49 protein-coding genes (1 of these 49 cut by a window edge) are annotated in these 56,704 nt (G+C 72.8%); 25 read left to right on the top strand and 24 right to left on the bottom strand.

Annotated features, from left to right (window positions below; all coding sequences use genetic code 11):
- From bioB to ACPC54_RS33250, 4 genes are all read left to right on the top strand, one after another.
- Window positions 1–950, top strand: the 3' portion of a protein-coding gene (gene bioB / locus ACPC54_RS33265) for a biotin synthase BioB (RefSeq protein ID WP_498970169.1). Its footprint begins 277 nt before the window's first position; the window shows 950 of its 1,227 coding nt (coding positions 278–1,227); its start codon lies off the left edge, out of view; the stop codon is at window positions 948–950.
- A gap of 26 nt (window positions 951–976) precedes the next feature.
- Window positions 977–2,281: an adenosylmethionine--8-amino-7-oxononanoate transaminase gene (locus tag ACPC54_RS33260; RefSeq protein ID WP_498970168.1), complete on the top strand. Its 1,305-nt coding sequence runs from the start codon at window positions 977–979 to the stop codon at window positions 2,279–2,281.
- Window positions 2,278–3,015, top strand: coding sequence for a dethiobiotin synthase (gene bioD, locus ACPC54_RS33255; RefSeq protein ID WP_498970167.1), 738 nt, complete (start codon window positions 2,278–2,280; stop codon window positions 3,013–3,015). Before ACPC54_RS33260 ends, bioD begins: the two co-directional genes overlap by 4 nt.
- Before the next feature lie 79 nt (window positions 3,016–3,094).
- Window positions 3,095–3,541 (top strand): hypothetical protein, encoded by a 447-nt coding sequence (locus ACPC54_RS33250; protein WP_498970166.1) that lies wholly within the window; start codon window positions 3,095–3,097, stop codon window positions 3,539–3,541.
- Between the two features lie 120 nt (window positions 3,542–3,661).
- On the opposite strand, the gene ACPC54_RS33245 is transcribed toward ACPC54_RS33250, so the two are convergent.
- The 3 genes from ACPC54_RS33245 to ACPC54_RS33235 form a co-directional block, all read right to left on the bottom strand.
- Window positions 3,662–3,799: a hypothetical protein gene (locus ACPC54_RS33245; RefSeq protein WP_498970165.1), complete on the bottom strand. Its 138-nt coding sequence runs from the start codon at window positions 3,797–3,799 to the stop codon at window positions 3,662–3,664.
- Between the two features lie 501 nt (window positions 3,800–4,300).
- A complete protein-coding gene (zapE, locus tag ACPC54_RS33240) occupies window positions 4,301–5,374 on the bottom strand; it encodes a cell division protein ZapE (RefSeq protein ID WP_498970164.1) in 1,074 nt (357 codons plus the stop codon).
- 363 nt (window positions 5,375–5,737) lie between these two features.
- Window positions 5,738–6,136, bottom strand: coding sequence for a hypothetical protein (locus ACPC54_RS33235; protein WP_498970163.1), 399 nt, complete (start codon window positions 6,134–6,136; stop codon window positions 5,738–5,740).
- 254 nt (window positions 6,137–6,390) lie between these two features.
- Here ACPC54_RS33235 and ACPC54_RS33230 point away from each other — a divergent pair, with 254 nt between their 5' ends.
- Window positions 6,391–6,966, top strand: coding sequence for a hypothetical protein (locus ACPC54_RS33230; protein WP_498970162.1), 576 nt, complete (start codon window positions 6,391–6,393; stop codon window positions 6,964–6,966).
- A 30-nt stretch (window positions 6,967–6,996) separates the two neighbouring features.
- On the opposite strand, the gene ACPC54_RS33225 is transcribed toward ACPC54_RS33230, so the two are convergent.
- Window positions 6,997–7,641, bottom strand: a complete 645-nt coding sequence (locus ACPC54_RS33225) for a helix-turn-helix domain-containing protein (RefSeq protein WP_498970161.1) — start codon at window positions 7,639–7,641, stop codon at window positions 6,997–6,999.
- 116 nt (window positions 7,642–7,757) lie between these two features.
- On the opposite strand from ACPC54_RS33225, the gene ACPC54_RS33220 reads away from it, so the two are divergent.
- Window positions 7,758–9,209: an aminopeptidase P family protein gene (locus ACPC54_RS33220; protein WP_498970160.1), complete on the top strand. Its 1,452-nt coding sequence runs from the start codon at window positions 7,758–7,760 to the stop codon at window positions 9,207–9,209.
- Between the two features lie 22 nt (window positions 9,210–9,231).
- Here ACPC54_RS33220 and ACPC54_RS33215 read toward each other — a convergent pair whose 3' ends face one another.
- From ACPC54_RS33215 to paaK, 3 genes are all read right to left on the bottom strand, one after another.
- Window positions 9,232–9,669, bottom strand: coding sequence for a GNAT family N-acetyltransferase (locus ACPC54_RS33215; RefSeq protein ID WP_498970159.1), 438 nt, complete (start codon window positions 9,667–9,669; stop codon window positions 9,232–9,234).
- Between the two features lie 118 nt (window positions 9,670–9,787).
- Window positions 9,788–10,459: a class I SAM-dependent methyltransferase gene (locus tag ACPC54_RS33210; RefSeq protein WP_498970158.1), complete on the bottom strand. Its 672-nt coding sequence runs from the start codon at window positions 10,457–10,459 to the stop codon at window positions 9,788–9,790.
- A gap of 234 nt (window positions 10,460–10,693) precedes the next feature.
- Complete coding sequence (paaK, locus tag ACPC54_RS33205) at window positions 10,694–12,028, bottom strand: phenylacetate--CoA ligase PaaK (protein WP_498970157.1); 1,335 nt, start codon at window positions 12,026–12,028, stop codon at window positions 10,694–10,696.
- 338 nt (window positions 12,029–12,366) lie between these two features.
- Between paaK and ACPC54_RS33200 the strand changes: the two genes are divergently transcribed.
- From ACPC54_RS33200 to ACPC54_RS33190, 3 genes are all read left to right on the top strand, one after another.
- A complete protein-coding gene (locus ACPC54_RS33200) occupies window positions 12,367–13,983 on the top strand; it encodes a hypothetical protein (protein ID WP_498970156.1) in 1,617 nt (538 codons plus the stop codon).
- 433 nt (window positions 13,984–14,416) lie between these two features.
- Window positions 14,417–15,580 carry an ROK family protein gene (locus ACPC54_RS33195; RefSeq protein ID WP_498970155.1) on the top strand — a complete coding sequence of 388 codons (1,164 nt, stop codon included), beginning with the start codon at window positions 14,417–14,419 and terminating at the stop codon, window positions 15,578–15,580.
- A 58-nt stretch (window positions 15,581–15,638) separates the two neighbouring features.
- A complete protein-coding gene (locus ACPC54_RS33190) occupies window positions 15,639–16,667 on the top strand; it encodes a S66 family peptidase (protein WP_498970154.1) in 1,029 nt (342 codons plus the stop codon).
- A gap of 88 nt (window positions 16,668–16,755) precedes the next feature.
- On the opposite strand, the gene ACPC54_RS33185 is transcribed toward ACPC54_RS33190, so the two are convergent.
- Window positions 16,756–17,529 (bottom strand): GntR family transcriptional regulator, encoded by a 774-nt coding sequence (locus ACPC54_RS33185; RefSeq protein WP_498970153.1) that lies wholly within the window; start codon window positions 17,527–17,529, stop codon window positions 16,756–16,758.
- Window positions 17,530–17,915: 386 nt separating this feature from the next.
- Between ACPC54_RS33185 and ACPC54_RS33180 the strand changes: the two genes are divergently transcribed.
- The gene (locus tag ACPC54_RS33180) at window positions 17,916–18,713 is read left to right on the top strand and encodes an exodeoxyribonuclease III (RefSeq protein ID WP_498970199.1); all 798 of its coding nucleotides are present in this window, start codon (window positions 17,916–17,918) and stop codon (window positions 18,711–18,713) included.
- Between the two features lie 557 nt (window positions 18,714–19,270).
- Here ACPC54_RS33180 and ACPC54_RS33175 read toward each other — a convergent pair.
- From ACPC54_RS33175 to ACPC54_RS33160, 4 genes are all read right to left on the bottom strand, one after another.
- Window positions 19,271–19,978: a YoaK family protein gene (locus ACPC54_RS33175; protein WP_498970152.1), complete on the bottom strand. Its 708-nt coding sequence runs from the start codon at window positions 19,976–19,978 to the stop codon at window positions 19,271–19,273.
- An 82-nt stretch (window positions 19,979–20,060) separates the two neighbouring features.
- Window positions 20,061–21,938: an amidohydrolase gene (locus ACPC54_RS33170; protein ID WP_498970198.1), complete on the bottom strand. Its 1,878-nt coding sequence runs from the start codon at window positions 21,936–21,938 to the stop codon at window positions 20,061–20,063.
- A 54-nt stretch (window positions 21,939–21,992) separates the two neighbouring features.
- The gene (locus ACPC54_RS33165; RefSeq protein WP_498970151.1) at window positions 21,993–22,616 is read right to left on the bottom strand and encodes a CE1759 family FMN reductase; all 624 of its coding nucleotides are present in this window, start codon (window positions 22,614–22,616) and stop codon (window positions 21,993–21,995) included.
- A gap of 16 nt (window positions 22,617–22,632) precedes the next feature.
- On the bottom strand, window positions 22,633–23,715 hold the full coding sequence (locus ACPC54_RS33160) for an LLM class flavin-dependent oxidoreductase (protein WP_498970150.1): 1,083 nt from the start codon (window positions 23,713–23,715) through the stop codon (window positions 22,633–22,635).
- Window positions 23,716–24,009: 294 nt separating this feature from the next.
- Between ACPC54_RS33160 and ACPC54_RS33155 the strand changes: the two genes are divergently transcribed.
- The 3 genes from ACPC54_RS33155 (at window position 24,010) to ACPC54_RS33145 (ending at window position 26,860) form a co-directional block, all read left to right on the top strand.
- Window positions 24,010–24,672, top strand: a complete 663-nt coding sequence (locus ACPC54_RS33155) for a hydrolase (RefSeq protein ID WP_498970149.1) — start codon at window positions 24,010–24,012, stop codon at window positions 24,670–24,672.
- 29 nt (window positions 24,673–24,701) lie between these two features.
- Entirely contained in the window at window positions 24,702–25,184 is a 483-nt protein-coding gene (locus ACPC54_RS33150) for a DoxX family protein (RefSeq protein ID WP_498970148.1), read from the top strand.
- A 143-nt stretch (window positions 25,185–25,327) separates the two neighbouring features.
- The gene (locus ACPC54_RS33145) at window positions 25,328–26,860 is read left to right on the top strand and encodes a dihydrolipoyl dehydrogenase family protein (protein WP_498970147.1); all 1,533 of its coding nucleotides are present in this window, start codon (window positions 25,328–25,330) and stop codon (window positions 26,858–26,860) included.
- A 364-nt stretch (window positions 26,861–27,224) separates the two neighbouring features.
- On the opposite strand, the gene ACPC54_RS33140 is transcribed toward ACPC54_RS33145, so the two are convergent.
- Window positions 27,225–27,779, bottom strand: coding sequence for a Dps family protein (locus ACPC54_RS33140; RefSeq protein ID WP_498970146.1), 555 nt, complete (start codon window positions 27,777–27,779; stop codon window positions 27,225–27,227).
- A 251-nt stretch (window positions 27,780–28,030) separates the two neighbouring features.
- On the opposite strand from ACPC54_RS33140, the gene ACPC54_RS33135 reads away from it, so the two are divergent.
- Together ACPC54_RS33135 and ACPC54_RS33130 are read left to right on the top strand one after the other, a co-directional pair.
- Complete coding sequence (locus tag ACPC54_RS33135) at window positions 28,031–28,867, top strand: alpha/beta fold hydrolase (RefSeq protein ID WP_498970145.1); 837 nt, start codon at window positions 28,031–28,033, stop codon at window positions 28,865–28,867.
- A 160-nt stretch (window positions 28,868–29,027) separates the two neighbouring features.
- Complete coding sequence (locus ACPC54_RS33130; RefSeq protein ID WP_498970144.1) at window positions 29,028–29,948, top strand: VOC family protein; 921 nt, start codon at window positions 29,028–29,030, stop codon at window positions 29,946–29,948.
- A 46-nt stretch (window positions 29,949–29,994) separates the two neighbouring features.
- Here the strand turns inward: ACPC54_RS33130 and ACPC54_RS33125 are convergent, their stop codons facing one another.
- From ACPC54_RS33125 to ACPC54_RS33115, 3 genes are read right to left on the bottom strand one after another with little or no spacing between them, the layout of a single operon-like run.
- On the bottom strand, window positions 29,995–31,050 hold the full coding sequence (locus ACPC54_RS33125) for an alpha/beta hydrolase (protein ID WP_498970143.1): 1,056 nt from the start codon (window positions 31,048–31,050) through the stop codon (window positions 29,995–29,997).
- A complete protein-coding gene (locus tag ACPC54_RS33120; RefSeq protein WP_498970142.1) occupies window positions 31,047–31,253 on the bottom strand; it encodes a hypothetical protein in 207 nt (68 codons plus the stop codon). Before ACPC54_RS33120 ends, ACPC54_RS33125 begins: the two co-directional genes overlap by 4 nt.
- A 32-nt stretch (window positions 31,254–31,285) precedes the next feature.
- Entirely contained in the window at window positions 31,286–32,149 is an 864-nt protein-coding gene (locus ACPC54_RS33115; RefSeq protein ID WP_498970141.1) for a helix-turn-helix domain-containing protein, read from the bottom strand.
- Between the two features lie 704 nt (window positions 32,150–32,853).
- Here ACPC54_RS33115 and ACPC54_RS33110 point away from each other — a divergent pair.
- The 6 genes from ACPC54_RS33110 to ACPC54_RS33085 all read left to right on the top strand — a co-directional run bounded on the left by ACPC54_RS33110 (window position 32,854) and on the right by ACPC54_RS33085 (window position 40,575).
- Window positions 32,854–35,601, top strand: a complete 2,748-nt coding sequence (locus ACPC54_RS33110; RefSeq protein WP_498970140.1) for a helix-turn-helix transcriptional regulator — start codon at window positions 32,854–32,856, stop codon at window positions 35,599–35,601.
- 102 nt (window positions 35,602–35,703) lie between these two features.
- Window positions 35,704–36,444 carry an alpha/beta fold hydrolase gene (locus tag ACPC54_RS33105; RefSeq protein WP_498970139.1) on the top strand — a complete coding sequence of 247 codons (741 nt, stop codon included), beginning with the start codon at window positions 35,704–35,706 and terminating at the stop codon, window positions 36,442–36,444.
- 138 nt (window positions 36,445–36,582) lie between these two features.
- A complete protein-coding gene (locus ACPC54_RS33100; protein ID WP_498970138.1) occupies window positions 36,583–37,770 on the top strand; it encodes an extracellular solute-binding protein in 1,188 nt (395 codons plus the stop codon).
- Window positions 37,742–38,665 carry a carbohydrate ABC transporter permease gene (locus ACPC54_RS33095; protein ID WP_498970137.1) on the top strand — a complete coding sequence of 308 codons (924 nt, stop codon included), beginning with the start codon at window positions 37,742–37,744 and terminating at the stop codon, window positions 38,663–38,665. Before ACPC54_RS33100 ends, ACPC54_RS33095 begins: the two co-directional genes overlap by 29 nt.
- A gap of 77 nt (window positions 38,666–38,742) precedes the next feature.
- Window positions 38,743–39,495 (top strand): carbohydrate ABC transporter permease, encoded by a 753-nt coding sequence (locus ACPC54_RS33090; RefSeq protein ID WP_498970197.1) that lies wholly within the window; start codon window positions 38,743–38,745, stop codon window positions 39,493–39,495.
- A gap of 123 nt (window positions 39,496–39,618) precedes the next feature.
- Window positions 39,619–40,575 (top strand): AraC-like ligand-binding domain-containing protein, encoded by a 957-nt coding sequence (locus ACPC54_RS33085; RefSeq protein WP_498970136.1) that lies wholly within the window; start codon window positions 39,619–39,621, stop codon window positions 40,573–40,575.
- Between the two features lie 189 nt (window positions 40,576–40,764).
- Here the strand turns inward: ACPC54_RS33085 and ACPC54_RS33080 are convergent, their stop codons facing one another.
- From ACPC54_RS33080 to ACPC54_RS33065, 4 genes are all read right to left on the bottom strand, one after another.
- Window positions 40,765–41,331 carry a recombinase family protein gene (locus tag ACPC54_RS33080; protein ID WP_498970135.1) on the bottom strand — a complete coding sequence of 189 codons (567 nt, stop codon included), beginning with the start codon at window positions 41,329–41,331 and terminating at the stop codon, window positions 40,765–40,767.
- Between the two features lie 724 nt (window positions 41,332–42,055).
- The gene (locus ACPC54_RS33075; protein ID WP_498970134.1) at window positions 42,056–43,432 is read right to left on the bottom strand and encodes a hypothetical protein; all 1,377 of its coding nucleotides are present in this window, start codon (window positions 43,430–43,432) and stop codon (window positions 42,056–42,058) included.
- Window positions 43,433–43,829: 397 nt separating this feature from the next.
- On the bottom strand, window positions 43,830–45,443 hold the full coding sequence (locus ACPC54_RS33070; protein WP_498970133.1) for a hypothetical protein: 1,614 nt from the start codon (window positions 45,441–45,443) through the stop codon (window positions 43,830–43,832).
- Window positions 45,444–45,453: 10 nt separating this feature from the next.
- Entirely contained in the window at window positions 45,454–45,756 is a 303-nt protein-coding gene (locus ACPC54_RS33065) for a universal stress protein (protein WP_498970132.1), read from the bottom strand.
- A 310-nt stretch (window positions 45,757–46,066) separates the two neighbouring features.
- Between ACPC54_RS33065 and ACPC54_RS33060 the strand changes: the two genes are divergently transcribed.
- Window positions 46,067–47,635, top strand: coding sequence for an oleate hydratase (locus ACPC54_RS33060; RefSeq protein WP_498970131.1), 1,569 nt, complete (start codon window positions 46,067–46,069; stop codon window positions 47,633–47,635).
- A 166-nt stretch (window positions 47,636–47,801) separates the two neighbouring features.
- Window positions 47,802–48,428: a hypothetical protein gene (locus ACPC54_RS33055; RefSeq protein ID WP_498970130.1), complete on the top strand. Its 627-nt coding sequence runs from the start codon at window positions 47,802–47,804 to the stop codon at window positions 48,426–48,428.
- A 939-nt stretch (window positions 48,429–49,367) separates the two neighbouring features.
- Here ACPC54_RS33055 and ACPC54_RS33050 read toward each other — a convergent pair.
- Together ACPC54_RS33050 and ACPC54_RS33045 are read right to left on the bottom strand one after the other, a co-directional pair.
- Entirely contained in the window at window positions 49,368–50,165 is a 798-nt protein-coding gene (locus ACPC54_RS33050; protein ID WP_498970129.1) for a universal stress protein, read from the bottom strand.
- Between the two features lie 38 nt (window positions 50,166–50,203).
- A complete protein-coding gene (locus tag ACPC54_RS33045; protein WP_498970128.1) occupies window positions 50,204–52,615 on the bottom strand; it encodes a phosphoketolase family protein in 2,412 nt (803 codons plus the stop codon).
- A 318-nt stretch (window positions 52,616–52,933) separates the two neighbouring features.
- On the opposite strand from ACPC54_RS33045, the gene ACPC54_RS33040 reads away from it, so the two are divergent.
- A complete protein-coding gene (locus ACPC54_RS33040) occupies window positions 52,934–54,592 on the top strand; it encodes an oleate hydratase (RefSeq protein ID WP_498970127.1) in 1,659 nt (552 codons plus the stop codon).
- A 61-nt stretch (window positions 54,593–54,653) separates the two neighbouring features.
- On the top strand, window positions 54,654–55,526 hold the full coding sequence (locus ACPC54_RS33035; RefSeq protein ID WP_498970126.1) for a universal stress protein: 873 nt from the start codon (window positions 54,654–54,656) through the stop codon (window positions 55,524–55,526).
- A 399-nt stretch (window positions 55,527–55,925) separates the two neighbouring features.
- On the opposite strand, the gene ACPC54_RS33030 is transcribed toward ACPC54_RS33035, so the two are convergent.
- Entirely contained in the window at window positions 55,926–56,024 is a 99-nt protein-coding gene (locus ACPC54_RS33030) for a sigma 54 modulation/S30EA ribosomal C-terminal domain-containing protein (RefSeq protein ID WP_498970196.1), read from the bottom strand.
- Between the two features lie 5 nt (window positions 56,025–56,029).
- Window positions 56,030–56,704: amino acid kinase family protein (locus ACPC54_RS33025; protein ID WP_498970125.1), on the bottom strand; the 675-nt coding region annotated here is incomplete at its 5' end.

Genomic DNA, 56,704 nt, shown 5'->3' with positions numbered 1-56,704 from the left:
CCGCCGAGGCCGCCAAGGCCGGCGTGGCCGGCGGCGCCAAGCGGGTCTGCCTGGTCGCCAGCGGCCGCGGCCCGACGGACCGCGACATCGACCGCGTCACCGACACCATGGCCGCGATCCGCGAGGCCGACCCCGCGGTCGAGCTGTGCGTCTGCCTCGGCCTGCTCTCCGACAACCAGGCCGAGCGGCTGAAGGCGGCGGGCGCCGACGCCTACAACCACAACCTCAACACCTCCGAGAACACCTACGGCGACATCGCCACCACCCACACCTACGCGGACCGGGTGGACACCGTGCAGAAGGCGCACGGCGCCGGCCTGTCCGCCTGCTCCGGCCTGATCGCCGGCATGGGCGAGAGCGACGAGGACCTCGTCGACGTCGTGTTCGCGCTGCGCGAGCTCGGTTCCGACTCCGTCCCGGTCAACTTCCTGATCCCCTTCGAGGGCACCCCGCTCGCCCAGGAGTGGCACCTCAGCCCGCAGCGCTGCCTGCGCATCCTGGCGATGGTCCGCTTCGTCAACCCGGACACCGAGGTCCGCATCGCCGGCGGGCGCGAGCTGCACCTGCGCACGCTGCAGCCGCTCGGCCTGCACATCGCCAACTCGATCTTCCTCGGCGACTACCTGACCAGCGAGGGCCAGGCCGGGCAGGCCGACCTCGACATGATCCGCGACGCCGGGTTCGAGGTCGAGGGCGCGGGCGAGGCCACGCTGCCGCGGCACCGGTCCGACGTGGCCGCCGCTGCGACCGGTGGCGGCTGCGGGAGCGCCGCCTCGGCGTGCGGCAGCGGCGGCGGGTGCGGCCCGTGCGGCGGGCACGCGCACGGCGAGCAGCCCATCGAGTCGGCCGACTCGGCCGACGCCGCCGACTCGGCCGCGGACGACTCGCACAGCGACCTCGTCAAGGTCCGACGCCGCGGCGCCGGCACCGAACTCGCGCCCAACGCCTGACGACACCCACGGGAGAACCGCCCACCATGCCCCAGCTGTCCGCCGACACGCTGATCGCCCTCGACCGCGCCCACGTCTGGCACCCGTACGGGCCGATGCCCGGCACGGTCACGCCGTACGTGGTCGAATCCGCCGCGGGCGTCCGGCTGAGACTCGCCGAGCCCGTCGCGGGCGGGCGGCGCGAGCTCGTCGACGGCATGTCGTCCTGGTGGGCGGCCATCCACGGCTACCGGCACCCGGTGCTGGACGAGGCCGTGCGCGAGCAGCTGGGGCGGATGAGCCACGTGATGTTCGGCGGGCTCACCCACGAGCCCGCCGTCCGGCTGGCCGCGCGGCTCGTCGAGATCACGCCCGAGCCGCTGCAGCACGTCTTCCTCGCCGACTCCGGGTCGGTCGCGGTCGAGGTCGCGATGAAGATGTGCCTGCAGTACTGGCAGTCGACCGGACGGCCGCAGAAGCGCCGGCTGCTCACCTGGCGCGGCGGCTACCACGGCGACACCTTCCACCCCATGTCGGTGTGCGACCCGGACGGCGGGATGCACCACCTGTGGGGCGGGGTGCTGCCCGGGCAGCTGTTCGCGCCCGAGCCGCCGGCCGGGTTCGACGCGCCGTTCGATCCCGAATACGCCGCCGCGTTCGAGGAACTGATGGCACGTCATGCCGACGAGCTGGCCGCCGTCATCGTCGAGCCGGTCGTCCAGGGCGCGGGCGGGATGCGCTTCCACTCCCCCGCCTACCTGCGGATGCTGCGCGAACTCTGCGACCGGTACGGGGTGTTGCTCGTCTTCGACGAGATCGCCACCGGCTTCGGCCGCAGCGGCGCCCTGTTCGCCGCCGACCACGCGGGCGTCTCGCCGGACGTGATGTGCCTGGGCAAGGCCCTCACCGGCGGGTACCTCACCCTCGCCGCCGCGCTGTGCACGAGCGAGATCGCGGACGGGATCAGCCGCGGCGAGATGCCGGTGCTCGCGCACGGGCCGACGTTCATGGGCAATCCGCTCGCGTGCGCCGCCGCCAACGCCTCGCTGGACCTGCTGCTCGGGCAGGACTGGGCGGTCGAGGTCAAGCGCGTCTCGGCGGGGCTGTCCGCCGGCCTCTCGGCGGCTGCCGAGGTGCCGGGCGTACGGGACGTCCGGGTCCAAGGCGCCATCGGCGTCGTGCAGTTGGACCACCCGGTGGACGTGGTCGCCGCCACCGAGGCGGCCGCGCGGGAGGGTGTGTGGCTGCGGCCCTTCCGGGACCTGATCTACACCATGCCGCCGTACGTGACCGGGGACGAGGACGTCGCGCGCATCGCCGCCGCCGTGACCGCCGCGGCGGTGGCCGGATGAGCGCCGCCCGCATCCTGTTCGTCACCGGGACCAACACCGACGTCGGCAAGACCATCGCCACCGCGGCCGTCGCCTCGGCGGCGCTGCGGGCCGGGCAGCGGGTCGCGGTGCTCAAGCCGGGGCAGACCGGCGTCGCCCCCGGCGAGCCCGGCGACGCCGCCGAGGTCCGCCGCCTGGCGGGCGAGCTGACCCTCCTCGAACTCGCCCGCTACCCCGAGCCGTTGGCGCCGGACACCGCCGCCCGGCGCTCCGGCCTGCCGTACCTCTCCCCCGCCGACGTCGCCACGGCCGTCCGCTCCCTCGCCGCCACCCACGACCTCGTCCTGGTCGAGGGCGCGGGCGGCCTGCTGGTCCGCTACGACGAGGAGGGGCGCACCCTGGCCGACCAGGCCCAGGCCGTCATCGCCTCCGGCCTGGACGCCTCGGTGCTCCTCGTCGCCTCCGCCGGCCTCGGCACCCTCAACATCGTCGCCCTCACGGCGGAAGCGCTGGCCGCCCGCCGACTCCCCCTCACCGGCGTCCTGGTCGGCTCCTGGCCGTCCGACCCCGGCCTCGCCGAACGCTGCAACCTCGCCGACCTCCCCCGCTCCGCGGGCGCCCCGCTGCTCGGCGCCCTCCCGGAACGCGCGGGCAGCGCCCCCGACTTCGCGGCGCTCGCCCTCGCCTCCCTGGCCCCCGAGCTGGGCGGGGCCTGGAACGCCGAGCACTTCGCCGACCTCCACCGCCCCGGATAGGCCCCACCTCCACTCGAAGGTGTGAACCCCGTGCCCCGACCGCGCGTGTCACGGGTACCGGCTGAATACCGTTCCTCCCATGACAGACGGGCTGACCGTGGACGAGGCCCTGCGGGCCTTGGCCGCCCTGGAGGCGGCGTGGAAGGACGACGACGAGGCGCTGGCCGCCCTCGCGGCGGGCGGTGACGGGGAGCGCCCACTCCCGGCGCTGGTCGCCGCGTACGGCGAACACGCGATGGACACGCTGATGGCGCTCGCCTTCGGGCTGCGCGCCACGATGAGCGAGGAGGAGATGGCGGAGCTGTCCGATGCGGTCAGCTCCAACATCGGTGCCAGGATGAGCGCCCTGCTCACCCAGACCCTCAAGGCCTGGGGCATGCTCGCCGCCGCCGACGACCTGGGCGTCACCAAGGTCATCGCCCACACGGTGATCGACGCGATGCGGGCCGTCACCGAGGAGCCCAGCAAGACCGAGGTGCTGCCCCTGCTGGCCACCTTCCGCACCTACGCCCTCAACGACAGCTGAGGGGCAAGCGCAAACGTGGCGCGGGCTTCGACCGTCCTCGAAGCCCGCGCCGCGCTATTCCGGCACCCTTGCTGCCAGACCTGCTGAAAACCACGGCTGTCACCGTGGTTCGGCTGCTTGTCAGCAGCAGACCGGGGGGCCTGCGACCGTCTGAGTGTGCGAGGTGGGCGCCGGGGCGGCGTTGCCCGTGGTGGCGGCGAAGAGTAGCGTCGCGGCCAGTGCGAGGCCGCTGGTGGCCGCGATCAGAATCTTGCGCATGGTGAAGTCCCCCTGTGGATCACGTGGTTCGTGACCGTGATTCAAACCGTGCTGCCGACACCCTGTCAACGGAAATTGGCTCCGCCGCTTCGCCGACGCCCCGGGAGCCCAACGCACGCCCCGACCGCCAGGGTCCCAGAGTGTGGATCTCCCGGTGGAGCGGCGCGGACGGGCGATGTCTTCGGAGATCCGCCGTTCAGGCTCGGCACGGGCTTCGACCGTCCTCGAAGCCCGCGCCGTGCTATTCCGGCACCCCTCATCCACCCCGCCACGAGCGCGAATCCGCCGCCGGTTCGACGAGCGGATCACCGAAGGGCACCCTGTGCATCCCGAGCGTTCCGGTGGTTCCGGTGGTTTCGGTGGCAACCGGGAGTTGTGGTCCCGCAGTGCCGAGCCACTCAGGCTGGGGATCGTCCACCGTGTGGACACCGCCGGGCCGGTCGACATCCCGGCGCTGGCCGCATCGCTCGTGGCCGGTCCTTGACGGCCGCAGCCCAGCTTTCAGGCCTGCCTCGCCGCCTGCGCTCCCATCGGGTCGGTGGCGCCCGGGAGGAGGGCGAGCCGGCTGGCGGTGCGGTTGACGTCGACGGGCAGTGCGTCGCCCCGGAGGCAGTCGGCCAGCGGGGCGTCGGCGACGAGGTACAGCGTCGCGTCCCGGTCGTACAGGACGTCGACGAGGTTGGCGAAGCGCTGGGCGGCGTCCCGGTGGCCGGTGGTCAGTTCGGGCAGGCCGGAGAGCACCCAGGTGTCGAAGCGGTCGGCGAGGGCCAGGTAGTCCACGGTCGAAGTGCGCTCGTCGCACAGGTCGTGGAAGTCGAACCAGACGAGGCCGTCGCGCACCGCGCGGGCGACGATGTCACGGCCGCCGATCCGGACGCTCTGCCGCTCTGCGTCGGCCGGTGGTTCGAGCCCGGCCTCGCGCACGTGCCGCTCGGTGCCGGGCCAGACGTACTGCCCCCGCTCGAATCGCGAACGGGCCGCTGCCGCTCGGGACGGGCCCTGCGCGCGGTAGTCGTGCGGGCCGGCGACCTCCAGGACGTCCAGGGAGCTTTCGAGTAGCTTGATGGTCGGCTCGAACATGTGGTGGTGGACGGGGTTCGGCAGCAGGCCGGCGGGCGGGTAGTTGGAGGTGGTCACCAGGGTGACCTTCCGCTCGAACAGGGAGGTGAGGACGCGGCCCATCATCATCGCGTCGCCCGGGTCGTGCACGTGGAACTCGTCGAAGAACAACAGCCGGCAGTCACTGAGCAGTTCCGCGACGGCCAGGTCACAGGCGTTCCGCTCCCTGCGGTGGCGGGCGTAGACGGCGTGGAACTCCCGGAAGAACTCGTGGAAGTGCACCCGGCGCTTGTCCCGCAGCGGCAGCGCCTCGTAGAAGACCCCGGTCAGCCAGCTCTTGCCGCGGCCGACCGGCCCCCACACGTAGACGCCGCGCGGCGACTTCCCGCCGGCGCCGAAGAAGCGGCGGCCGGACAGTTCGGCGCCGAGCGCGGACAGCCGTTCGGCCGCGACGGTCTGCGAGCCGTCGAGCGCGAACCCCGCCTCCTCGGCGGCACGTTCGAACTTTTCCATCATCTGACGGCCCCCAGGTCCCAGCCCGACAACTCCGAAGGCCGGTGGCTTTGTCCCCCGGCCCCGGCGGGCGGTGGTGATCTTGCCAGATGCCCCTGGCCTGCGACAACGCCCGGTCGGCGGAGGCCTCTCAGCCGACCGTGAAGCCCCCGCGGGTCGCCGTCTCCCGCAGCCAGCCGAGCCAGTCCCGCCACAGCTCCTCGGCCTCCAGCTCGGCGCGCAGGTCGTCCGGGGCGCGGGCGTAGCGGTCGAGGGCGTCGGCGAGTTCCCCCCACCCCGCGGCCCGGGCGGCCCCGGTATTGGTTCGACGGGGTCGGGGGCGCGGACGGCGGGAGCGGCCGGAGGCCGCTCTCCTGCCGCGGGGGCTCAGTGGCCCTCGACGACCATGAAGGTGCCGGTGCGCCAGTAGACCCGGGACGGGCCGCCGCTCGGGCGGTCGTGGTTCAGGTAGCGGCGGTCGGCGCCGAGCGCGCCGAGTTGGAACGGGGTGAGGGTGCCGGCCGCGAGGGCGTCGGCCTCGGGCGGGGTGACCGGCAGGAGGGTGAGGTACTGGGCGTCGTCGCCGTTCTTCCAGTCGATGAACTCGGTGAAGATCGAGGCGAAGTGCTGTCCGCAGGTGCGGCAGCGGCGGGTCGAGACCATGAAGTGGGAGTCGTCCACCACGTCCGTCCCGTGCGCGAAGACCGTCGCCCGGTCGCGCCAGAGCGCCTCCGCGCTCGGCCCGGCGCACACCTCGCAGCCGAACTCGGCGATCGTCTCGCTCATCCCCTCACCCCTCCCGTTCTCGCCCCACCCTAGCCGGACGGGCACGACGCACCGAGCGCGGCGGGCGCGCGGGACGTCGGCCGGGCCGACGTTTCGCGCAGCGGTGCTACTGACCCGGTAGCAGGCGGTCTCCCCCGAAGGAGTGAACGGGCCGGGACGGGCGGGCCCCGAGGCGGACGCGACACCCCCGCCCGCGGCGCGATCCTCGATCTGTCGGATCACCCAACCCCCCATTCCCCTCAGGAGAGTTCGCCATGGCCGCAGTTCACACCCCGCCGGCCCGCCTGCACGGCCGGACGGCGCCGGGCGTACCCCGCTGGGCCGTGCGGGCCGCCTACGCCACCTCACTGACCGTGCTGCCGGCCGGGCTCTGGCGGATCCTCGCCGTCGACTTCCGGGTGCCGCTGATGGACGTGCCGCCCGGCAGCAGCCCGCCGCCGGACTGGTTCGGCGGCGAGTGGTGGTACGTGATCTCGCTGAGCGTGGTGAGCGAGCTGCTGGCGTTCCTGGCGGTCGGGCTGGTCAGCGAGTGGGGCGAGGTGTGGCCGCGGTGGATCCCGGTCCTGGGCGGCCGCCGGGTGCCGGTGCTCGCGGCGGTGATCCCGGCCGGCCTCGGCGCGGCGTTCAACACCCTGCTCTGGTCGTACGGACTGACCATGATCAGCCTCGGCTACAAGGTCGACGGCTCGGTCGGCACCGGCCTGCACGTCTCCGACTGGCGCGACGCCGTCTTCTGCGCCGCGTACTGGCCGCTGGCGGCCTGGGGGCCGCTGCTCGGCGTCCTGACGGTGCACTACTACCGCCGTCGCACCGCCCGTCCCGTTCAGTAAACCGAACGATCCGGTGCCCGAATGGTCTCCTCAGTCCCCGTGCGGCAGGCGGCCGCCGTCCCGGTCCCCGTCCCCGCCCCCGTCCCCGTCCCCGGCCGCGAGGTGCGGGTGCTGCTCGGCGCGGTACTGGAGCAGCAGCACCGAGCGGACCGGTTCGCCGCCCACGGCCGTGTAGGCGTGCGGCAGCGCGGCGTCGAAGCCGATGTAGTCGCCGGGCCCCAGCTCGACCTCGCGCCGCCCGGCCCGCACCCGCAGCCGGCCGGACTGGACGACGGTGTGCTCGGTGCCGGTGTGGCCGGCGGAGATCTGGGTGCCGTCGGTGCGGACCACCTGGTCGTAGACCTCGAACACGGCGTTCCCGGACTCGATCCGGCGCAGCGCGCGCAGGTCGACGCCCCGGCCGCTGAGCACGTCGACCTCGACCGCCCGGACCACCGTCACCTGGTCGGCGGGCCCGGCCTCGACCAGGTCGGAGATCGGGACGCCGAGCACCCGGGCGAGGCCGAACACCGTCTCCAGGGTGGGGTTCCCGGCGCCGGACTCCAGCTGGGAGAGCGTCGCCTTGCCGATGCCGGCCTGCCGGGACAGCTCGGAGAGCGAGAGCCCGCGCGCCGCCCGCACCCGCTTGAGGTTGGCGGCGAGGACGCCCCGCACCGAGCCCTCGAAACCGTTCACCCTCGACCTCTTCTCTCCACTCATCGTTCGTTATACCGTACGGAACGCCTGCTGGCCCGCCAGCCGGGCCAGCGTAGCGAAGCGCCTCGCACCGATCCTCCCGACCTGGAGACGCCATGTCCGAACCCCAGCCCGCCGAAGCCGTCAAGTACCGGAAGAACGGCCTCACCCGCGGCGTGACCGACGAGCTGGCCGCGAGCATGACGCAGGGCTGGGCCGACACCGAGCGCCGCGACCTGGAGCCGATCGCGCAGGCCGCGCACACCGCCCGCCGCCGCGCGGCGCTGTCCGCCGCGTACCCGGGCGAGCTGCTGGTCGTCCCGTCCGGCAACCCGAAGGTGCGGGCCAACGACACCGACTACCCGTTCCGCCCGTCCTCCGACTACGTCTACCTGACGGGCGACCAGTCCCAGGACGCCGTCCTGGTGCTGGCGCCGACCGGCGAGAGCGGCCACGAGGCCGTGCTCTACCTGCGCGGCCGGTCCAGCCTGGAGAACGGCGAGTTCTGGCTGGACAACCACGGCGAGCTGTGGGACGGCCGCCGCAACGGCCTGACCGAGAGCGAGCGCCTGCTCGGCCTGCCCTGCCGCGACGTCCGCGCCGTGCACGACGACCTGCGCGCGGCCGCCGCGGGCAGCGCCCCGGTGCGCGTGCTGCGCCGCCACGACGCGGCGCTGGAGCGCACCCTCGCCGACCGGCTCGACACCGGGCGGGACGCCGAGTTCGAGGTCTTCCTCTCCGGACTGCGCCTGGTCAAGGACGAGTTCGAGATCGCCGAGCTGCGCTTCGCCTGCGACGCGACCGCCCGCGGCTTCGAGGACGTGGTGCGCGTGCTCGGCACCGACCGCGCGACGGCGGAGCGGCTGATCGAGGGCACCTTCTTCGTCCGCGCCCGGATCGAGGGCAACGACGTCGGCTACAGCACCATCGCCGCGGCCGGCCCGCACGCCACCACTCTGCACTGGGTGCGCAACACCGGCCACGCCAGGCCCGGTGACCTGCTGCTGCTCGACGCGGGCGTGGAGACCAACGAGCTGTACACCGCCGACGTCACCCGCACCCTGCCGGTCAGCGGCCGCTTCACCGACCTGCAGCGCAAGGTGTACGACGCCGTCTACGCCGCCCAGGAGGCCGGTATCGCCGCCGTGCGGCCGGGCGCGTGCTTCCGCGACTTCCACCACGCCGCGCAGCGCGTGCTCGCCGAACACCTCACCGCCTGGGGCCTGTTCGGCGACCTGAGCGCCGACAAGGTCTACGAGCTGGGCCTGCACCGCCGCTTCACGCTGGCCGGCACCGGCCACATGCTCGGCATCGACGTCCACGACTGCGCCCACTCCCGCACCGAGGAGCACGTCGACGGGCCGCTGGCGGCGGGCATGGTCCTCACCGTCGAGCCGGGCATCTACTTCCAGGAGAACGACCTGACGGTGCCGGAGGAGTACCGGGGCATCGGGGTGCGGATCGAGGACGACATCCTGGTCACCGAGGAGGGCAACGAGAACCTGTCCGCCACCCTCCCCCGCCGCTCCGACGAGGTCGAGGCCTGGCTGGCCCGCCTCCGCGGCTAGAACGACGTCCTCGGCCACCGCCTCAGGCGGGCAGCGGCTTCACCCAGCGGCTCCACTGCGGCTCCGGGTGGTAGCCCGCGGCCTGCCAGGTGCGGTGGCCGAGGGCGTTGTCGTCCAGCACCATGGCGTCGGCCCGGCGGCCGCCGAGCGCGGTGAAGCGCTCCTCGGCGGCCGCGAGCAGGGCGGCGCCGATGCCGCGGCGGCGGTGGTCCGGGTCGACGGCGAGGCGGTAGAGGTGGCAGCGCCAGCCGTCCCAGCCGGCGATGACGGTGCCGAGGAGGCGAGCGGGGTCGTCGGCCGGGGCGGCGACGATCAGGCACTCCGGGTCGCGGGCGAGCAGCGCGGCGACGCCCGCCGCGTCGTCGGTGATGCTGGTGCCCTTGGCCGCGCGCGCCCAGAGGGCGAGCAGCGCGGGGATCTCGTCGGGGGTGGCGGGCCGGATCGCGATCTGGTCGGTCATGCGGGCCTGTCTAGCAGGCGGTTTCCCCGCGCCGCCGGGAATTCCGGTCCGCGGACACCGGCCCGGACCGACCGGGACGGCCCCGGACCAGCCCGGACCACCCGGCCCGGACGGCCCGTCAGCCCAGCCGCCACACCGTCGTCGTCTTGACCGCGGTGTCCTCCAGGTCGGCGACCACCGGCACCCGGTACGCGGCGAGCGAGGTGAACCGGTCGCGGGGCAGGTAGGCACGGCCGGGGTCGCCGACGATGACGGTGGCGCCGCGCGCGGCGGCCCGCTCCAGGAAGGGCAGGAAGCGGGCGGCCATGGCCCGTTCGTAGAAGACGTCCCCGGCGAGCACCACGTCGGCGGGCGCGCCGTCGCCGTCGACCAGGTCGACCAGCGCGCCCTCCACCCGGACGCCGTTGGCCTCCGCGTTGAGGCCGACGGCGGCGACCGCGTAGGCGTCGATCTCGGCGGCGCGCACCGTCCGCGCACCGCGCAGGGCGGCCGCCACGCCGACCAGGCCGGAGCCGGCGGCGATGTCCAACACGGCCTTCCCGTCGACGAGTTCGGGGTGGTCCAGGACGTAGCGGGCGACCGCGACCCCGCCGGCCCAGGCGAACGCCCAGAACGGCGGCGGCAGGTCGGCCGCGCCGCGCTCCCGCTCGGTGGTCTCCCACAGCGCGATGGCGTCCTCGGCCATGTGCAGGCTGATCTCGGGCAGGAAGGGAACGGGCTTCAGCTCGGTCTCGCGCCGGATGAAGGCGAGGTCGTCGACCGGCTGGGGAGTTCGCAGCTCACTCGGCATGCCCGCAGCATAGGGCCCGTAGGGGAGTTCTCACGCACCGTGAGGGAGCGTGGTCAACCTGCACGCCGGGCGGGTCGGCGACCGGGCCGGCGGCCGAGCCGGCGACCGAGCTGGACGCCACGCCGGTCGAGCGTCTACATTTCTGTAGTCGCCGGAGGCGTACGACATCACCCCCCGGACAGCCGTCCGTCTCCGGCGACCTCTCTCAACCCGGGCGCCCCTTGCGTGCCGGCCTCACCCGCGCTCGTCCACCACCCGCTTGATCTTCCCGACCGAGCGCTCCAGCGTGTACGGATCCACCACCTCGGCCTCGACGGTGACGCCCACCCCGTCCTTGACCGCCCGGACGATCGCCGCCCGCGCCTCCTCCCGCAGCCCGGCCGGCGCCTCCGGGCGGGCCTCGACCCGCACCGTCAGGTGGTCCATCCGCCCGCGCCGGCTCAGCCGCAGCTGGAAGTGCGGGGCGACGCCGGGGGTGCGCAGCAGGATCTCCTCGATCTGGGTCGGGAAGAGGTTCACCCCACGCAGGATGATCATGTCGTCGCTGCGCCCGGTCACCTTCTCCATCCGCCGGAACGCGGGCCGCGCGGTGCCGGGCAGCAGGCGGCTGAGGTCGCGGGTGCGGTAGCGGATGACGGGCAGGGCCTCCTTGGTGAGCGTGGTGAGGACGAGCTCGCCGCTGTCGCCGTCCGGCAGGGCCTGGTCGGTGAAGGGGTCGACGATCTCCGGGTAGAAGTGGTCCTCCCAGACGTGCAGGCCGTCCTTGGTCTCCACGCACTCCTGGGCGACGCCGGGGCCCATCACCTCGGAGAGGCCGTAGATGTCGACGGCGTGCAGGTCGAGCCGGTCCTCGATCTCGTGGCGCATCTCCTCCGTCCACGGCTCGGCGCCGAAGATGCCGACCCGCAGCGAGGTCTTGCGCGGGTCGATGCCCTGGCGCTCGAACTCGTCGAGCAGGGTGAGCAGGTAGGACGGGGTGACCATGATGATCTCGGGCCGGAGGTCCTGGATGAGCTGCACCTGGCGGGCGGTCATGCCGCCGCCGGCCGGGATCACGGTGCAGCCGGCCCGTTCGGCGCCGTAGTGCGCGCCGAGGCCGCCCGTGAACAGGCCGTAGCCGTAGGCGATGTGCACCTTGTCGCCGGGCCGGCCGCCGGCGGCGCGGATCGAGCGGGCGACCAGGTCGGCCCAGGTGGACAGGTCGCGCTCGGTGTAGCCGACGACGGTCGGGCGGCCGGTGGTGCCGCTGGAGGCGTGCAGCCGGCGGACCTGGTCGAGCGGGACGGCGAACATGCCGTACGGGTAGCCCTCGCGCAGGTCGGCCTTGGTGGTGAACGGGAAGCGGGCGAGGTCGGCCAGGGTGCGGCAGTCCTCGGGGCGCACGCCGGCCGCGTCGAACTTCCGGCGGTACGTCTCGACGTGGTCGTACGCGTGCCGCAGGGTGGCGCGGAGCCGGTCGAGCTGGTGGGCGCGCAGCTCGGCGGCGTCCATCCGTTCGCCGGCGTCGAGCAGCTCGGGCGGGATCGGGTCGCCGAGGCGCCGCTGCGGGGTGGGTGCGCTGCCGGTCATCGTCGCTCCTTCGCGGGTCGACCCCCGTGGGCCTACCGATCGTTCGGTCCGGACGGGGTCGGGCCCAGGTAACCGAGCGGGTGGATCACCTGTCAAGGCCTCCTCCGCCCCCTCCGCCACGCCTTGCCGCCCCGGCCGCCGCTTCGAAGGCTCCCCCGCCTCCGAGATTGGCAAAGTGCCGGAATGCGAGGTTCCTGACGCTTCGCTCGGAGATCACCCATCTGCTTGGCTGGCCGATATGAAAATCATTACGGAATTTTGACCCGTGGACCGCCTCCCCCGGCCCGGACGCATGGTTCAGTAGTGCGGCTTCTCCCCCCCACCCCGGAGTGATCACCTTGGCCTCGACTCCCGCCCTGGTCAGCGCGCTGCGCGAACTCGGCGACCGGCCCGCCGTCGTCGCCGGCAGCCGCGCGATCAGCGGCATCGGACTGCTGCTCGGCGTCTCCCCGCCGGGCGGCCTCCCCAGAGCCCTGGCCGAACGGGTCGCCGAGCACGCCGCGCTCGCCCCCTCCGCCGCCCGCACCGCCGAACAGCGGCTCCGCCACTGGGCCGGCATCCTCGGCCCGCCGCCGATCCGGCACACCGTGCTGCACCCGGTCACCGACCTCGCCGTCGAACTCGGCCTCGCCACCCTGCTCGCCGGCGGCACCGTGCACTGCGGCGACCCCGAGCAGCAGCCCGACGAGCAGCTCGCCGCCCTCGCCGCCACCGGCACCACCCACCTCAGCCTGCCCTCCACGCTGCTGTGGCGGCTCAGCCGCCGGCCCGACATCGGCGACCACGACCTCGGCACGCTGCGCCTGATCCTGCACGTCGGCCCCGAGCCCCGGCAGGACGACGTGTACGAGGCCGTCGAGGCGCTCGGCGCCGTCCTCGCCCACGTGCGCGCCCCGCACAGCGAGGACGAGGCCGCGGACCGCCGGCTGCGCGCCGACGCCGAGGCCGCCGAGGCCGCCGCCTGGAAGCACAGCATCGGCGTCACCGCCGAACACGTCCGCGACTTCGGCGCCCACCTCGACCGGGCCGTCCTCGCCTCGCTGCTGCTCACCCTCCAGCAGCACGGCGTGCTCACCGACGCTTCGCACGGCCACCACGAGGCCGAGATCCTGGCCACCGCCCGGGTCACCCCGGCCGAGCGGCCCCGCGTCCGGCGCTGGCTCGACGCCCTCGCCCGGCACGGCCTGATCGGCCGCCAGGAGGACGGCGGCCGCGCGGACGAGGGTGTCCGCACGGATGGCGGCGCGAGACCGGGCGACGGCGCGAGACCGGGCGCCGGCGCGCAGGGCCCGTACTACCTCGGCGCGCCCGCCCTCACCGCCGCAGACGTCCGCGACGCCTGGCGCCCCGCCGCCGACAGCTGGGCCGACGGCCTCGGCCCGGCCACCGCCCTGGAACGCGTACGGCGCGGCACCGCCCGGCTCCCCAAACTGATCGGCGGCGAGGAGGCCGTCCGCCCGGGCGCCACCCCGGTCCGCTGGGCCGCCTCCCGCGGCTACCTCGGCGCGGCGCTCGGCGCCCTGGTGCGCGCCACCGCCGAGGCCCACGACGGGCCCGCCCCGCTGCGGGTGCTCGAACTCGACCGCGACGGCGCCGAGACCACCGTCGCCCGCGCCCTCACCGCCCGCCCCCGCCCGAACGTCGAACACCACCTCGGCCCGGACGGCGACCGCTACGACCTGGTCGTCGCCACCGCCACCGGACGGCCCGAGGAGGAGGCCGCCGCGCTCACCGCCCTGCTCGCCCCCGGCGGCCGGCTGCTCCTGCTCGCCCCCACCACCGAGCAGCTCGACCTGCTGGTCACCGGCGACGCCCACGGCCCCGCCGACGAACCCGCCGAGGCCTGGCGGGCGGCGCTCGCCGCCGCCGGCTGCCCGACCGTCCTCACCCTGCCGGCGGACGGGCACCCGATGGGGCTGCTGGGGCAGCGGCTGTTCGCGGCCCGGGTGGGCTGAGCCCCGGGGCGGGCGGGGCGGACCGGGTGAGCCGGGCGGGCCGGGCCCCGGAGTTGAGGCACCGTGGGCCGGGGCGCCGTACGCCGGGGAGCCGGTGAGCCGTGGCGCCGTGGCCGAGCCCCGTGCGTCGGCCCGCCGTGCCGGCCCGCCGTACGGGCCGTAGCGCCGGCTCGTGGCCGTCCGGTGAAGTCCGGATCACGCACCGCCACCCGATCCGTACCATTTCGATACCGAAGCCGGGGTGAGCTGCGAGGATCCTCGCCGCACGGGCCCGCCCCCCGGTAGGCTCCGGCATGTCCTCCGGCCCGGTGTGCGGGCGGCTTCCTTCGCCGCCGTACCGCGTCCGGGTGGCACCCCCGCGGGCCATTCGGTGGGCACCGCGCACTCGACACCGCGCGCCAGGGCAGTCGCGCGAACGGCGAAGGGCAACGCATTGGCGGATCGGCTCACCGGAGGAGACTCCTCCCTGCTGCGGCGGATCAATGCGGCCGTCACGCTCCGGGCACTGCGCACCGGAAACTCGGTGACCCTCACTCAGCTCGTCGGCGAGACCGGCCTCTCCCGCCCGACCGTCGAGGGCGTGATCGAGGGCCTGGTCGAGACCGGGCTGGTCGCCGAGGTCGAGCAGCCCCGGGAGGACGGCCAGCCGGGCCCCGGGCGGCGCGGCCGGCCCGCCCGCTGGTTCCGCTTCCGCGCCGAGGCCGGGCACATCCTGGGCATCGAGATCGGGGTGCACGACATCCGGGTCATCCTCGCCGACCTCACCGGCGAGGTGGTGGGCAGTCACTTCAAGCCCGTCGACGAGACCCTGGAGGCCGAGGACCGCCTCTCCGCCGTCCGCACCGCCGTCGCCGAGGTGCTGCGCAAGGCCGGCATCTCCCGGGACAACCTGTGGGCGGTCGGCATCGGCACCCCCGGCATCGTCGACCGCGAGGGCACCGTCCAGCTCGGCACCGCGATGCCCGGCTGGACCGGCCTCGACCTCGGCGCCCGGCTGCGGCGCTCCTTCCGCTGCCCCGTCCTGATCGAGAACGACGCCAACCTCGCCGCGATCGCCGAGCACTGGCAGGGCGCGGCGGTCGGCGCCGACGACGTCGTGTTCGTGATGGCCGGGCTGAGCCCCGGCGCCGGCTCGCTCATCAACGGCCGCCTGCACCGGGGTTACGGCGGCGCCGCCGGCGAGATCGGCGCGCTGCACCTGCTCGGCCAGGAGGTCACCCCCGAGCGGCTGCTCTCCACCACCGGCAAGCCGCTCAACCCGCTGGACGAGGCCGCCGTGGCGCGGGTGCTGCGGCTGGCCCGGGAGGGCGACGAGGTCGCGAAGGTCGCGATGGACCGTTTCCTCACCCGGCTGGTGCAGGGCGTCGCCGCGCTCGTCCTGGCCATCGACCCGCGGCTGGTCGTCATCGGCGGCTGGGCGGCCGGGCTGGACGGCGTGCTGGAGCCGCTGCGCGAACGGCTCGCCCAGTTCACCCTGCGCGCGCCCGAGGTCGCCCTCGCGGCGCTCGGCTCGGAGGTGGTGGCGATGGGCGCGCTGCGCGTCGCCCTGGACCACGTCGAGGAGCAGCTGTTCGCCGTCGACCCGCCACGGGTCTGACCGGGCGCCCGGCGATACCCGCTGTCGTCCGGGCACGCACCGTGTCAGAATCCCCCGCATGCCCGTTCGTTTCCCCCGCCCCCTGCGCCCCGGTGACCTCATCGGCGTCACCTCCCCGTCCAGCGGCCTCGTCCCGGCCCTGCACGCCCGGCTCGACGTCGCCGTGCGGACCGTACGCGACCGCGGCTACCGGGTCGTCGTCGGCGACTGCATGGACGGCTCCCGGCACGTGAGCGCCCCGGCCGCCGAGCGCGCGGCCGAGCTGACCGCGATGCTCGCCGACCCGGCCGTCCGCGCCGTGGTGCCGCCCTGGGGCGGCGAGACCGCCATCGACCTGCTGCCGCTGCTGGACTGGGAGCGGCTGCGGGACACGGAGCCGACCTGGCTCGTCGGCTACTCCGACCTGTCGACCGTCCTCGCACCGCTCACCCTGCTCACCGGCACGGCGACCCTCCACGGCAACAACCTGATGGACACGCCCTACCGGGTGCCCGAGGGCCTGCTCTCCTGGCTCGACGTGGTCGCCGCGCCGGCCGGGCACCGGTTCACCCAGACCCCGCCCGGCCGCCACCGCAGCGGCGGCTTCGACGACTACGCCACCGTCCCGGAGGTGCGCGAGTACACCCTGGACGGCCGGGGCGGCTGGCTCCGGCTGGACGGGCCGGGCGAGGTGGTCGCCGAGGGCCGGCTGATCGGCGGCTGCATCGAGACCCTGTGCAACCTCGCCGGCACGCCGTACCTCGACGTCAACGGCTTCGCCGAGCGCGAGTCCCCGGAGGGGCTGCTGGTGTACGTCGAGGCCTCCGGCGACGACGCCCCCACCATCTGCCGGAACCTGCACGGCATGCGGCTGGCCGGGGTGTTCGACCGCGCCAACGCCGTCCTGGTCGGCCGCACCGCCGCACCGGGCAGCGCGACGCTCAGCCAGCACGAGGCGGTGCTGGACGCGCTCGGCCCGCTCGGCGTGCCGATCGTCGCGGACGTCGAGTGCGGGCACGTCCCGCCGCACCTGGCGATCGTCAACGGCGCCCACGGCCGGCTCGTCCACCGGCCGGGGCACAGCTCGCTGACCCAGGTGCTGGCCTGACCGTCCCTTGCACCACCCTCCCCTCAACGACCGGGGCCCGGACGCCAGTCGGCGTCCGGGCCCCGGTCTGAGGGTGTCGGGAAATGGTTCAGGAGGCGGTGCGCACGCCCTCGGCCGTACCGACCGGGGTGACCTCGACCAGCCCGGTCTCGCCGAAGGTCAGCTTGCAGGTGTCCGCCCGGTAGGTGGAGACGGCGAGCGCGACCAGACGGCCGGCGGCGGCGTACTGGGTGGTCATGACCAGCACCGGGGAGCCCGGCGGGCGCTCCAGCAGGGCGGCCTCCTCGGCCTCGGCGACGCCCAGCTCGACCGCGCGGGACTCGCCGTCCACCTCCAGGCGCTCCAGCTGGCGCAGCACCGAGCGGGCCCGGTCGCTCTCCGCCCGGAAGCCGGGCAGGTGCGGCAGCGCGGCGGCCGGCACGTGCAGCGACTCGGTGGCCATCGCACGGCCCTCGACCAGCCGGACCCGCCGGACGGTGTGCACGGTGGCGCCCTCGGCGATGCCGAGGCCCTTGGCCAGCGCCGCGGTGGCGGGCGCGGTGGTGCAGTCGACCGTCCGCCAGGCCTGGCTGCGGGCGGCGCCCGGCCAGCCCTCCTCCTGCCGGTTGACCGGGACGCCGACCCGCGGGGCGGCGATCAGCGTGCCGATCCCGCGCCGGCGCACCAGCCGGCCCTCCAGCTCCAGCTGGTCCAGCGCCTGCCGCAGCGTCGCCCGGGCCACGCCGAAGCGGGCCGACAGCTCACGCTCGTTCGGCAGGACCTGGCCGGTGGAGAACTCCGTATCGATGGCCTTCAGCAACACCGTGCGCAGGTGCCAGTACTTGGGCTCCGGCACCGCCGAAAGCTGTCCAGTCGTGCCCACCGTGTCCTCCACCCTGTTCCGGTCCGCCGGATTCAGTCCCGCCGCGGTCCTGCTGCTGTTCGCGCCTCGTCCGACGCTGCGGCGAGAAGGACGGACCGCCGGCCCGCTGCCCGCTGTCGCGGCAGGTGGGAGAGCGGGCTTTTATCCGTCCTTCTTTATTAAAGGTCCTTGCAGTAAGTGACCCTAGGGGCTCCGTCCGGAGATGGTCAAGACCAATGACAGCCGTCAACGCGACCGTCACCCCCCTTCATGCCGCGTTCACGTCAGCGCCGACCGCGCCGCGCACCTCCGCGCATCGCCGCGCACCGCCGCGCGCCGCCGCGCACCGCCGCGCGTCACGCTTCGGCCCCGGCCGCGGCGCTCGGTAGGCTGCCCGGGTGATCGTGGTGACCAGTGTGAACGTGAACGGAATCCGAGCGGCGGCCAAGAAGGGCCTGGTCGAATGGCTGGCCGGCACCGAGGCGGACGTCATCTGTCTCCAGGAGGTGCGCTCCGAGCCCGAGCAGCTGCCCGTCGAACTGCGCGACCTCGACGGCTGGCACGCCGTCTGGGCCCCCGCCGCCACCAAGGGCCGGGCCGGCGTCGCCATCCTCTCCCGCCGGGAACCGCAGCGCACCGCCATCGGCTTCGGCTCCGAGGAGTTCGACGACTCCGGCCGCTACGTCGAGATCGACCTCCCCGGCCTCACCGTCGCCAGCCTCTACCTGCCCTCCGGCGAGGTCGGCACCGAGCGCCAGGACGAGAAGGAACGCTTCATGGCCGAGTTCCTCGTCCACCTCACCGCCCTGCGTGCCCGCGCCGCCGCCGAGGGCCGCGAGGTCGTCGTCTGCGGCGACTGGAACATCGCCCACCGCCCCGAGGACCTCAAGAACTGGAAGGCCAACCAGAAGTCCGCCGGCTTCCTCCCCGAGGAACGCGCCTGGCTCTCCCGCGTCTACGACGAGGCCGGCTACGTCGACGTCGTCCGCGCCCTCCACCCCGACCGCACCGGCCCCTACTCCTGGTGGTCCTACCGCGGCCGCGCCTTCGACAACGACTCCGGTTGGAGGATCGACCTCATCGTGACAACTCCGGGCATCGCGGACACATGCATCGAGGCCCACGTCGAGCGCGCAGCCTCCCACGCGGAACGCTGGTCCGACCACGCGCCCGTCACCACAGTGTTCAACTTCGGCGATAACTGACCTACAGGAAGCCGCAATTGGGCAGAGTCAAGCAGCGGCGCCGGCCTCCGGCAACCCCCAGCCCAGCCCCACTCGCGCCAGCGAACGAGGCCTGCGGTCTCGCCCGACCGGCTTTTGACGAGTCGATTCGTTGCACCGCCTCCCGCCACGGGCGTCGCGGCCACTGACTGGCGAGAAGGCCTGGTGACACCAACACGGGGTCGGCCGGGGTGGCTCCCCTATCCCCCGCTGGCGTACCTCACCGGGAGAGTACGCCAGTGGCGGACGCACCTGCTTCAAGTAACCACATCAATCAACCTCAACCGGACCAGCCGCCCCGAACACGTGAGCACGGCCGGGACGCCGGGCTTCTTGTGGCCTCAGTGGCGGTCGTGGTGGGGGGCGGGGTGTTGCCAGAGCAGGCCAGGGAGCCTGCGATGGTGTTGCCCTCGATCTCGGGGCGGTTGTCCTCGGGGATAGGGCCCGGTGCCGGTGCTGCCGGTGACCATCGGGGATCCGCCAATGTGGTTGCCGACGGCCTCCAGGCCGCCGGTGTTGTTCGTCAGCCGTCCCGCCTGTCACTCGCGGTAGAGCAGGAGGGTGCCGCCGGCCAGGACGGCGCTGGCGACCAGGGCCCAGGCGGTCTGTCCGTGCAGCACGAGGACGGCGCCCGGGGCGGCGCCGGCGAGCATGGTGGCGACGGAGAGGAGCTTCCTGCGCTGGCGGGGGGCGGAGCCGCCGGCTAGGCGGGAGTCGGCGGCCAGGCCGGTCAGGGTGAGGGTGAGCACGGTGGTGGTGAGGTCCGGCACGCCGAGGCCGCGTACGGTGCCGTTGCGGATGCCCATCGCCAGGGCGAGCAGGGCGATCACGGCGTACTGCGCGGGCCCGGCCGCGCTCCAGGCGAAGACGACGGCGGCTGCCGCGCCGTACAGCGCAACCTCCAGGATGAAGACCGTGCGCAGTTGTGCGGGGCGCCGGGTTCCGGGGTGTCGGGTGGCGAGTCTGCCGGCCAGGAGCGCGCCGAGGAGGAAGGCCGCGAGGGAGGTCGATGAGCCGGTGACGGAGAATCCGGGTGCTCCGGCGATCGCGAAGGCAATGACGACGACGTTGCCGGTCATGTTCGCGGTGAAGACGTGGCCGAGGCCGAGGTAGCTGACGGCGTCGATCAGACCGCTGACCAGGGTGAGGCCGAACAGGGCCAGCGCGAGCGGGTGGCGGTCGTGGATCTTCGGTCCGGGCACCGGCGGCGGGGGTGCGGTGCGGGAATCGGCTGCAGGCGTGGTCACGACGGTTCCTCGGGCGGTAGGGGGGATGTGGGTGGGGCACCGCCGCAGTCCGGCAGTGCCCCCGGGCGGAATCGGCTTCCGGTCAGAAGAAGCAGGGGTCCAGCGGCACCTGCGACTGCCCGGGCAGGGCGAGGCCGCGCGCCGCGCGCCAGGCGTGCTGCTCGCCGGAGGCGGCCACGGCCTCCAGCACGCCCTCGGCCTGGCGGACGCCGGCCAAGCCGGGGGCGGGGGTGGCGTGGTAGCCGCCGAACCGAGTGACCGGGCTCCAGGACGGCGAGACCTCGGGCAGCTCGGGGGCCAGCCCCTGGTGTTCCGCGGCGGCGTGGACGATGCGTCCGCCGACGACGGTGAGGACGGACTCGATGTGCGCGATGTCGGCCTCCGGCACGCTGAAGTAGTCGGCACTGAGCAGCGCGAGGTCCGCGTAACTACCGACCGTCAGACGGCCCTTGACCTCCTCCTCGCCGGTGAGGCGGGCGCCGCCCAGGGTGTAGAGCTCCAGTGCCTGCTCGCGGCTGAGCCGGTTGTGCTCCGCCGCGAGGCGCCGACCGCTGACCACCCGGCCGGAGACCAGCCAGTGCAGGGCGACCCAGGGGTTGTAGGAGGAGACCCGGGTGGCGTCGGTGCCCGCGGCGACGGTGAGGCCGCGGTCCAGCATGGCGCGCAGCGGCGGTGCCTCGGCAGCGGCCGGGGCACCGTAGCGGGAGACGAAGGCCTCGCCCTGGAAGGAGAGGCGGTTCTGCACGGAGACGGCGCCGCCGAGGGCGGCGATGCGGTCGAGGCTGTCCGGACTGACGGTCTCCGCGTGGTCGAAGAGCCAGCGGTTGCCCTGCGGGAAGAGACCCTCGGCGGCGAGCTTCTCAAAGACCGCGAGGTCTCGGCGGATGGTCTCGTCGTAGGTGGCGTGCAACCGGAAGCCCCAGCCGTTCTCCGTCAACAGGCGGACGGCCTTCTCGAACTCGTTCTCGTAGGCGCCCAGTTGCGGCCTGGGCTCGGTGAAGTTCTCGAAGTCCGCGGCGGCCCAGGTGAGGTTCTCCCCCGCGCCGTTGAGGCGCAGCCACGCGTCGCCCTCCCCGGGGCGCACGGTGTTGACCCAGCGGGTGAGGTCGTCCAATTCCTGCCCGGCGGTCTGCGGGAAGAGGTGGTAGGCGATGCGCACAGTCAGTTCGCCTTGGCGGGCGAGTTCCATGATGGTGCCGTAGTTCTCGGGGAAGCTCTGGAAGCCGCCGGCGGCGTCGATCGCGGAGGTGAGGCCGAAGCGGTTCAGCTCGCGCAGGAAGTGCCGGGTGGAGCCGAGGCGGTCGGCCTCGTCCAGCATCGGGGCCTTGGCCAGGGTCGAGTAGAGCAGCAGCGCGCCGGGGGCGGCGATCAGCAGGCCGGTGGGCTCGCCGTCGTGTCCGCGGACGACCTGGCCACCCGCCGGGTCGGGGGTGGCCCGGGTGAAGCCCGCGGCCCGTAGGGCTGCCTTGTTGAGCAGCGCCGACTGGTAGAGGTGGAGGACGAAGACGGGGGTGTCGGGCGCGGCGGCGTTGAGCTCCTCCAGGGTGGGCAGGCGCCGTTCGGCGAACTGGTCGGCGGACCAGCCTCCGACCACCCGCACCCACTGGCCGGGCGGGGTGCGCTCGGCCTGGACCCGGAGCATCGCCAGGGCCTCGCGCAGCGTCGGGACGCCGTCCCAGCGCAGCTCCAGCACGTAGTTGAGGCCGCCGCGGATGACGTGCAGGTGCGCGTCGTTGAGTCCGGGAACGGCCCGGCGGCCGAGCGCGTCGACCACCCGGGTGTCGGGGCCGACCAGCGGGACGACGTCCGCGTCGTCGCCGACCGCCTGGACCAGTCCGTCCCGGATGGCCACAGCGGTGGCGTGGGGGCGGCGCGGGTCGTTGCTGTACACCTTGGCGTTGCGCACGACGAGGTCGGCGGGCTGGTCGGAGGTGCCGGGACGGATTCCGGCGACGGGCATCGTGGACACGGGGGGTCCCTTCGTTCGGTGGTGGGGATTGAGGCGGGCGCGGGGTCAGTGGAAGCCGAGAGCCGAGGGGGTCACCGCCGGGCCGCCGTCCGGCCGGGGATTCGCCCGGGCTGCGAGGACCAGCGCCGCGAGCTCTCCCCCGGCTCGGTCGATCCGGGCCGGCAGGCTGTCGGTGTGGGTGTCGCCCGTCCCACCCCAGTCCTCGGAGGCCGCGAAGACCGCGGTCGGCGCGACGAGCGCGCGCTGGTAGGCGAAGAGCGGGCGCAGCGCGTGTTCCAGGGCCAGGGAGTGGCGCGCGGTGCCGCCCGTCGCGCCGATCAGCACCGGCTTGCCCGCCAGGGCGCCGGGGTCGAGCAGGTCGAAGAACGACTTGAACAGGCCGCTGTAGGAGGCCGAGAAGATCGGGGAGACGGCGATCAGCGCGTCCGCCGTGCTCACCTCCTCCAGCGCGCCGCCCAGCCCCTGCGCGGGAAAGCCGGAGAGCAGGTGGTGCGAGATGGGGGTGGCCAGTGGGCGCAAGTCGTGCAGGCACACCTGGACTTCACGGCCGGCACGGGCCAGGTGGCCAGTGGTGGCCTCGGTGAGGCGGTCCGCGAGCAGGCGGGTGGACGAGGGCTGGCTGAGCCCGCCCGAGATCACGGCGAGCGTGATCGGCGAGGTCGATTCCATGGGGACTCCGTCCTGGTCAGGAGGCGGCGGGGACGTTGTCCCGGATTGTGGCGTGGGTGGGGGCGTCGGGAACGGTCGCGGGCCGGACCTTGGCGAACTCCTCGCGCAGGGCGGGCACGACCTCCTCGCCGAGGATGTCGAGTTGCTCCAGCACCGTCTTGAGCGGCAGGCCGGCGTGGTCCATCAGGAACAGCTGGCGCTGGTAGTCACCGACGGCCTCACGGAAGCCGAGGGTACGCTCGATGACCTCCTGCGGGCTGCCGACTGTCAGCGGGGTCTGCTCGGTGAACTCCTCCAGCGAGGGCCCGTGCCCGTACACCGGCGCGTTGTCGAAGTACGGACGGAACTCGCGCACCGCGTCCTGGGAGTTCTTCCGCATGAACACCTGCCCGCCGAGGCCGACGATCGCCTGCTCGGGCGTGCCGTGGCCGTGGTGGGCGAAGCGCTCGCGGTAGAGCTCGACCATCCGCCGGGTGTGCTCCTGGGGCCAGAAGATGTTGTTGTGGAAGAAGCCGTCGCCGTAGTACGCGGCCTGCTCGGCGATCTCCGGGCTGCGGATCGAGCCGTGCCAGACGAACGGCGGCACGCCGTCCAGCGGCCTGGGCGTGGCGGTGAAGGCCTGCAGCGGGGTGCGGAAGCGGCCTTCCCAGTCGACCACGTCCTCGCGCCAGAGCCGGTGCAGCAGCGCGTAGTTCTCCACCGCGAGCGGGATCCCCTGGCGGATGTCCTGGCCGAACCACGGGTAGACCGGACCGGTGTTCCCGCGCCCGAGCATCAGGTCGACGCGACCGTCTGCGACGTGCTGCAGCATCACGTAGTCCTCGGCGATCTTCACCGGGTCGTTGGTGGTGATCAGCGTGGTCGCGGTGGACAGGACGATCCGCTCGGTCTTCGCGGCGATCCAGCCGAGCATGGTCGTCGGCGAGGACGGGACGAACGGCGGGTTGTGGTGCTCGCCCATGGCGAAGACGTCCAGGCCGACCTCCTCGGCCTTGAGCGCGATGGCCAGCATCGCCTTGATCCGCTCGCGCTCGCTCGGCGCCCGTCCCGTGGTCGGGTCGACCGTCACGTCACCGACACTGAATATCCCGAACTGCACGGGCTGCCGCCTTTCCGCTGGCTGATCGCGGCCCGACGGGCCACCCGGCGAAACCTAGGCAGTCGGCGACGCGCGAAGGACTTCCGCAGCGCATGACCGATGGCCCCGTAGCGCACTGAAGCGGTCGGCCGGCTCGCTTCGGCCGCTCGTGCGTTGTCAGGACAATCCCGGGCGCACAGCGGGCAGAACACCCGGGCCGCCGCGCACTAACGTCGTTGAACGAGGCGCCCCGGTGATCCGGGGATGGTCTGATGCAACGTCAATTCCGCGCATTCACAAGGAAAGAGAAGACCCATGGTCGACTTCGCGAACGTTCACGCCGCTCCGAGCCCGGACCTGCTGACCCCCGACAACGCGATGATGCTGTTCGTCGACCACCAGCCGCAGATGTTCTTCGGCACCGGCAGCGGCGACCGCACCGCGATCATCAACGCCACCGTCGGCCTGGCGAAGGCCGCGAAGATCTTCGACGTGCCGACCGTGCTGTCCACCGTCGCCGCCGAGTCCTTCTCCGGCCCGATCCTGCCGCAGCTGAAGGCCGTCTTCCCCGGCCAGGAGGTCGTCGACCGCACCACGATGAACGCTTGGGAGGACGAGGCCCTGGTCGAGGCGGTCAAGGCGACCGGCCGCAAGAAGATCATCCTCTCCGGCCTGTGGACCGAGGTCTGCCTCGTCCTGCCGGCCCTCTCCGCACTGGACCAGGGCTACGAGGTCTACGTCGTCGCCGACGCCTCCGGCGGGGTCAGCCCGCTGGCCCACGAGCACGCCCTGCAGCGGATGACCGCCGCCGGCGCCGTGCCCGTCACCTGGATCCAGGTCCTGCTGGAGCTCCAGCGCGACTGGGCCCGCGCCGAGACCTACGTCGCGGTGACCGAGCTGGTCAAGGAGCACGGCGGCGCCTACGGCATGGGCCTGGTCTACGCCCAGTCCATGATCAACCCGCACGCCGCCGGCTGACCGACCGCACCGACCCAACGGAGTCCGAAATGAATACGGGCCTTCTCCTGCTGCGCCTGGTCGCCGGTCTGCTGATCGCGGGCCACGGCGTCCAGAAGGTCAGCTTCCACCTCGGCGGCGGCGGCCTGGAGGGCGGCAGCGCCGAGTTCCGGGGCGACGGCTTCCGCGGCGGCAAGCTCACCGCGATAGCCGCCGGTGGCACCCAGGTCGGGGCCGGACTGATGCTGGCCCTCGGCCTCCTCACTCCGCTGGCCGGCGCGGGCGTCGTGGGGGTGATGACCGTCGCGCTGACGGTCAAGTGGCCCCACGGGCTGTGGGTGCAGCACGACGGGTACGAGTTCCCGTTCGTCCTGATCGTCATCGGCGCGGCGCTGACCGCCACCGGCCCGGGACAGTGGTCGGTCGACGGGGCCCTCGGCCTGGCCCAGTGGCCGCTGTGGTGGCTGCCCGTGGCCCTCGTCGCCGGTGTGGGCGGCGGCCTGGCCACCCGGCTCGCCCTGCACCGCGCCTGAGGCGGCCGCGACCGAACGGGCTCGGGCCCCTGGACAGTTCTGCTGCCCAGGGGCCCGTTCGCGTGCGGGGAGGGCACCGACGGCAGCTCATTCAATCGAGAACGACCGCCGCTCCCCCGGGAGCGGCACGGAGGTGGCTGAAGATGAGTGGATCCGAAGAGTTCGACGTCGTGGTGCTGGGCGCCGGTCCGACCGGCGAGAACCTCGCTGATCGCGCGAGGGCGGGCGGCCTGAGCGTGGCGGTCGTGGAGCGGGAGCTCGTCGGGGGCGAGTGCTCGTACTGGGCCTGCATGCCGAGCAAGGCGATGCTCCGCCCGCCGTCCGCCCTGCGGGACGCGCAGCGGCTGCGCGGCGCCCGGGGGGCGGTCACGGGCGCTCCGGACGCCGTGGCGGTGCTGCGCCGGCGCGACGCCTTCGCCTCGCACTGGCAGGACCACGGCCAGGTGGCCTGGCTGGACTCCGCCGGGATCACACTGGTCCGCGGGCACGGCCGGCTGGACGGCGCGCGGCGCGTCGTGGTGGACGGCGCAGACGGAACCCGCCGCGTGCTGACCGCGCGGTACGCCGTAGCGGTCTGCACCGGCACCCGGGCCGCCTTGCCCGGCCTTCCGGGCCTCGAGCGCGCGGGCGTGTGGACGAGCCGTGAGGCGACCAGTGCCGCCGAGGTCCCCGCCCGGCTGGCCGTCGTCGGCGGCGGCGCCGTCGCCGCGGAGATGGCCGCGGCCTGGAGCGCGCTGGGCAGCCGGGTGACCCTGCTCGTCCGCGGGTCCGGACTGCTGCCGCGGATGGAACCCTTCGCGGGCGAGCTCGTGGCCGCCGCCCTCCGGGGCTCCGGTGTCGACGTGCGGACCGGGGTGTCGGTGCGCGGCCTCAGCCGCGACGGCGAGGTCGTCCTGGACCTCGGCGAGCACGGCGAACTCCGCGCCACCGAGGTACTGTTCGCCACCGGGCGGCGGGCCGCCACGGCGGACCTCGGGCTGGAGAGCGTCGGCCTGGAACCCGGCGGCTGGATAGAGGTGGACGACACCGGGCTGGCCGTCGCCGTGGACGGCGGCTGGCTCTACGCCGCCGGCGACGTCAACGGCCGCTCCCCCTTGACCCATCAGGGCAAGTACCAGGCCCGGGTGTTCGGCACGGTGATCGCCGACCGAGCGGCCGGCCGGGAGCTGGACCTCGCCCCCTGGGGGCGCAGCGTCGCGACCGCCGACCGGGCCGGCGCGCCCCAGGTCGTCTTCACCGACCCGGAGGCGGCCTCGGTCGGCCTCACCCTCGCCGACGCGACCGCGCGGGGCCTGCGGGTGCGGGCCGTCGACTACGAGATCGGCGACGTGGCGGGCGCCTCGCTGCACGCCGACGGATACCGTGGCCGGGCACGGGCCGTCATCGACCTGGACCGGGAGACCGTGGTGGGGGCCACCTTCGTCGGCGCCGGGGTCGCGGAGCTGCTGCACTCAGCGACCGTCGCCGTCACCGCCGAGGTGCCGATCGGCCGGCTCTGGCACGCGGTGCCCGCCTACCCGACCATCAGCGAGGTCTGGCTGCGCCTGCTGGAGACGTACCGCGCTACTTCATCGCCGGCATCTACGGCCTCTCGGGCGCGGCCTGGCTGGGCCACACCGCCGGGGCGCTCGGCATGCTCCTCGCGGCGGTCGCGATGTACGCCGCCCACGCCCTGATGCTGGAGGAGCTCCGAGGCAGGGAGGTCCTGTGGATCGGACACAGTGGTCACGTGCGGGACGCCATGCACGCGGGACTGGCCGGCCGGCTGAATCGGCTGGAACAGCAGGCGGGTGTGCGCCGGACCCTGTAGTCGGCTGCCCGACGACCCGGATCCGACGACCTGACGGCACTCGGCCGTGCTCCTTCCCGGTTCTCGGGAGCGAGCACGGCCGAGTGCCGTCCAGCGGTTCCCGCGCGGCCTTCGCGATCGCGCGGGCAGCGCCGAAACCGGTGAACGGCACGAAAAAGTGCCGGGCCCGCCGACGAACGGACCCGGCACTGAGCGGGCCGGGCCCGCCGACGAACGGACCCGGCTCGCGGTCACGCCCCGGTCTCGGGGGTGACGACCAGGTGCTCGGCGAGGAACCAGACCTGGGTCTCACCGGTGCGGATGATCTGGGAGACCAGGAGGTCCTGGGTGCCGTCGTCGCCGAGCCCAGCCACCCGGGTGGCGACGTCGCGGACGTCGGCGAGGATGGTCTCGTGCGCGTCGAGGAGCCGGGAGAGCATCGAGTGCACGTCCTCGATGCCGTCCGGCGGGCGCGGCACCCCGGTGATCCGCGCGGCGTGCCGGGGGTCGCCCACGGCGACCCCGCCGAGCGTCTGCACCCGTTCGGCGAGCGCGTCGACCAGCTCCAGTTGCTCCTGGGCGTGCTTGTCGAAGAGCAGGTGCAGCTGGTAGGCGGTCGGCCCGCGCATGCCCCAGTGGCACTTCTTGTACAGCGCGTACAGGAACTGGGTGTCCGCGAGGACGCGGTTGAGCCGCTGGCACGAGTACTGCCGGGCGTCGTGGGAGAGCGCGATCGGCAGCTGGATGACGGTGCCGAACTCCTGGATCTCGGCGGCGTGTTGATGAAGGTGTGGCTGGCTGGTCATGGCGCTCCTGGGGATAGCCGGATCGTTCGGGGAACAGGCTAGGAACGCGCGAGCCCACGGCCTGTTCCGACCGCGCACTGCCTACGGTCCTTCCGCGCACCCGCGCGGGAGTTGAGCCCATGTGAGCCGCCGGGCGCACGCGGAGCACTCTCGGACGACACTGGGTGCTCTCACAGGCAACAAGCCGGTGGCGGCCGCCCCTAGCGTGAGCCCCATCGCAGCCACACGCTGTCCGGAAGATAGGAAACCCCATGCCGTTCATCACCGTTGGCCAGGAGAACTCCGCCTCCATCGACCTCTACTACGAGGACCACGGCACCGGGCAGCCGGTCGTCCTGATCCACGGGTTCCCCCTGAGCGGGCACTCCTGGGAGCGGCAGAGCGCCGCGCTGCTGGACGCCGGCTACCGCGTGATCACCTACGACCGCCGCGGCTTCGGACAGTCCTCGCAGCCGGCCATCGGCTACGACTACGACACCTTCGCCGCGGACCTCAACACCGTGCTGGAGACCCTCGACGTCCAGGACGCCGTGCTGGTCGGCTTCTCGATGGGCACCGGCGAGGTCGCCCGGTACGTCTCCCGGTTCGGCTCCGCCCGGATCGCCAAGATCGCCTTCCTGGCCTCCCTGGAGCCGTTCCTGCTGAAGACCGACGACAACCCGGACGGCGTCGCCACGAAGGACTTCTTCGACGGCATCGTCGCCGCCGTGAAGGCCGACCGGTACGCCTACTACACCGCCTTCTACCAGGACTTCTACAACCTGGACGAGAACCTCGGCAGCCGGATCAGCGAGGAGGCCGTCCGCAACAGCTGGGACGTCGCGGCGAGCGGCGGTTCCTTCGCCGCCTCGGCCGCCCCGACCACCTGGTACACGGACTTCCGCGCCGACATCCCGCGCATCGACGTCCCCGCCCTGATCCTGCACGGCACCGGCGACCGCATCCTGCCGGTGGAGAACACCGCCCGGCCGTTCCACCGCGCGCTGCCCTCCGCCGAGTACGTGGAGATCGAGGGCGCGCCGCACGGCCTGCTCTGGACCCACGCCGAGGAAGTGAACACCGCGCTGCTCGCCTTCCTCGCGAAGTGACCCGGACGGCCGCGTTCCCCCGACCGCGGCCGTCCGTCCCGTCGCCGGTACCGCCGTCACCGCACCGGGCCCGGACGGCGACGGCGGTACCGGTCACACACCCGCGCCCGGAGCCCGATCGAGCGGGCTCCGGGCGCGAACCACGACCAGGAGGTCACCCGTGAAGCTTCGACTCGTCCGACGCGTGGTCCCGTTGGTCGCGGCGGTCGCCGCGCTGACGGCGATCCCCACCGCTTCGGCGACCCAGAGCACCCCGGCGAAGCCGGGGCCGCACCAGCAGTTCGCCGTCGGCCCGCAGTACGACACCACCCACGTCTACGTCGCACCCGGCACCGAGCGGGCCTTCGTGACCAGCTGGACGTCCACCTTCGGCGGCACCACGATCGGGCCGGTCTCCACCCAGGTGACCCCGACGCCCAGCCGGACGCTGTCCGAGCTGGTGGTGTCGCCGGTCGGCACACTGTCGGTGTTCGACTACACCACGCCCGTCCCGTACCCGTTCGGCACCGAGCGCACCGGCTGGCTGGTGACCGACCTCGACCAGGCGGTCCGAGCCGCCCGCGCCGACGGCGCGGCCGTCACCGTGGCGCCGTTCGCCGACCCGATCGGCCGGGATGCCGTCGTCCAGTTCCCCGGTGGGATCAACGCGCAGCTCTACGTGCACAACGCCCCGACGTCGTACCCGGCCCTGGCCAGCGTGCCGGAGAACCGGCTCTACCTGTCGCCGGACTCGGTCCGCGCCTTCCTGGACAGCTACCTCGCCTTCAGCAAGGGCCGCATCGTCTCCGACGACCGGCACGCCGACGGTGCCGCGATCGGCCTGCCCGGAACGACCTACCGGCTCATCCGCCTCACCTCCGGCTTCGGCACTACCACCGTCACGGTGACGGACGGCCACCTGCCCCACCCGTTCGGCCTGGAGACCACCGGCTACGGCGTGCCGGACCTCGGCGCGACCCTGGACCGGGCCAGGGCGGCCGGCGCCACGGTGCTGTCGGGGCCGGTCCGCGCGGGCGGCCGGGAGAGCGCGATGGTCCGGTTCCCGGGTGGCTACGTCGCGGAGGTCCACACCGACCGGTGACCGACCCCGCAGGCCACGCCCGCACCCGGCGCTGCACCGCCCACCCTCACCAGGACCGGCGGTGCAGCGCCATGTGCACGGTGTCGACGACCTGCAGCAGCGCGGCCCGGGCGGTGCCGGTGGGGCAGCGCGCACCGAGCAACAGGAAGCCGTGCGACACCCCCTGGTAACGCACCGCCACCACCGGGACGCCCGCCAGCCGGAGCCGGGCGGCGTAGGCCTCGCCCTCGTCCCGCAGCACATCGGCCTCGGCGGTCACCACCAGCGCCGGGGGGAGCCCGACGAGCTGTTCCAGGCTCGCCCGCAGCGGCGCGGCAACTGCCTCCCGCCGCCGGTGCGGCTCCGGCAGGTAGGCGTCCCAGAACCGGCGCATGTGGTCGCGGTGCAGGAAGTACCCGGTCGCGAACCGGCGGTAGGAGGCGGTGTCGAAGTCCGCGTCGGTCACCGGGCACAACAGCGCCTGGTGCACCAGCCGTACGTCTCCGCGCTCCCGGGCGAGCAACGTCAGGGCCGCCACCAGATTGGCCCCCGCGGAATCCCCGACGGCGGCGATCCGGTCTCCCTCCAGCCCGATCTCCTGGCCGTGCGCACGGATCCAGCGGGCCACGGCGTAGCACTGCTCGACGGCCACCGGGTAGCGCGCAGCGGGCGACCGGTCGTACTCCACGTACACGACGGCGGCGTCGGTGCCCAGGGCGAAGTCCCGGATCAACGGGCCGTAGCAGGCGGCGTCCCCGAGCGACCAGCCCAGACCGGGCAGGAACAGCACCACCGGGCTGGGCTCGGCGCCGCCGACTGGCCTGGTCACCTGGACCCGCACCCGGCCGGTCGGTTCGCACGGCAGGGCGAACCACTCCGACGTGGTGCCGTACGGGTCGTCCTCGCACTCCTCCGGCCCAGCGTCGGAGCGGCCGTCTGAGGTGAGGACGGCGAAGTCCGGCAGTTCCGTCGCGGACCGGCCGGCTCCGCCGTCCAGGAACTCCGCGAGCTCCCGCTCCAGCACCGGGTGCCGGCCGCACTCACCGCTTCCGACCTGCTCGGACGGGCAGCGCCCGGAGAACGCATCCTCGACCGCCCCCGCGACGACCGTTTCGTCGTTCATCGGGTGCGGTCCCTCCGCCCGGGAGATGCCTCGGCCGGGCCTGGCCCGACCCTGGCGTCGGCGTGGGCCGGTCCGCGCAGCGGGTTGGCGAGGGCCAGGCCGGTCAGGCCGCATCGGTGGAGTTCGGCGATGACGCCGATCCAACCGGTCGCGTCGGAGCAGCCGTCATGGACGAGCACGACGGTGGACCTGGTGGGAGGCATGGTGGCCTTTCGGATGGCACCGGGTGGAGGGATCAGGAGGCAGGGTTGTGGCTCTCGGTCCGGGTGGCGTAGGCCTGCCACTCGCGGGGCGAGACGCCGAAGGCGTCGCGGAACGCCCGGCTGAAGTGGGAGTGGCTGACGAAGCCCCAGCGGTGCGCGACGGCGGACACACTGGTCTGCCGACGGCTCGGGCGCTCCAGCTCCCGGCGACAGGCTTCCAGTCGGCGTCGCCGCACCCACTGGCCCACGGTCACCCCGTCCTGCTGGAAGAGCTTGTGGAGGTAGCGCACCGAGATGTGCTGCGAGCGGGCGATCGATTCGGGCGAGAGGTCCGGATCGGCGAGGTTCTGCTCGATGTGGGCGCGGATCCGGGACAGCAACTCGGCCGCGCCGGTGGGGTGCTCCGGGTTCTCCCGTTCGAGCAGCTCGGTCACCAGGATGGCGACGATGTCGGAGACGCTGCGCGCGAGGTGGTTCCCCGGCCGGGCCCGGTGCGCCCGCGCCTGGGCGGCCAGGGTCCGCAGGAACTGGGAGGCGAGTGAGCCGATTCCCTCGTTCCCCCGCGCCAGCAGCCCGCCCGCGCGCCGGACGTCGCTGTGTCGGACGCCCAGGTAGAAGCAGGGGACCCGGAAGCGAAGCATCCAGCACTCGGAGTCCTGCAACAGGCCCGCCGGATGCGGGATGGTGCCGATCAGCAGGTCCCCCGGGGCCAGCACGGTGCTGGCCCCGCCGCGTCGGACGGAGGCCGCGCCGCGGACGTGCAGGGTGACATAGAGGCAGTCCTCGGGATCGGTTCCGGGCGGCGGGGAGAGGATGTCGATGCAGCCGTTGCCGCCGTCGCGGGCGGCCTGGTCAAGCTGGTGGACCGCGACTTCAGGCGCGGGGGTTTCGGACATGGGTGAGGGACCCGACTGGCTCACGGGAAGCTCCGACCGGTTGGAAGTGGTGCTGTGCGGATGCTGGCGAGGGTGGCTCGCCGCACGGCTGGGCGGCGGCGCCACCGGCAACGGGGCGTTCAGGAGGGGAAGTCCTTCCGGCGCCATTCATACAAGGAGTGGAACGGCTGGACAAACATTCAACAAGCCGAGGTTCCGGCGGCTCCGCCCGACTCGGCCGGCGCTCACCGCGCGTGGCATCCACTCCTCGGAGAAGGCCCCGTCTGCACGTTTCCCGGAAGACCAACGCGCTTGCAGGACAATGAAGTTCGGGCCGCTGGTACCGAAGCGACGACGATCGGCGAAGCCACCTGACCGCGCCGCTCCCCGACCACGGGCACGGCCGGGGCGAGCCCGCTTCCGGGCCGACCCCGCGACCGGGAAGGTGCACGGACCGTCACGTCGCCGTGCACCACCGGAACATCCCCGCCGACCCCCTCCCCAGCCTGGACGGCGGATCCGCCGCCCCCGGTCCACGGCAGCCCCCGGGGCCCGAAACGGGACCACCGCGCCGCCCGCACGACCCCGCCCCACCGGCTGACGGCCGGACCGCCGCCACCTTCGGTGAAGCGGCCGACCACCCACGGCGTACCCTCTGGAGCCGGGAACAGCGGCACGGACGGAGCCCGGCTTCGGCAGGCGTGGGCGGACGGGAAGAAGCTCGAATGGCAGGGTCAGGCGGTCCGCTGTCCCATCGCGGCCTGCGCGGCCGGGAGGCCGAGCTCGCAGAGCTCCAGGCGCTGATCGCCTCGGTGGCCCGTACCGGGAGCGGGGGGCTGACCCTGATCCAGGGGGAACCAGGCATCGGCAAGACCACCCTGCTCGCCGAAGCCGCCGCCCGGGCCGCCGCGGCGGGGTTTTCCGTGGGCCTCGGCAAGGCCGATGAGCTGCACCACATCGTGCCGCTCTCGTCGTTGGCGGCCAGCATCCTGCACGGCGACCGGCCGCTGCTGTCCGACGACGACCTCGCCGATCTCGCCCGCAACCACGACCAGCGGATCTGGCTGGTGGAGCGCCTGGCGGAGGCGATCGAGGCCAGGGCCACCGACACGCCGGTGCTGATCGGTCTGGACGACGTTCAGTGGGCCGACGCGCTGAGCCGGTTCGCCCTGCAGCAGCTGCCGACCCGCCTGCGGACCTCGCCGGTCCTGTGGCTGCTGACCGGGCGCCGGGAGCCCGCCTGCCCGGCGGAGGAGATCGTGGCGGCCGCCGCCGGCAACCTTCCGACGGTCACATTGTCCCTGGGCCCGCTGTCCGGCGCGGCCATCGGTCAACTGGCCGACGACACGCTCGGACCGGCGGTCGACGCACGGGTGCGGGACCTGCTCGACGGCGCCGGCGGGAACCCGTTCCTGGCGATCGAGATGCTGGCCGGACTGCGGACTGCCGACGCCTCGCAGGACGTCATGCCCTCCCGGCTCGTCGTCGGCGTGCGCGGCAGGCTCCGATCCCTGCAGCCCGGCACGCTGCGCCTCCTCCAGATGGGCGCGGTGCTGGGCCGCCGGTTCGGCTTCGAGGACGCCGCCGCGCTCTGCGACCGCCCGGCCGCCGCTCTGCTCCCCGCACTTGAGGAGGCGGTGCGCGCCGGGCTCCTGGACGACGACGGCGACCACCTGGTCTTCCGGCACGATCTGCTGCGCCAGGCGGTCTACGCCGACATCCCGCCGTCGGCCCGGAAGGCCCTGCACCGCGACGCCGCCCGCCGCCTGGTCACCGCCGGCCGGCAGCCGATCGAAGCGGTGCCGCACATCCTCCGGGGCGCCGTGCCGGGGGACGAGGAGGCCGTGGCGCTGCTGCGGCGGGCGGCCGACGACGTGCTGGCGGTCACCCCCGGCGCGGCGGCCGACCTCATGCTGCGCGCCCTCGGCCTGTCGCCGGCGGCCGGGGAGTTGAAGTTCGAGGTGGGCGAGCAGACGATCCTCTGCCTGGCCCGGGCCGGCCGCAACCGCGAGGCGCTGGAGACCGGCGACCGGCTGTTGGCCGACCGGCCGCCGCTGGAGACCTTCGGCCGGCTCCAGTCCGCCCTGGGCTGCGCACTGTGGACCATGGACCTCGCCGAGGAACTACGCCGCCGAGCCGAGGCCGCGCTTGCCGCCGGCGGCTCCGCCCCGGAGATCTGCGCCCGGCTGGCCGCCCTGCGAGCCCTGGCCCTGTCCCGGGGTGGTGACCTGGCCGCGGCCCGGGAGGCCGGCGAGACCGCGCTGCGGACCGCCACCGCGATCGGCGACCGGGAGGCCCATGTGCTGGCCCTGTCCGGGCTGGGCGAGACTGCGCTGAACGCGGGGGAGAACGCGGTCGCGCTGCAGCGCTTCGCCGCACTCAGCACCATCGACTCCGCTTTCCTCCCCGAGGAGGTCGTCGCGCACGTGCACGTGGACGACTTCGCCTCCGGTCAGCGCCTGCTCCTCCGGGCGGCGGACCGGGGCGGGGCGGTGCGTCAGGCCATGCTGCTCTGGGCCCAGGGCCAGCACGACCTGGGGCTCGGCCGCCTCGACGACGCCGAGGCCGACTTCGTGACCATGGAACGCCTGGAGGACGAGGTGCGGGTGCCCGTCCAGCAGGTGAACGGCCGGGTGATCCGTTCCCGGATCGCCCTGCTGCGCGGCGACCGGGAGGCGGCCCGGGAGCACCTGCTCGCCGCCCGGGAGGGACTGGCCGTCAAACCGAACCCGGGCAACACGGCCGCGGTGCGCTTCCTGGAGGCCGTCCACGCCGAGGCCGACGGGGACATCGGACTCGCCGTCGACCGGATCCGCCAGGTACAGCGGCAAGGACCCTTCATGCGGTGGCGGTTGCTGCGCGACTGGGTCGACGCCGCGGTCCGGATGTCCCTGCGCGGCGGGGAGCACCAGCTCGCCGAGGACCTGGCCGAGCAGGCCGAGGCCCACGCCGGACGCAACCCAACCGTGCCGACCGCCACCGGCATCGCGGCGCAGGCCCGCGGGCTCGTACGGAACGACCCCGCCGTGCTCGAACACGCCGTGGAACTTCTCGGCGCGAGCCCCCGCCCGCTGACCCGGGCCGCCGCCCACGCCGATCTCGGCCTGGCCCTGCTGGCCGCCGGGCGGCGTAGCCTGGCGGTGGCCGCGCTGGCGCACGCGGGGGGCACCTTCGCCGAGGCTGGTGCCCATGCCGCCGCGGTACACGTCCAACGCGCCCTGGTGGGTGCCGGAGGCGAAAGCCGCAGGGCGGCCACCGTACGGCGACCTGTTCAGGGCTGGGGCGCCCTCACCACCTCGGAGCAGAAGGTCGCACGCCTCATCGCCCAGGGCCACACCAACCGGTCGGCCGCCGACGTGCTCGTGGTGTCCCCGCACACCGTCAACACCCATCTGACGTCCGTGTTCCGCAAACTGTCGATAGGCTCCCGGGTCCAGCTCGCCAACCTGGTCGCCTCCCTTCCCGAGGGCTGAGCGGGCACGTTGGTACGTTCACGCGATGCGCCGACACGGCCGGACCCGCTTGGTTGGGACGTCGCCCTGTCCCACTCCGCCACCCAGTCGAAGGTCCCCGGCATGCATAGCCCCACCCCCGCTTCACCGACCGTCGTACTGGTTCACGGGGCGTTCACCGACGCCTCGTCCTGGTCGGAGGTCATCGGCCGGCTGCGCGCCGCCGACATGACGGTGTACGCCCCTGCGAACCAGTTGCGCGGCCTGGAGCATGACGCCGCGTGCGTCCGGAGCCTGGTGCGCGAGCTCGGCACCCCCGTCGTCCTGGTCGGTCACGGCTACGGCGGCGCGGTGATCACCCAGGCGGCCGATGACGCCGACCAGGTGGTGGCCCTGTGCTACGTCGCCGCGTTCGGCCTCGACGCCGGCGAGTGCGTGCTGGACATCATCAACCGCTTCGCCCCCTCCCCGCTGGCCGACGCCGCCATCACCGCGGCGCTGCCCCCCGGCCCTGACAGTGCGGTGTCCATCCGTGCGGAGCGGTTCCGGGAGGTGTACGCCGACGACCTGCCACCGTCGGTCGAGCAGGCGCTCGCCGCAGCACAACGCCCGGTCTCCTGCGGCGCGCTGACCGACAGATCGGGCTCGCCGGCTTGGGCGGACAAGCCGTCCTGGTACGCCATCGCGACCGCCGACCGGATGCTCAACCCCGCCGCCCAGCGCTTCATGGCCCAGCGCATGGCGGCCACGGAGTACGTGCTGGACGCCTCGCACGCCGTCCCGCTGTCGCGCCCCGACGCCGTGGTGGCGATGATCCGGGAGGCCAGCGGGCACGCCACGGGTGCTCCCGGGGGTGGTGTTTAATGTGCGTTCGAATGGAAGAGTCCGTTCGAACCCAGACACTCAGGCACCCAGGCACCCCGCAAAGGCACCAGCATGATCTCACCGGCCAGATCGTCGGCTCGGCGGATCGCAGCCCTTCTGACCGGGATCCTTCTCCTGGTGCCGGCCGCAACCGGGTGCGGTCACAGCAGCGGTTCCGGGTCGGCCGGGGGCGAGGTCACCGCCATCACCGCACTCGACTACTACACCGACGAAGCCGAACACGCCCAATGGGGCGACCTGCTCACCGCGTGCGGCCGAACGGTCGGAGTGCGGGTCGAGCAGACGAGCGTCCCAGGGGCGTCCCTGATCCCCAAGGTCCTGCAGCAGGCGTCCTCGCGGACCCTCCCCGACCTGCTGATGCTCGACAACCCCGACCTTCAGCAGATCGCCGGAAGCGGCGCACTGACCCCGCTGGACGGCGACGGCATCGACGCCGACGGTTTCGCCCAGGGCATCGTGTCGGCGGGAACCTACCAGGGCAAGCTGTACGGACTGGCCCCCAACGTCAGCACCGTCGCCCTGATCTACAACAAGGACATGCTCGCCGAGGCCGGCGTCGCCGTCCCGCGAACCTGGGACGAACTGAAGGCCGCCGCGGCCGCGTTGACCCGTCCCGGGCGCTACGGCATGGCGGTCGACGCGAACGCCACCTTCGAGGGCACCTGGCAGTTCCTGCCCTTCCTGTGGTCCAACGGCGGTGACGAGCGGCAGTTGGACACCGTCCAGGCCTCGCAGGCGCTCCAGCTCTGGGTCGACCTGGTGAAGAGCGGATCCATGTCGAAGTCGGTGCTGAACTGGACGCAGGCCGACGTCCACGACCAGTTCGTCGCCGGACGGACGGCCATGATGATCAACGGCCCGTGGCGCATCCCGGCCCTGGAGAAGGACGCGAACCTGCATTGGGGAGTGGCCCCCGTGCCCGTCCCCCGACTCGGACAGAGTCCGGTCACCCCGCTAGGCGGCGAGGTGTGGACCGTCCCGCAGAGCCCTTCCAGGGCGCGGCAGGAGAAGGCCGCCCGGATCCTCGCCTGCCTGAACTCCCCCGCGAACATGCTCACCCTGGCCCAGGAGCACCACACCGTTCCCTCGCGCACCTCGGTGGCCGCCCAGCACGCCGAGGAGAACCCGTCGATGGCCGCCTTCGCCCAGAGCGTGGCGGCGGCGCGCGCCCGTACCAGCGAACTCGGCGTCGAGTGGCCCAAGGCGGCGACGGGGATCTACACCGCGATCCAGTCCGCGCTGACGGGTGAGCAGACACCGGAGGAAGCCCTCAGCCATGCGCAGCAGACCGCGACCGGCCACTGACCCGTTGCCGGTTCGGCGCGGGGAGCGATGGGCACGGTGGCTGTTCATCGCGCCCGCCGCCGCCTACCTGCTGCTGTTCTTCGGCTACCCGGTCGTCGAGAACGTCGTGATGAGTTTTCAGCGGTACACCGTCACGAGCTTCTACACCGGTGACGCCCCGTTCGTGGGGCTGCGGAACTACGCGGCGATCCTCTCGTCGAGCCACTTCCCCCGAACCCTGCTGACCACGGCCGTGTTCACGGTCGGATCGGTCCTGGGGCAGTTCACCATCGGCCTGGCCTTCGCCCTGTTCTTCCGGCGCCGCTTCCCGCTCGGCGGCGTGCTGCGATCGCTCCTGCTGCTGCCGTGGCTGCTGCCGCTGGTCGCTTCCGGAACCACCTGGAAGTGGATGCTCGACCCCGACACCGGAGTCGTCAACGCGGTGCTGCGAGGCCTCCACCTCCGGTCGTCCGGCGTCCCCTGGCTCACCGGCACCTCCGAGGCGCTGCTGTCGGTGGTCCTGGTCAACATCTGGGTCGGCGTCCCCTTCAACACCGCGATCCTGTACGGCGGTCTGCAGGACATCCCCCCGCACCTGTACGAGGCGGCGAACCTGGACGGCGCCGGCCCGCTGGCCTCGTTCCGCCACATCACCTGGCCGCTGCTGCGGCCGGTGGTGAGCGTGGTGCTCGTGCTGGGCGTGGTCTACACCGTCAAGGTGCTGGACGTCATCCTGGTGGTCACGGGCGGAGGACCGGCCGACGCCACCGAGACCATCGCCACCCAGTCCTACGAACTGTCCTTCCGGCAGTTCGACTTCGGGCGCGGCGCCGCGATGAGCAACCTGCTCATCGTCCTGTCGCTGGTGTTCGCCGTCCTCTACCTGCGCGCCGACCGACGCGCCCGGACCGTCTGAGAGGCGATCCCGTGAAGCGCCCACCCGGCCCCGGCGGCCAACTGTCCACCCTCGTCGGGATCGTCCTGCTCTCGCTGATGCTGTTTCCCGTCTACTGGCTGGTGAACGCCTCCCTCCAGCCGGCCGGCAACACCCTGCGCGGAGGGTGGTTCCCGCTCCATCCGGACCTCAGCGGGTACGCCACCGCGCTGCGCGACCAGGGGCGCAACCTCGTCACCAGCCTCGTGGTGGCCCTCGGCAGCGCGGTGCTCAGCCTGGCACTGGCCGCGCCGGCGGCACACGCGCTGGCCCGGTTCCGCCTGCGCGGCACCAACGTCGTGCTCCTCGGCATCCTGACCACCCAGATGGTGCCGAGCATCGTGGTGGCCAACGCGCTCTACGGTGCCTACAACGACCTGGGACTCCTGAACTCCCACCTCGGGCTGATCCTCGCCGACTCCACCGCCGGCATCCCCTTCGCGATCGTCATCCTGCACTCGTTCATGCGGAGCATCCCCGAGGAGATCATCGAGGCCGCGCGGGTGGACGGCGCGGGCCGGCTGCGCGTCTTCCGCTCCGTGGTGCTCCCGTTGAGCCGAAACGCATTGGTCACGGCCGGTGTCTTCACCTTCCTCTTCGCCTGGAGCGACTTCCTCTTCGCCCTCACCCTGACCACCACGGACACCGTCCGGCCGATCACCCTGGGCGTCTACCAGTACCTCGGCGCCCACACCAACCAGTGGAACGCCGTGATGGCCACCACCGTCCTGGCGTCGCTGCCCGCCGCCGTCCTGCTCGTCGTCGCCCAGCGCCACGTCACCAGCGCCGCCACCGGTGCGGCCGTCAGATGAGGGTCACGTCCCCGATCTAGTAGGTTCACGCGATGCCCCGCCCCCGGGCCCGCTGGCATGGTGGTCCGGACGGCACGGCGGTGGACGGGACCACCGTCGGCCGACCGACCCGAGGGGAACCCGGTGCCTGTATCTCTCTCCACCGCGCGACTGTCCGCCTCCGACCGGGCCGAGAGCTGGCACGAGGCGGTGTCCCGCGCCTACGTGCCGATGGCAGTGGACTTCCTGGAGAAGGTGCCGTCGCCCGGGGCGATCGTCTGCCAGCAACTCGGCCCGGTGCGGATATCGAGGGTCCAGGCGGGGCCCCAGGTGGCGACGCGCAGCCGGCGCATGATCGCCGAGGGCGGCCCCCCGTCGCTGATCCTCACCCTGCAGGAGCGTGGCACCTCGCTCAAGGAGCAGGACGGCAGGGAGTCGGCCATCCGGCCGGGCGAGTTCTCCATCACCGACACCTCCCGGGTCTTCCGGACGAGAGTGGACGAGGGGTTCGTCTTCACCTCCTTCCTTTTCCCCCGCGCGGAGTTGGACGTCCCGGAGCGGGACCTGCGGGCGCTGACTGCGACCTCGTTCAGCGGGGCCGAGGGCAGCGCCGCACTGGTGGCGACCTACCTCTCGCAGATGGCGCGCGAGGCGGAGGGGCTGGACGAGGCCGTCGGCCGTCGGGCCGCGGCCACCGCGCTCGACCTGCTGGCGCTGCTGGTCGACGACCGGTCCGGGCGCTCCCGGCCGCAGGCCTCCCGGAGCGCGGCCTCGCTGGAGCGGGTCAAGGAGCACATCCTGCGCAACCTCCGCGATCCGGACCTGTCGCCGTCCACGATCGCGGAGGCGAACTTCATGTCGGTCCGCTTCCTCCACAAACTCTTCCAGCTCGATGGCACCACGGTCGGCGGGTGGATCCGGACCCAGCGGCTGGAACGGTGCAGCCGAGACCTCCTCCGCCCGATGGCCGCGGAACTCGGGGTGGCGGGGATCGCCCGCCGCTGGGGCTTCGCCAACTCCAGCCACTTCAGCCGCGCCTTCCGCGCGGCCTACGGCATGACACCGAGGGACTGGCAGGTCGGCGGCAAACCGGCGCGATGACCCTCCGCCGCCTGCGACACCTCCGCCCCTGGGGCCCGGCCATCTGGCGGAGCGCCACCGGGTCGCTGCCCCACCCCGCACGGCAGCACGCATGATGCCCCGGCCCACTCAAGCGCGCTGTCCGTTCGCGGCGATCGGCATCGGCCTGGTAGCCGGCTTCGCGTCCACGACGATCTCGGATCGCCCGGCCTACGCCGAGCTCCTGGCACATTCCCGTTGTCGTACTCGTGCTTCGAGTTCGGCGGGCGGGTGCCAGCCATCGATGGTGGGTGTCGTGTAGAGGCGGGCCTTGGGGCCAAGGAGGAGCTGGCGGCGGTGTTCCTGGTCGGCTCGGGTCCAGGCGTCGGCGAAGGTCTGGTAGTCGAACAGGTTGCGGCGCTTCTCCCCTCGGAGATCCTTCATCGCCACGGTGACGTGGTTGAGCTGCTCGGTGTGGTCCTCACCGGGGATGAACCTGCGCACCATCATCGCCAGGTCGGCCAACCGCGCGACACCGGCGCAGTCCTTGGCCGAGCGGAACGCCCGGTCGACCTTGGCCCACAGCAACGCGTCCCACTCGCCCTGCCGCTCGGTGAGCCACGGGCCCAGGTCCGGGCGCTTCCACGGCGTGACCTCGGCGGAAACGTCCAGGTCCTCGAAAGACCCGACGATCTCCCACTCCTTCGCCAGCGCGTGCCGGGTCGCCGACTCCGCCTGGACCAGGTGGGAGACCTTGCCCTCGTTCCCGTGCGTGTCCGAGACACGCGAACCCACCACTGCCCGAACCGGCCCCGAAGCCGTGTTGATGCTCACAGGAGGTCCCCTGCCGCCCAGGCCAGCGGACACCCTCGAACAGCCCACACTCGAACGAGTGGACTCTTTTAGAAAAGGCGTCCATCCGCTGGAGGATCGACCTCATCGTCACCACCCCTGGCCTCGCCGGCACCTGCATCGCCGCCTACGTCGAGCGCGCCGACTCCCACGCCGAGCGTTGGTCCGACCACGCCCCCCGTCACGGCCGAGTTCGACTTTGGCGATAACTGACCCACAGGAAGCCACAGTTGAGAAGAGCCCAGAGGCCACCCCGGCCTGCGGCACCTCCCCACCTCAGGCCCACTCGCACCAGCGAACGAGGCCTGCTATCTCGCCCGGCCGGCTTTTGACAAGTCGATTCGTCGCACCGCCTCCCGCCAGGGACATCGCGACCGCTGACCGGCGGGCAATTAGGGCCTTGTGGCACCAACACAGGATCAGCCAGGTGGGCTTCCTGTGTCCCCTACGGGCGTACTCTCACCAGCGAGAGTATGCCCGTAGGGAACGGCACCTGCTTCAAATCACGACATCAATCGCAATCGAGCTGCTTCAGTGGAGGCGTCGAAGCCGCGTACGACCCGCAGGTAGGTGGCGACGGTGAACGTCTTCCGCCGCAGCGCCCGTTGGCCAGCAGGCCGGGACGAGTGTGGCTGCCAGGGGCTCGGAGACGGACCCGGCAGCGGCGGCGTCAATGGTCCTTGGCCGGAAGGACCCGCAGGGCGAGCACGGATCCGTCCGGGTGGATTGAGACGGGGCCGTCCCAGTCATCGTCCCAGGTGTCGGTCGGCCAGGAGGCTCGACGGGCGTGGGCCTCGTCACGGTAGCGGGTGAGCCGGCGCTTCGCGAGGTGGTCGAAGAGGTTCTGGGCGACGCCCGAGAAGGCCTCCACCCGGGTGCGGTTGAGGCGGAACACGTGGTCGGTGCCGACGAACGGGAGGCCGAGGAGTTCGTGCTCCGCGTCCTGGACGCTGCCGATCGCGGCGTGTGAGATGCCCTCGTAGCGCTTTCGGCCCTGCCGGTTGGTGAGGTAGGGGACGGTGGCGTCCGCATCGCCGGCGAAGGCGGTCAGGCCGGCTGCGCCGGTGCGGGCGAGGGCGTGCTGGAACCAGGCGTAGTGCCCCGGTTGGATGTGGAAGCCCGGTACGGGTTCGGGGGTCTCGCCGTCCCGCACGGGCGGCTGGATTCCGGGGAAGATGTTGTCTTCGTCGAGTTCCTTGTCCAGGTCGCGTGCCGAACTGGCCAGGTGGCTGAGCTTGCCGCCGTTGCCGCGCGCCTGCAACGCGTGGATGGTCATCGGCCCGTCGACGGGCAGCTCGGTGCTGAAGATCAGGGCAGGCGTGTCGGTCCATCCGCCGATGTGTACGGCGTCGGCGTGGACCGCGGCGGAGGCCAGTTGGGCGTGGGAAACGGAGGCGCCGCTGTGGTTGCCCTTGCAGGCGATCGGGAAGACCCGCGAGGGCTGGCCGGGCTTCCACACCTCGGCGAAGTACTGGGGGCGGTAGCGGTAGCCGACGGATATCCCGGAGTCCTTGCCGGTCACGGCGAAGCCTGCTCGCAGCGCGGTGTCGGCGGGGACGATGGACACACTGTGGTCCGGATAGCGCCTGGTCAGGACGTGCTTGGCCAGGGCGAGCGCGAAGCCGACCCCGAGTTCGTCGGACTGCAGCGCCTTGTAGTAGTCCGCGGTGTCGCGGCCCTCGGCCGACAGGGCCATGAAGGTGCCGAGCGTGCCTTCCAGCGCCTGGCTGTACTTGAGGCAGCCCCAGTGTTCCGCGAGCCCACGTCCGGCGCCGCGTCGCGAGAGCGCGATCGCGCGCCCGAGGGTGTGCAGCACCTCCAACGGCGCCAGCTGGACACCGTCGCCGAGTTCCTTGGCCGGTACGGATTGAAGGCCCTGCTTGCGGCGCAGCGTGTCGAGTTCCTTCTCCTGCCGTTCCTCGTCGTCCTTCGCCGCGGCCGTTTCCACCTCGCCGAGCAGCTTGGCGGTGGAATGGACCGAGGCGTTCGACGGCTGAGCGAGCTGCCGAAGCACCTCGCGGATGTCCTTCAACCCGTTGTCCTCCATGCGTTTCCCCCAACTCTCCAGCATCGCAGGGCAGATGCTGCACCTTAGGCCGCACCCTCGGGGCGCGTGCTAGGGGCGTACGCGAGCACGACTGGCCCCCGGGCCAAAGGGTGCGTGCTACACGAACGAGGTTTCCCGAAACGCTTCTGGGGAGACCCCATCCCGCCACCCCTGTTGGCGCGGACAGACGCGAGTGCGGCGGTCCGGACAAGGCCGAACCGGCTGACCCCGATGCGGTTCGTGATGGCCTTCGGCGTGGTCAGCATGCTCGCGGACTTCGTCTACGAGGGCGCCCGCGCGATCACCGGCCCCTACCTGGCCACCCTGGGCGCCTCCGCGACCGTGGTCGGGTTCGTCACCGGCTTCGGCGAGGCCGTCGCCCTGGTCTCGCGGCTGTTCACCGGATGCCTGTCGGACCGCACCGGCCGGCACTGGGCCTTGTGCAGACCCCATCGCTGCTCCGCACTCCGCCAGAAGATGGGGACCGATCAGGCGCGGGCGGCGCTGACGGCGAAGGAAGCTCAGTGGGCTGCCGGTCCAGCGGGCCGGAGACGTAAGCGTCCATGCCCGCTGCAGCCAGGGGGTGGAGGGGAGCCGTCTCGTGATCGCCGTGCAGACGCAGCAGTACATGGTCGTCACCAACCAAGCAGTCGGTACATGGGAGGGTGTGGGACAGCATGCGGGCGAAGTCATCGCAGGCCGCCTGGACATCCACCTTGTCGAGGCCGAGCCAGACGTGCAGCGTGCCGTCCTGGACCGATAGCTCAACGTCGATGCGGGCGTCGGCCGCCTCGGCAGCTTCGCCGCACCACGTCAGGGTCTCGTCCAGCGCGCCAAGGTGGACGAGGAGCGGGCGGAAGATCTCTTGGCCCATATCGTCACGAATCGTGACGCCGGTGGCCTGAGCCTGGTGATGCCACCACTCCTGCACAATGTCGCGAACCGAGGCGGCCTGCGGCCCGCTGCTCAGTGCTCGCCTTACGGCGTCTGCCGCGTTGCGCCGGACCAGACTCATCGCGTCGGGCCCTGGGCTGACGGCCATGCGGCGCAGAAGCGAGCCGGGCCCGATGCGCGTGTCGTCGAGGACCTTCCGGTACAGCTCTCGCAGCGCGGCCGGCGCCGACGTCTCATCCGGCCCGAGCAGGTGACCGACACGTTCTGCCCAGGCAAGAAACGCCTTGGTGTCCCCGGTGGCGAGAAGGTCGGTGCCGAGGTCGCCGCGGGCACGCATGCGAGCGCGCTGCCGTTCCGTCTGCCAGCCGAGGCCCTCGAGTTGGGCGCGCAGGAGGTAGACGAGCAGGTCCCGTTCGGGGGCAGGGAGATCATCAACGACGCCGTTGACGGGGGTGGCAAGGATGTCGAGGATGGCCTCGGCGGTCGCCTTCTTGGCCTCCGGTTTTCCGGGAGTTCCGGGCAGGCGCTCGGTCCACTGGTGGACCCGGCCCCGAGCGTCCCGCAGCCCGACCGTCGCTGTGTAGCCCTTCAGGTGGTCTGGCCCCGAGACGTCGAAGGTGTACTCGTGGTCGATGCCGTACATGGTGGCCAAGGTGGCGAGGACGGTCACCGGGTCGTGCTGGTGGGCCAGGCCGGAGAGCCACTCATCGAGGAGAGCGGGTCGGCGCTCAAGTAGCCGAGGCCCGTGGATGCGCCAGGCTGCGGCGACGACAGCCTGGGTGGCGTTCGACACCGCCGTGCGGCCCTGTCCTCTCTCACCGCGGCCTGTTAGCAGTCCTTCCGTGAGCTGGAGAGCAGCACCGAGCTGGGCGGTGTCGTCGTCAGACGAGGTGAGGATGCGTGCCTCGTCTTCGTCGGGGGTGAGGCTGTGCGCGAGAGCCTGCCGGACGCGGACGTGGGCGGCAAGGTGGTCCACCACATGCGAGCCGTGGTGGGCGAGGAGCTGGTTGTCACGCTGGCGGGCGGCGGTCGCCGCCGCCTGGCATTCGTAAACCCAGGAGGCATGCGTGAGAGCCTGGGCGAGGAGACCGTCCGCGCGGCGACCGAGCTCGAACATGGCCGCCAGGTCACTCGGTCTCGGTCTCCACACTGGGGTGCCACTCCTCGACGAGCTTGCGTGCCTGCGCCAGGACGATGTCGCCCCCGACCCGGAGGTGATCGTCCAGCAGTCGCGGGGTGTCCTCATCCGGATCGGTCTGCGGCCACTCCAGGACGTCGACCAGCCGCAGAGCCCGGCCGGTGCGGGCGGCCTCGTCCGCCGCCCAGGTCACGGCTCCTCGGCTGGCCGCGGAGCGGCCGACGCCGACGACCAGGGGCCCGAGTAGGGACACGGGCGCGGGCACGGCGGGGGTCGGTCCGGGACTGTTCATGGGTCTCCTCCTCGGGTCCTGCGGTAGGTGTGCGCCCGATCAACCCTTCCTTCGCGCACGCTGTTCAGCAGGGTCCACGCTGCCCTGCGGCAGGGCCCGAAGGTCCCGGTCCGCCGGTCCCGCGCACCCGGGAGCCACCGGGACCGTCGTTCCGCCATCGGTGACCAATGGCCCAACGACCCGTCGGCCGACTCGGGAGCAAGCTGTCGTCACACCCGATCGATGGACTCGATCGCCCGGCGTCGACCGCCGGGATCGCTGCTCATCCAGCCGATGGCAGTTCAGTGCACGACAGTTGAGGAGATCTCCGATGCCCAAGGCCCACCTGGTCGGAGGCGGCATCGCCGCCCTGTCCGCAGCAACGTTCCTCATCCGGGACGCGGGTTTCGCCGGCGACGACATCCACCTCTACGAGGGCCAGGACGAGGTCGGCGGCAGCCTGGACGCGGGCGGTACGCCCGAGACGGGGTACACGATGCGCGGCGGCCGGATGTTCGAGGCGCAGTTCCGCTGCACGTACGATCTGCTGTCCGGCATTCCGTCGCTGGACGACCCGTCGAAGTCGGCTACCCAGGACATCCTCGACTCGCACGAGGAGTCCCCCTGGGACGACACCGCCCGCCTGGTGCGGGCAGGCGGCGAGATCTGTGACGGACACGCCATGGGCTTCTCCGAACGTCACCGGCTCGAACTGGTCAAGTGCCTCGCCACGCCCGAGCGGCTGCTCGACGGCAAGCGCATCACGGACTGCTTCGACGAGGGCTTCTTCACCACCGACTTCTGGTACATGTGGTGCACCACCTTCGCGTTCGAACCCTGGCACAGCGCCATCGAGTTCCAGCGCTACCTCAAGCGCTTCGTCCACCTCTTCCCGGAGTTCCAGACGATGTCCGGGATCTACCGGACCCGCTACAACCAGTACGACTCGATCGTCCGCCCGCTCACCGCCTGGCTCCTGGAGCAGGGAGTCCACCTCCACACCGGCCACCGGGTCGCGGACCTGGCCTTCCGGCACGGGCCCGGCACGAACGTCGAGCGCATCCACTTCACCGGCGCGCACGCCGACATCCCGGTCGCCGAGGACGACCTCGTGTTCGTCACCAACGGATCGATGACCGCCGACTCCGTCCTCGGCTCCCACACCGCCCCGCCGGCGAGCCCGAACACCTCCCTCAGCCCCGACTCCTTCCTGCTGTGGCACCGGATCGCCCGTGGCCGCCACGACTTCGGCAACCCCGCCGTCTTCGACCACCACCCGGACGAATCCACCTGGGAGTCCTTCACCGTCACCGCCAAGGACCCCGCCTTCCTCGACTGGATGGAGAAGTTCACCGGCCGCCCGACCGGCCGCGGCGGCCTGCTCACCCTCACCGACTCCCCGTGGCTGCTCACCGTCGTCGTCAACCGCCAGCCGGTCTACCAGCAGCAGCCCGAGGACGTATCCGTGTGGTGGGGCTATGGCCTCTTCCCCGACAAGCCCGGCACCTTCGTCAAGAAGCCGATGCGGGAGTGCAGCGGCGCGGAGATCCTCCAGGAGGTCCTCCAGCACCTGGCCGTGGCCCCCGACACCGCCGAGAAGATCACCGAGACCTCGACCGCCATCCCCTGCCTGATGCCCTACATCACCAGCCAGTTCCTCGTGCGCAGCCACGGCGACCGGCCGCGGGTGGTCCCGAAGGGCTCCACCAACCTCGCCTTCATCGGCCAGTACGCCGAGGTCCCCGACGACGTCGTCTTCACCGTCGAGTACTCCGTACGCACCGCCTGGGCCGCCGTCGCGCAACTGCTCGACCTCGACCGGCAGCCCCCGGCCGTCCACAAGGGCCACCACGACCCGCACGTCCTGGCCCAGGCCCTGCACACCATGCACCGCAAGTAGCCCGACCGGCTCGCCCCGGGGAGGCGGGCGCCGTCCGCCTCCCCGCTCCACCCGCACGACCCGGCCCCGGTGCCTGGGAGCCCGGCGCCTCAAGGCCCGGCCGACGGTCCTGTCCCAGCGCCACAAATCGACCGATCCACCGTGAAACCGACAAGGAGAGCTCGCCATGGCCGTCCACCACCCGCACCTCCCCCGGTTCACCCACCGCCTCACCACGGACCGGCGCCCGGTCGCCACCCGGCGCTCCCCGGAGGCATCGGACGCCGTCGCCCTGACCACCGGGGCAGGGCTCGCGATCGCAAGCGCCAGGATCACCGTCGGCTTCGTCTTTCTCTGGGCCTTCCTCGACAAGACGTTCGGCCTCGGCTACGCCACCGGAGAGGCCGGCTCCTGGCTCAACGGCGGCTCCCCGACGAAGGGCTTCCTCAGCCACGTCTCGGCCGGTCCGCTCCAGTCCACCTTCCACGCCTGGGCCGGGCAGGCCTGGGCCGACTGGCTGTTCATGCTCGGCCTGCTCGGCATCGGCCTCGCCTTCGTCGGCGGCGTCGGGATGCGCGTCGCCGCCGGTGGCGGCACCCTGCTGCTGGCCCTGATGTGGGCCGCCGAGTGGCCGCCCGCCCGCCACCTCGCCAACGGCGCCGCCAGCGGCTCCAGCAACCCCGTCGTCGACTACCACGTCGTCTACGCCCTGCTGCTCATCGCGCTGGCCGCCGTCGGCTCGGGCGATGTCTTGGGCCTGGGGCGCCGCTGGGCCGCCCTCCCGATCGTCCGCGAGCACGCCTGGCTCCGCTGAGACCCCACCGCCGTCCCGGAAGCACCGCACGCCGAGACACCGCTGCCGGAGCCGGCGGCACCGCCCCCTCCACGGGGAAGGTGCCGTCGGCTCCGGCGGTTTCCGGTTCAGCGCGCCCCTGATCTCCGACACCACACCGGCAGACATCGCTGCCGGCTGGGGCAGCCAGACCAAGGCCAGCGCACCGTGTCAGGCCGCGGTGCCCACCCGCCACGGCACTTCGACTCCCGGACACACGAGAACGAGGCTTCCCCTCGGGGAGCCTCGTTCTCGCGCGATGCGTCCGCGCCCGGTCAGGCCCGTCAGACGGCGTGCAGGCCGTGGGCCTCGCACACGGCACGTGCCTCCACCGTCTGGTCGCTGGTGGGCACCGGGGTGTCCGCCAGCGTGCATTCCAGCCCCAGCGCACGCCACTTCGCCATGCCGAGCTTGTGGAACGGGAGGACGTCGACCCCGGCGACGTTGCCCAGTGAGGCGGCGAAGGCGGCGACCCCCTCGACGTTCCCGACGGGGTCCGTCAGACCGGGAACGAGGACGAAGCGGACCCAGACCTCCTTGCCGAGATCCGCCAGACGGCGGGCGAAGTCCGACCGGGCAGCACGCTCGCTATGTGGTCCCGGGTGGCGAGCACCGACGGCGGCAGCGGCTCGCCGCCGCGGTCGGCCTCCCCGGTCGCGGGCGAGCTCGCGCCCCCGACGTGGAGCAGCCGCAGCGGCCGGCCGCTGCGGCTGCGCCTCCTGGGCAGCCCACTCGGCGGCGGCCGTGCTCGGTTCCGATCCGTCGACCCGGCAACTACGGCGTACGGCATGATGACGGCCCTCCCTCGGTCGACGGTCCCGGCGCGGATACCGGCGACCCCGGTGCGCGATCCACGATCGCGGTCGCCGCAGGCCGGTCCCAGGGGCCGAGCAGCCCCCGGGTGTGGCCTGAAGGTCCCGCTCACGCCTCCGGGACGATGACGACCGGGCAGAGCGTGTGGTGCAGGACGGCGTGGCCGACCGGGCCGAGCGCGCTGACCAGGACCGCGGGCCGCCTGCCCAGCACCAGCAGTCGGGCCTTGGCCGACGCCTCCACCAGCACCAGGCCCGCTCCGGTGCAGGCGGTGTCCGCGACGACGTCGACCTCGGGATGGGCGGCCTGCCACGGTTGGAGGGCGCGGGCGAGGAGTTCGTCCTCGTCGTCCTGTGCCCCGGCGGCCGAGGCGTGGACGACGTTCAGCGGCACTCCGTGGCGGCGTGCGGCGGCGAAGGCGAACTCCAGGGCGGCCTCGGCGGGCCGGCGGGCGTCCAGCCCGAGCACGATCTGCTCGCGCGGTTCCGGACCCGGCGGGTCCACCGGGAGCACCACGGTCGGGCAGCCTGCTCGGGCGGCCAGGTGCAGGGCGGTGGACCCGATGCGCAGTCCGGGGAAGCCGCCGGCACCGCGGGCGGCGACAACGAGCAGTTCGGCGTCCTCCCCCGCGGCCACCAGCGCCGCGGTGGCGAGGTCGTGGACCTCCTCGGTGCGGGTCTCCAGCTGCGGGTAGCGCACCGCCAGGACGTGGCGGACCTCGTGCAGCAGGGCGCCTGGGTCCGGCCGCCGTCCTGCCGACCAGCTGGGGAGCAGATGAGGCATCAGGGGCAGGGCGTGCAGGACGCGCAGCGGGCAGCCGCGCAGCAGCGCCTCGCGGGCGGCCCAGTCGGCGGCGGTCAGGCTGGTGTCGGAGCCGTCGACTCCGACGGCGACGGGTAGCTCCATGGTGCTGTTCTCCTGACGTTCGGCCCCCTGGTTTCGGGTCAGCCCTGCCAGGTCCAGTCGGTGACCTCGGGCAGGTCGGTGCCGTGCTCGCGGATCCAGTCGTGGTGGCGGGCACGTCGGTCGGCCATCTCCTGGCGCAGGGCGGCGGCGCGCACGGCCAGGCCGGGGACACGGTCGATGACGTCCATGACCAGGCGGTAGCGGTCCAGGTCGTTGCGGACCACCATGTCGAAGGGCGTGGTGGTGGTACCGGACTCCTTGTAGCCGCGCACGTGCAGCTGCGGGTGGACGGCCCGGCGGTAGGCCAGGCGGTGGATCAGCCACGGGTAGCCGTGGTAGGCGAAGATCACCGGCCGGTCCCGGGTGAACAGGGCGTCGAACTCGGCGTCCGGCATCCCGTGCGGGTGCTCCTCGGCGGGCATCAGCCGGGCCAGGTCCACCACGTTGACCACCCGGACGCGCAGGTCCGGCAGGTGCCGGCGGAGCAGGTCGGCTGCGGCCAGGACCTCCTGGGTGGGGACGTCCCCGGCGCAGGCCAGGACGACGTCGGGCATGGGGGTCCCCCCGGCCGAAGGCTGGGGGAGGGTGCCGTCCTCGGTCCCGGCCCATTCCCAGATCCCGGCACCGCGGGCGCAGTGGGCCCGGGCCTGGTCGAGGGTGAGCCAGTCGAAGCAGGGCTGTTTTCCGGCGACCACGACGTTGACGTAGTCGCGGCTGCGCAGCACGTGGTCGGCGGTGGCGAGCAGGGTGTTGGCGTCCGGCGGGAAGTAGACGCGGACGGCTTCGGGGCTCTTGTTGAGGACGTGGTCGACGAAGCCGGGGTCCTGGTGCGAGAAGCCGTTGTGGTCCTGGCGCCAGACGTGCGAGGTGAGCAGGTAGTTGAGCGAGGCGATGGGGGCGCGCCAGGGCAGCGCGCGGGTGGTGCGCAGCCACTTGATGTGCTGGTTGACCATGGAGTCGACGATGTGGACGAAGGCCTCGTAGCACGAGAAGAGGCCGTGTCGGCCGGTGAGGAGGTAGCCCTCCAGCCAGCCCTGGCAGGTGTGTTCGGAGAGGATCTCCATCACCCGGCCGTCGTGGGCGAGGTGTTCGTCGACGGGCAGGGTGTCGGCCTGCCACGCCTTGCCGGTCACCCGGTAGACGGCCTGGAGCCGGTTGGAGGCGGTCTCGTCCGGGCCGACCAGGCGGAAGTCACGGCGCTCGGCGGTGTCCGCCATCACCTGGGCCAGCAGGTCGCCCAGGACCCGGGTGGGTTCGTGCAGCGTCGCACCGGGCTTGTCCACGGGTACGGCGTAGCGCTCCAGCGGCGGCATCGGCAGGTCACGCAGCAGCAGGCCGCCGTTGGCGTGCGGGTTTGTGCCGAGGCGGCGGGTGGCTTCGGGGACGCAGTCGAGGACCTGCGCCGCCGGGCGCCCGAGTTCGTCGAAGAGTTCCTCCGGCCGGTAGGAGCGCAGCCAGTCCTCCAGCTGCCGCAGGTGCGCGGGGTTGTCGCGGACCTGGTCGAGCGGTACCTGGTGGGCGCGCCAGGTGCCCTCGACCGGCAGGCCGTCGACCTCCGCCGGGCCCGTCCAGCCCTTGGGCGTGCGCAGCACGATGAGCGGCCAATGCGGTCGGCGGGTGCTGCCGTCGGCGCGGGCCTCGTGCTGGATGGCGGCGATCCGGTCGAGGGCGGTGTCCATGGCCTCGGCCATGGCGCGGTGGACGGTGAGCGGGTCGTCGCCGCCGACGTACAGCGGGTCGTGGCCGTAGCCGCGGAGCAGCGCGTCGAGTTCGGCCTCGGGCAGGCGGGCGAGCACGGTCGGGTTGGCGATCTTGTAGCCATTGAGGTGCAGGATCGGCAGGACGGCGCCGTCATGGACGGGGTCGAGGAACTTGTTGCCGTGCCAGGAGGCCGCCAACGGGCCGGTCTCGGCCTCACCGTCGCCGATCACACAGGCGACCAGCAGGCCGGGATTGTCGAAGGCGGCACCGTAGGCGTGCGAGAGCGCGTAGCCGAGCTCACCGCCCTCATGGATCGAACCCGGCGTCTCGGGAGCGACGTGGCTGGGCACGCCGCCGGGGAACGAGAACTGGCGGAACAACCGGGCCATGCCGGCCCCGTCGCGGGTGACGTCGGGATAGGTGTCGGTGTAGCTGCCGTCGAGCCAGGAGTTCGCGAGGACGGCGGGCCCGCCGTGCCCGGGGCCCCAGACGCAGACGGCGTCGAGGTCCCGTGCGCTGATCACCCGGTTGAGGTGGGTGTGCACCAGGTTGAGGCCGGGCGAGGTGCCCCAGTGGCCGAGCAGCCGGGGTTTGATGTGCTCGGGGCGCAACGGCTCGCGCAGCAGCGGGTTCGCCATCAGGTAGATCTGGCCCGCCGCAAGGTAGTTGGCGGCCCGCCAGTGGGCGTCGAGCGCCCGGATCTCCGCCTCGGACGGTCCACCGGGAGCCGAACTGGGATTGACGGACATGGCTGCGCACTCCTCGGGTCTGTCGGCTTCACCGACCGCCGACGGTCGGCCGACCTTCATCCTTCCCTCCTCGGCCGAGGTCCGCGCAGGGCCGAACAGGCCCCGTTCCACGGGATACCGGGGGCCGGTGGTCCCTGCTGTCCACGACCTCACCCGAACGGCCCCACGCCGCGCCCCGATCCCGGGACGTACGGCCCCGAAGTGGGGACCGCCGGCCCTGCGTCCGGGTGCGTCGCGTGCCACAGGCTGGCTGGCACCTGCACGACCCGTGCAGGCGCGCCGCACGGCGCGCGGACGCGTGGACGAGTGGGACAGATCATGATCGACAGCGGGCGCGGGACGAAGGCCTACCTGGTCGGCGGCGGCATAGCGGCACTGGCCGCCGCGGCCTTCCTGATCCGCGACGGCGAGTTCCCCGGCGAGAACATCCACATCCTGGAGCAGCTCCCGCTGACCGGCGGCTCGCTCGACGGGCGCGGATCCCCGGAACGGGCGTACGTGACCCGGGGCGGGCGCATGCTGGAGGACGAGGCGTACACCTGCCTGTGGAACCTCCTGGAGACGATCCCCACCCTCGACGACGAGAACGTCTCGGTGCGGGACGAGATCGTCCGGTTCAACCGGGACTGCCCCACCCGTGCCAGGGCCCGGCTGATCGACCGGGACCACCGCGTCCTCGACGCCGCGCGCCTCGGTCTCGACACCCAGGACCGGATCGAGCTCGCCCGGCTGCTCGTCCTGCCGGAGTCGGTGATCGGCGACCGCCGGATCGACGAGTTCTTCTCCGAGCACTTCTTCGCCACGAACTTCTGGGCGATGTGGCGCACCACCTTCGCCTTCCAGAACTGGCACAGCGCCATCGAGCTCAAGCGCTACTTCCTGCGCTTCCTCCAGGAGTTCCCGCGCATCCACACCCTGGCGGGCGTGCGCCGCACCCGCCTCAACCAGTACGACTCCATCGTCCGGCCGCTCACCCGGTGGCTACAGGAGCACGGTGTGCGCTTCGAGCACGGCGTCACCGTCACCGACGTCGACTTCACCGAGCAGGACGGCATCCGTCGCGCGAAGCGCCTCCACCTGCTCCGCGACGACCACCGGGAGAGCATCGAACTCGCCGACCTCGACCTGGCGTTCATCACGCTCGGCTCGATGACCGCCGACGCCGCCTACGGCGACGACGACACCGTGCCCGAGCTGATCCGGGACAAGCGGGACGGCAGTTGGACGCTCTGGGAGACCCTCTCCCGCAAGGCACCGGACTTCGGCCAGCCGGCGGTCTTCAACGGCAACGTCGGCGAAGCCGCCTGGGAGTCCTTCACGTTGACCATGCGAAGCCCCGCGCTGCTCAAGCGCATCGAGGAGTTCAGCGGCAACGCCCCGGGCACCGGCGCGCTGATGACCTTCAAGGACTCCCCCTGGCTGATGTCGATCGTCGTGCCCCGTCCGCCGCACTTCGACGGCCAGCCCGAGGACGTCTTCACCCTCTGGGGCTACGGCCTGTTCGTCGACACGCCCGGCGAGTACACCGGCAAGGCGATGGCCGAGTCCACCGGGCAGCAGATCCTCACCGAACTCCTCGGCCAGCTCGGCTTCGACGACATCGCCGACGAGGTCCGCGCCACCACCACCGTCACCACCGTGATGATGCCCTACATCACCAGCCAGTTCGCCCGCCGCTCGGTCCACGACCGGCCCCGGGTGATCCCGCACGGTGCCCGGAACTTCGCCTTCCTCGGCCAGTTCGTGGAGATCCCGGAGGACGTCGTGTTCACCGTCGAGTACTCGGTGCGCGGCGCCATGCACGCCGTGTACCAACTGCTCGGCCTCGACAAGCCGATTCCGCCCGTCCACCACGCCCTCTCCGATCCGAAGACGGCGTTCCGGGCGCTGAAGACCGCCTTCGGCCATTCGGGACCTTGGGCCCCGCCTGCGGACCCGGCCGACCCTGGGATGCACGATCGCCCTCGGCGAGGCTGATCCCGGGCCTCAGGCGGTTGCGCCGGAGGCGGTCCCGAGCAGCGGAAAGTAGGGCCCTTCCATGAGCAAGTACCTCCTGGCCGGTATCGACGGTTCGGCCGAGAGCACCGCAGCAGCGCAGTGGGCGGCCGACGAAGCGGTGCGCCGCGGCCACGCCCTGCGACTCGTCCACGCCTGGACCTGGGAGGACGACGTCCACGCCGATCCCGGCCAGCCGGCGCAGGTGCGCGCCCTGACCGAGCGCATGCTCGACGACGCCGCGCGGCAGGTGCGCTCGGCCCACCCAGGGCTGGAGGTGCACACCGGCCTTCTGCCCGGCCACGAGCCGGCCGCGTCCCTGCTCGCTGCCGCGGCCGAATCCGAACTGCTCGCCGTCGGTTCGCTGGGCCTGGGCGGCTTCGAGGGTCTGCTGGTGGGATCGGTCGGTCTGAACGCCGCGGCACGATGTGACGTGCCCGTCGTCCTGGTCCGGGCCGCGCAGACGCAGCAGGCCGACGCCCGCGACGCCGCCGAGGTGGTCGTCGGCATCGACACCCGTGCCCCGGCGGACGAGGTCGTCGACTTCGCCTTCCAGGAGGCCGCGGCCCGCGGCACCGTGCTGCGTGCCGTTCACGGCTGGACTCCTCCGGCGGTCTGGGGCTACGCGGGCTGGGTGGCACCGCGGATCGAGACCGAGCAGTTCCGCACCATCGAGGACGAGTTGCTCAGCCAGGCACTCAGCATGTGGCGGGACAAGTACCCGCACGTCGCGGTGGTCGAGGACAGCCGCATCGCCGGCGGCGCCGGCGCGGTGGTGGACGCGTCCTGCGACGCCGCACTCGTCGTGGTCGGCCGCCACCGGCGCCGCCACCACCTCGGCCTGCGCCTCGGACCGGTCGCCCACGCGGTGATCCACCACGCACAGGCGCCGGTCGCCGTCATCCCGCACGACTGAAACGGCGCAGGTGCCCTCCGGGGTACCGGGCGCAAAGCGATGACGCTCCGATGCCGCGTCCACCCCAGGTGGACGCGGCATCCGGCTTCCGGCCTGCGCTCGACCTGCGCCCGCGCCGGTCAGTGCTCCGCGAAGTGCGTGGGTTCGGCGGGCATCGGCAGAAGTGAACGACCGGCAGACAAGGATCACCCCCGACGCGGCAGCGTGGATCCGCACTCAGCAGTGCGTGTGGAACAACCTCGCGTCCAAAGCAGCACCCAAGGCCACGGCCCGCCACCATGGCTTCGGTGGCGGGCCGTGCGCGCGGATGTCCAGGGCCGCTCCAGGGCGGCCGGAGGACGGCCCCAACCGCTCCCCCGGTCGCATTACCGGTCCCGGCTGGCCCCCGGCTCGCGCTGGCTATTGCGCGGGTGTGATGAGGCCGTAGTGGCCGTCGTAGCGGTGGTACAGGATGTTGCCACGACCGGTCTCGCCGTTCGTGAAGAAGACGAACGGCAGGCCGCTCAGGTCGAGGCGCGAGAGCCGGCCGGCAGGGCCTCATGGTCCGGCTTCCCTCCCCCGAGGGCGGCCCGGACGGTGGTGCCGGTGGTTCCGAGGAGCGTGCCCAGTGCGTTGTCCAGCGGGCCGATGGCGGCGATCCGGCCGGTCCGCTCGGCGAATCCGGCGGCGGCGTCGGCCTTGGGGCGCATCGAGCCCTCGGGCAGGGCCAGTTCGCGCAGCCGGCCGGGGGTGGTGGTGACCAGCGGGCCGGGGTGGGTCGCACCGTAGTGGGTGAACACGTGGGTCACGTCGGTGAGGATCAACAGGGCGTCGGCGTCGAGCTGTTCGGCGAGCAGGGCGGCGGTGAGGTCCTTGTCGACGACGGCTTCGACGCCGCGTACCCGGTCGGTGTCCGGATCGCGGGTGACCGGGACGCCTCCCCCTCCGGCGGCGATCACGACCGCTCCGGCCGCCAGCAGGGCGCGGACGGCGGGGAGTTCGACGATCGCCTTCGGCTGCGGGGAGGGCACCACGCGGCGCATGCGCGCACCGTCGCGCGCCGTGGTCCAGCCGCGTTCGATCTCCATCATCCGGGCCTGGTGGTCGGTGAGTTGCCCGCCGATGAACTTGCCCGGCCGCTGGAAGGCGGGATCGTGGGGGTCGACCTCGGTGTGGGTCACCAGTGCGGTGACGGCGCG

The sequence above is a fragment of the Kitasatospora sp. NPDC094028 genome (genome assembly GCF_049543595.1).
GTDB lineage: Bacteria > Actinomycetota > Actinomycetes > Streptomycetales > Streptomycetaceae > Kitasatospora.
The sequence above is the reverse complement of the archived record's forward strand: the minus strand, read 5'-3'. Positions and strand labels throughout refer to the sequence as shown.

Bases quoted from the DNA above. Each gene is read 5' to 3' on its own strand.
- ACPC54_RS33220 (WP_498970160.1), top strand. From the start codon at position 7,758: ATGTCCGAACCCCAGCCCGCCGAAGCCGTCAAGTACCGGAAGAACGGC.
- bioD (WP_498970167.1), top strand. From the start codon at position 2,278: ATGAGCGCCGCCCGCATCCTGTTCGTCACCGGGACCAACACCGACGTC.
- ACPC54_RS33135 (WP_498970145.1), top strand. From the start codon at position 28,031: ATGCCGTTCATCACCGTTGGCCAGGAGAACTCCGCCTCCATCGACCTC.
- ACPC54_RS33140 (WP_498970146.1), bottom strand. From the start codon at position 27,779: ATGACCAGCCAGCCACACCTTCATCAACACGCCGCCGAGATCCAGGAG.
- ACPC54_RS33235 (WP_498970163.1), bottom strand. From the start codon at position 6,136: ATGAGCGAGACGATCGCCGAGTTCGGCTGCGAGGTGTGCGCCGGGCCG.
- ACPC54_RS33170 (WP_498970198.1), bottom strand. From the start codon at position 21,938: ATGCCCGTCGCCGGAATCCGTCCCGGCACCTCCGACCAGCCCGCCGAC.
- ACPC54_RS33125 (WP_498970143.1), bottom strand. From the start codon at position 31,050: ATGAACGACGAAACGGTCGTCGCGGGGGCGGTCGAGGATGCGTTCTCC.
- ACPC54_RS33045 (WP_498970128.1), bottom strand. From the start codon at position 52,615: ATGTCCGTCAATCCCAGTTCGGCTCCCGGTGGACCGTCCGAGGCGGAG.
- ACPC54_RS33060 (WP_498970131.1), top strand. From the start codon at position 46,067: ATGCCCAAGGCCCACCTGGTCGGAGGCGGCATCGCCGCCCTGTCCGCA.
- ACPC54_RS33150 (WP_498970148.1), top strand. From the start codon at position 24,702: ATGAATACGGGCCTTCTCCTGCTGCGCCTGGTCGCCGGTCTGCTGATC.
- ACPC54_RS33075 (WP_498970134.1), bottom strand. From the start codon at position 43,432: ATGGAGGACAACGGGTTGAAGGACATCCGCGAGGTGCTTCGGCAGCTC.
- ACPC54_RS33260 (WP_498970168.1), top strand. From the start codon at position 977: ATGCCCCAGCTGTCCGCCGACACGCTGATCGCCCTCGACCGCGCCCAC.
- ACPC54_RS33210 (WP_498970158.1), bottom strand. From the start codon at position 10,459: ATGCCGAGTGAGCTGCGAACTCCCCAGCCGGTCGACGACCTCGCCTTC.
- ACPC54_RS33120 (WP_498970142.1), bottom strand. From the start codon at position 31,253: ATGCCTCCCACCAGGTCCACCGTCGTGCTCGTCCATGACGGCTGCTCC.
- ACPC54_RS33215 (WP_498970159.1), bottom strand. From the start codon at position 9,669: ATGACCGACCAGATCGCGATCCGGCCCGCCACCCCCGACGAGATCCCC.
- ACPC54_RS33245 (WP_498970165.1), bottom strand. From the start codon at position 3,799: ATGCGCAAGATTCTGATCGCGGCCACCAGCGGCCTCGCACTGGCCGCG.
- ACPC54_RS33055 (WP_498970130.1), top strand. From the start codon at position 47,802: ATGGCCGTCCACCACCCGCACCTCCCCCGGTTCACCCACCGCCTCACC.
- ACPC54_RS33035 (WP_498970126.1), top strand. From the start codon at position 54,654: ATGAGCAAGTACCTCCTGGCCGGTATCGACGGTTCGGCCGAGAGCACC.
- paaK (WP_498970157.1), bottom strand. From the start codon at position 12,028: ATGACCGGCAGCGCACCCACCCCGCAGCGGCGCCTCGGCGACCCGATC.
- ACPC54_RS33065 (WP_498970132.1), bottom strand. From the start codon at position 45,756: ATGAACAGTCCCGGACCGACCCCCGCCGTGCCCGCGCCCGTGTCCCTA.
- ACPC54_RS33050 (WP_498970129.1), bottom strand. From the start codon at position 50,165: ATGGAGCTACCCGTCGCCGTCGGAGTCGACGGCTCCGACACCAGCCTG.
- ACPC54_RS33040 (WP_498970127.1), top strand. From the start codon at position 52,934: ATGATCGACAGCGGGCGCGGGACGAAGGCCTACCTGGTCGGCGGCGGC.
- ACPC54_RS33115 (WP_498970141.1), bottom strand. From the start codon at position 32,149: ATGTCCGAAACCCCCGCGCCTGAAGTCGCGGTCCACCAGCTTGACCAG.
- zapE (WP_498970164.1), bottom strand. From the start codon at position 5,374: ATGATGGAAAAGTTCGAACGTGCCGCCGAGGAGGCGGGGTTCGCGCTC.
- ACPC54_RS33230 (WP_498970162.1), top strand. From the start codon at position 6,391: ATGGCCGCAGTTCACACCCCGCCGGCCCGCCTGCACGGCCGGACGGCG.
- ACPC54_RS33105 (WP_498970139.1), top strand. From the start codon at position 35,704: ATGCATAGCCCCACCCCCGCTTCACCGACCGTCGTACTGGTTCACGGG.
- ACPC54_RS33155 (WP_498970149.1), top strand. From the start codon at position 24,010: ATGGTCGACTTCGCGAACGTTCACGCCGCTCCGAGCCCGGACCTGCTG.
- ACPC54_RS33110 (WP_498970140.1), top strand. From the start codon at position 32,854: ATGGCAGGGTCAGGCGGTCCGCTGTCCCATCGCGGCCTGCGCGGCCGG.
- ACPC54_RS33095 (WP_498970137.1), top strand. From the start codon at position 37,742: ATGCGCAGCAGACCGCGACCGGCCACTGACCCGTTGCCGGTTCGGCGC.
- ACPC54_RS33190 (WP_498970154.1), top strand. From the start codon at position 15,639: ATGCCCGTTCGTTTCCCCCGCCCCCTGCGCCCCGGTGACCTCATCGGC.
- ACPC54_RS33250 (WP_498970166.1), top strand. From the start codon at position 3,095: ATGACAGACGGGCTGACCGTGGACGAGGCCCTGCGGGCCTTGGCCGCC.
- ACPC54_RS33165 (WP_498970151.1), bottom strand. From the start codon at position 22,616: ATGGAATCGACCTCGCCGATCACGCTCGCCGTGATCTCGGGCGGGCTC.
- ACPC54_RS33070 (WP_498970133.1), bottom strand. From the start codon at position 45,443: ATGTTCGAGCTCGGTCGCCGCGCGGACGGTCTCCTCGCCCAGGCTCTC.
- ACPC54_RS33145 (WP_498970147.1), top strand. From the start codon at position 25,328: ATGAGTGGATCCGAAGAGTTCGACGTCGTGGTGCTGGGCGCCGGTCCG.
- ACPC54_RS33090 (WP_498970197.1), top strand. From the start codon at position 38,743: ATGCTGTTTCCCGTCTACTGGCTGGTGAACGCCTCCCTCCAGCCGGCC.